The organism is Bacillus pretiosus (assembly GCF_051294775.1).
Taxonomy (GTDB): domain Bacteria; phylum Bacillota; class Bacilli; order Bacillales; family Bacillaceae_G; genus Bacillus_A; species Bacillus_A wiedmannii.
The window spans coordinates 366,391-424,061 of the sequence record NZ_JBPPHF010000003.1 but is presented as its reverse complement, the minus strand read 5'-3'; the positions used below and the strand labels follow the sequence as shown (position 1 = coordinate 424,061).

The following is a 57,671-nucleotide window of genomic DNA, read 5'->3' as shown; positions in this document are numbered from 1 at the left end:
TCCGTATGAAAAAAACGTATATTTTACTTATCTTACTAGCTGTCATCGTTTCTTTTTTCTTGTACATCCTCTCTCTACTACAAGCTTTTCCTAAAATTATTGCCTTCCCTCTTTTATTTGGAGTCATTGTCATCGCTCTCTCTTATTTCAACCATAAAAAACGATTTAAAAGGTTTTAACTACAAAAATCACCTGTAAAAATGCCTTCTAATTTAGAAAAAAGAAAGAAATTCACCTTATTTTTTCGACAAATATCGACAAAAATATTTAAAACAAAAAAAGACGAGATAAATTCCTCGTCTTTACAATTACTTCTCTTCAAATAATAATGCTTCTAATTCATTTAATTTCTCTTCAAATACTTGTAGCGCTTCTTTTACCGGTTCTGGAGATGCCATATCTACTCCAGCTTTTTTCAGCACTTCAATTGGATAATCTGAGCTTCCTGCTTTTAAGAACTCATTAATGTAACGTTCTACTGCTGGTTGCCCCTCTTCTAAAATTTGTTTAGATAAAGCCGTTGCTGCACTAAATCCTGTTGCGTATTGGTATACGTAATAGTTGTAGTAGAAGTGCGGAATACGAGACCACTCTAAACCAATTTCTTCATCGATTACTAAAGCATCACCGAAATATTTCTTATTTAAATCATAGTAGATCTCCGTTAACATGTCTGGCGTAACCGCATGTCCTTCTTGTACTTTCTTATGAATAATATGCTCAAACTCTGCGAACATCGTTTGACGGAATACAGTACCACGGAATCCTTCTAAATAATGATTTAATAAGTATAGACGCTCTTTCTTATCTTCTGTCGTTTTTAATAAATAATCGTTTAGAAGTGCTTCATTACAAGTTGATGCTACTTCCGCAACGAAGATTGAATAATCACCGTATACGTGCGGCTGCGTCTTTCTTGTATAGTAACTATGCACGGAATGACCGAACTCATGAGCAAGTGTATATAAATTATTTACATTATCATGCCAGTTCATTAAAATATACGGATTTGTTCCATATGCACCAGATGAATATGCTCCGCTTCGCTTTCCTTTATTCTCATACACATCTACCCAGCGATTTTCATATGCTTCTTTTAAAATGTCAACATACTCATCACCAAGTACGTTTAAAGACTTTAATAACATGTCTTGTGCTTCTTCATACTTCACGTTCATTTTCACTTCTGGTACAAGTGGTGTATATAAATCATACATATGAAGCTCATCAAGTCCTAGTGCACGCTTACGAATATCAATGTAACGATGTAGCAAGTGTAAATTATCATTTACAGATTCAACAAGTTGATCATACACCGCTTCAGGAATATTATTATTACTTAATGCCGCTTGACGTGCAGAATCGTATTTACGAACACGCGCATTGAAATTATTACGTTTCACAGCTCCGCTTAACGTGCTTGCAAATGTGTTCTTATATTTCCCGTACGTTTCATATACAGCTTTGAATGCATCTTCGCGCACACGACGATCGTCACTTTCTAAAAACTGAATGTAACGACCATGTGTAATTTCCACTTCTTCTCCATCCTCACCTTTAATAGATGGGAATTTCAAATCCGCATTATTCAACATACCAAATGTATTACTTGACGCACTCATTACTTCAGATGCTTCTGCTAATAGAGCCTCTTCCGCTTCAGATAATACATGCGGGCGTTGACGCGTAATTTCTTCTAATGCATGTTCATATACACTTAAGTCTCTATTTTCTGTCAAGAATGTTTGCAGTGTATCTTCTGAAATCGATAAAATCTCAGGCACAATATATGCTGTGCTACTAGATACTTGTGAATATAAATTTGTTGCGCGGTCATTTAATGCTTGATACACAGAGTTTGTTGTATCTTGATCGTAACGCATATGCGCATATGTATATAGCTTACCTAATCGCATTGAAATTTCGTCTTCATATTGCAATGCTTCAAGTAAATTGTTCGCAGAGTCACCAAGTTTCCCTTTAAATTCAGTTAACTTCGGTAATAGCTCTTTAATGGCTTGGAATTCTTTTTCCCATTCTGCATCTGTTTGGAAAATATCTTCTAGTCGCCACGTACTTGATTCTTCAATCTCTTTGCGATCTGGTAATGTTTTTGCTGTGTTTTGTTCAGACATCCTTTAAGCCCTCCTTTAAATATCTCTACTTACATACAATTCGATTTTTCTTATGTAATTCCTTCACGATCAGTCTTTATTATATCCCCTTTTCCTTCTCTCATGTTGTACTTTGCCTCAAATAAAGATAAGGCATACGTTAAGCAAATTTCATCATATTTTATAACTTCCTCCTCTGTTTTTAACATAACTACTTCTCTTTTTTTCCGGTACTTATAAGTCCCTACTTTCTGCAATACACCTGCATAACATAAAAATGTCATATATTCAGCAACTGCTACTTTCCATATATGCCGTGAAAAGTACGGGAGCATGCGCCTTTTCGTATACGGTTTCACATAACTACATACATATTGAAGGGAAATACATTCCCCTACCGTAAGCTCACCTATACATTTTATATATAGAAAAGCTTGCCATATAAATGGATTTGTTTGAAAAGCAAATGAGGACGGGAGTGGCACACCGATTTCAGAAGGAAAATTTGCTGGGGTACATTTACATTGATATAAAAGGCGTAATAGTGACTTATGATTGTAATTCCAAATCGGCAGAGCATTTTGCCGAAAATTGCTCTTTCGCTTTTTCCATTCCTCATCTAATGTTTCTTTTCGGAAAGAGACGGGAGAAAAGAGCATTTCAAAAGTAGTCGTTTCAGTTGGTAAATAGATAATATGTGTGAAAGAGACGCTTGTAGAAAATGAAGTGAGAAACGCGCATTTCATAAATGATTTTTGTTTCGAACAGAAGAAAATAAGAAATGGCTGAGGATAAGATTGTAAGGAGAAAGCCATAAGTGAGGAGAATTTCATCCAATATGCTGATTGCCTTTTCAATTGATTTCCACCAATGATCCAAATGACCTGTATACCGGCTCGCCAATACGAATAGGTTCGTTTGTACAGCTGCTCTATAGAGAGATTGGCGCATTGGTATTCAATCGCAATTGTTCTCCCTGCTCTCTCTATGAAAATATCTGGTCGTTGCTGAATTTCTGGAAGATAGTGCTCTATATACACAGGAAAGTTTTGACGTTTGAACCACCTATATAACAATTCTTTACCGTGCATATGATACATAGATTCTGCTTCATAAAAGGCAAGACACGCGTCCATTTTCTTATGAGCAAAATGCCAACTTTTTTGTTTCCCTAATTTCATTTGCACTTCCTTCCCGCAAGCTATGCAAAAGAAGCTTTCCTTTTTACGCATACGATGTAAAAGCTCTTCATCATGATGATAGAGTAGATGGATTTTTTCTCCGTTTTCTCTTTTGGCGATAAACATCGGAATCACACCCTTTCAGCTCCTTATATTCTACAATTTATTACAAATTCCTTTTAAAAAAGAGATGTCCCAATTTCGGACATCTCTTTTTATAATAAAGGTGATAATAATCGATACGTCGATTCAACAATTCGTCTATGAAGACGCCTTTTATGAAAACGATCGACATGAATTTCACTTGATTCTTCTATATCCTCTTTATAATCTTGAACAAGTTTTCGAATGCTGTCTGTATCATATAAAAAGGCATTTACTTCAAAGTTCAAATGAAAACTTCTCATATCCATATTAGCAGTCCCAATTGAAGCTAAATCAGAATCGACAATGACAACTTTACTATGAAGAAAGCCTTTTTCGTATTCATATATCTTTACCCCTGCATCTAAAAGCTCTGGGAAGTACGATCTCGATGCGTAAAAGACGGTGCGCTTATCAGGCTTACTCGGCATTAACAAACGGACATCAATACCAGCAAGTGCAGCTACCTTTAATGCGGATAAAATATCATCATCTGGAATGAAATACGGCGTCGCAATCCAAATTGATTTCCGTGCAGAAGAAATCATGGCAAAATATAAATGTTTAATTGTTTCCCATTTATTATCCGGTCCACCTGCAACGAGCTGTACGCCTCCCCAATGATCACCCTCAACTGCTTTCGCTTGTAAATATTCAGGGGCCAGCACAGCCTCACCAGTCATATAAAACCAATCTTGAAGGAAAATAAGTTGCAAGCTTTGAACAGCTTCACCACGCAAATATAAATGCGTGTCTCGCCAAAAACCGAAATATTTATCCTTCCCTAAATATTCATCACCAATATTTAATCCACCGACAAATCCTTCATTTCCATCAATAATAACGATTTTCCGGTGGTTTCGATAATTAATCTTATCGTTTAAAATCGGAAAGCGCACAGGGAAAAACGGAATCATTTCTACTCCTGCATCATTCAATTCTTCAATATATGAATTCGATAATCTAAAACTTCCAACCGCATCATATAAAAAACGAACGACAACACCTTCTTTTGATTTCTGTATTAAAATATCTTTAATTTCTGTTCCAAGCTTATCATCACGCACAATGTAATATTCCATATGAATGTGGTGTTTCGCTCGTTTTAATCCATCTAAAATGGCCTGAAACGTTTCATCTCCATTTGTTAATGTTCTCGTTTCAGTTTGAAATGAAATATTTAAAGCGCCTAAGCGGTCCGCTAAACGAAATAACAGCTCTTGGTGCTTATGATTGCGCAAAATCCGTTCTTCGTAATCTTCATGCCCTTTATATTGTAAAAATGCTTGTTCATCGAGCAACGCCTTCTTTTGGAACATTCTCTTCCTCCGAAAGTTCTGTCCAAATAATAAATAAGCGAAGAATCCAAATACCGGAAAAATGCCTAACACAATGAGCCATGTAAGTGTTTTAGACGGATGACGGTTCTCTAAGAAAATAACGCAGCCAATTAAAAATGCAGATACCGTAAATAAAATACTAATAATACCTAAAATCGAAACATCTTTTATACCAATTACATCCGAATAAAATGCTACATCAATAAACATACGTAACGAAACAAATAACGCGAACAATAGTAAAACAAAGAAAATCAACTTTAACGTATTTTTCATCTCTTACCTCCTTACTAAGAAAGCTTTCCTATTCTTCATATAAAAAGCCGATTTCATACTACAGAAATCGGCCTACGTTTTAGCAGGAAAATTATTGCGAATTGTTTCAAGCGCATGCTCTTTCACAATTTGTTTCCCATACTCACTTACACGATGAATTGTTAAAGTTGATTCTTCTCCGTATTCTAAAACAATACTTAAAATACGATCAATTTCTTCTTCATCATGTAGCACTTCATCGAATTCCACATATACATAATAGCGGTTCTCAAATGAATACAGCTCATCTTTTATATCTTCAAAGATAAGACGGTGGCTTAATGAAATGACATCTTCAAAATCATTAAATTTAATTAAAAATCCAAACGTACCATCTTCGTTAAAGTTTGTTCCTGCTTGTTCCTCTACCTCTTCCACTAATTCTTGCTGGAATAATGATTCAATGCCTTCATCTAGAGGAATGTCTATAATTTTATCTACACCTATTGGTAGTTCTAGCTTTTGTCCATCCTTTGAAAGCTCTGCTTTCGTTACAAGTACTTCAATCCCTTTATCGACTGCTTGCACTTGAATCCATAACGGTCCATCAATAAAGAAATCATCATGATCACGAGCTTCGTCCATCATCTCCCAAAAGAGCTCTTCACTTCGTTCGCGGTCATACCAAATTTCTTCACGATTAAACCCTCTATCCTCTATATCAATGTACGTAATAAAAAATTTCATCGTATGGTCATTAATTCTTTCAATATCCAAAATACAACTCTCCCTTCCTGCTTAGAATTGTTATGAAGGGATTCCCCACTCATATGACAAATCAATAGATTCTTGTACTCTCATTTTATGATAAGATTCTCCAGAATGGAAATAAAATCGATTTATTTTACAAAAATAGTTATATGCCTATCTTTATTCGACCATCTACACAAATATATCATTATAGCGATTTCTCACTCATGAAAAATTTGGACATACATTTCCACCCTCCCCCGTACACTGTAATAAAGTGAAACTTTTATTAGAGAAGGTGATTTAGTCTCTCTCTTCACCACATACATACAGTTCGCTTATTAAAACATTATAAATGGAGGCAGACGAATGGACTTAGAGTTTTTAACATCTGTACTAATGATTGTCGGTATCGATGTTGTATTAGGTGGTGACAACGCAATCGTCATCGCACTAGCTAGCCGAAATTTACCTGAATCGAAACGAAATAAAGCCATTTTGATTGGTACTCTTTTAGCAATCGTTCTAAGAATTATCCTTACTATACTAGCTGTCTATTTACTCGACATTCCATTTCTACAACTTATCGGGGGCGTTTTACTTACATTAATTGCAGTAAATTTACTAACTGATAATAGCAACGATCTTTCTGCTATTCAGGGGAAAACAACTTTATTTCAAGCTGTGCGTACAATTGTATTCGCAGATCTCGTTATGGGGTTTGACAACGTTATTGCCATTGCAGGTGCAGCTCACGGAAGATTTTTACTCGTAATAATCGGCTTACTCATTTCTATCCCGATTATTATTTGGGGCAGCAAACTTATTTTAATACTTATGGAACGCTTTCCATTCCTCATTTATTGCGGAGCAGCGATTCTCGCCTATACAGCAGGAAAAATGGTTACACATGAAGACAGGCTTGCAACGTTCTTTCATAATAATCCAAATTTCACCACAAACATGCCTTTCTTATTCATTTTCACTGTTCTATGCATCGGTATTATCGTGCAACAAGTTCGATTACGAAATGTGAAACATTAAAAAAAACCTTCTACTATATAATAGGTAGAAGGTTTTCATATTATTATAATTAATTTACAAGACGCTGTGCTTCACGTAATTGAAACGTTCTTACTGTACGTGGTAAGAAACGGCGGATTTCGTCTTCATTGTAACCTACTTGAAGGCGCTTCTCATCAATCATAATTGGACGACGTAAAATCCCTGGATAGTCACGAATCATCTTATATAAATCTTGAAGTGGTAAAGACTCTAAGTTTACATTTAATTCTTGGAAAACTTTCGAACGAGTAGAAATAATCTCATCCGTTCCGCTTTCTGTCATACGTAAAATCTCTTTAATTTCCTCAATCGTTAATGGATCTGAGAAAATATTACGTTCTGTATAAGGAATATGATTTTCCTCTAGCCATAATTTCGCCTTTCTACAAGACGTACAGCTTGGAGAACTATATAATGTTACCATACAAAGCTCACTCTCCTTAAAGAGTACAAATTCTGTACTAATTACAGTTTAAATTTCTAAATTCAGCAATTTTTTACGATACCTTGTCTTATAACAAAGTGCAAAAAATCTCATTTCATGTAAGCAACAACTTTGAGCAAACAACAATTACTTTTAATAAGTAACTTCTATAATCATTATACAATAGATTTTGCAAGAAATATACAGTAAATTTCCTTCTAATTGAGAAAACTCTTCCGTGTATTCCACTGCTATGTAACATGATCACACTCACTTCAGCTGTAATTTAACAATAACCTTCAACCCTCTTAATACTGGCTTGTCATAGATTTTTCATGTAATATACAGTTATTTCCCCATAATCTTCTCTATGAAAAAGAGAACGTTTTCTTACCTTTTCTTCATAAATCAATTAAGAAATGTAAGACTATACAAGTGAGAATAAAAAGGAACGTTTGTTCTCATTTTAACAAACATCCTCATCCATGTCTATACGATTTCTAAAATAAATCAATTATTTTTCTGACATTTCTTTCTTTTTTATCTTTTATCTCATACAATAAACATACAGACAGGCAAAGGGGGAATTTGCAAATGATTGCTTTTTTTATTGATTTTGTCACTGTTGCTGCCCTCATCATCGGAATCACAGCATTGATTGGTGTCATTACAAATAGCATTGGTGAAAAACTCTTTGGCGGTAAAGAAAAGATGAAGTTTATTAATAAAAGTTTGGATGTACAATCCGGCTGGAACCAAGTTGGCGGGAAAGGTATTTATAAGAAACGTACGTATTAAAAAAAAGCAGGCAATCACCTGCTTTTTTCTTATTTCTCTACTGACGCCCATTTAAAGCTTAAATCACCGCCATATTTATGGTTGTACATATTTTTAATTGATTCTCTTTGTATATATGCTCTACCACGTTGATATACTGGAACAATCGCAGCGTCATCAAGTAACATTTTCTCTGCTTCTAGTAAGTTTTTCCAACGGGCATTTACATCACTTCCATCTTTCTTCGCTTTCATGATAATTTCATCATATTTCGGATTAGAGTATTTCATTTTATTTTGCGATCCGTCCGTCACAAACATATCAAGGTATGTAACTGGATCTGGGAAGTCTGCACTCCATCCAGAGAATGACATGACAAAATCGCCTGCATCTTCTAGTTTTAGTTTTTGCGCAAATGGTTGTTGTTTAATTTTCACTGTTAAACCTGGTAAATTCTTTTCTAACTCACCTTTTAAATATTCACCTGTTTTCTTCGATAATTCAACATCTTCATTTAATAGCTCTAATTCAATTTCATTTTTACCAAGCTCTTTTTTACCAGCTTCCCAATATTTCTTCGCTTCTTTCACGTTTGGTTTTACAATATCTCCATTTACAGCACGGAAGTCTTTTTTATCCGGCCCTTTAATGAAATTATCAGGAATTAATCCTGTCGCTGGCTTAGAACCGTTATTTAATAATGTATCAACGAACGGTTTACGTTCAAAAGCAAGTGAAATTGCTTTACGAATATTTTTATTTGCTAACGCTGGATCTTTTTGATTTAAACGAAGGAAGAATACAGATGTATCTTCTACTGTTTGGAAATCTGGTTTTCCTTTATATTTATCGATGAACTCCGCTAATAACGTCGCTCGATCGACTGCGTTTGTTTCATATAAATTAATTGGTGTAGACGTATCTTTAACAATATTAAAGTTTACTTCCTCAATCTTCACTTCTTTATTGTCCCAATATGACGCGCTCTTTGTCATTTTAAAGCTACGTTCATGTTGCCAATCACTTAATGTAAATGGTCCGTTATAAAGTGTTGTATTCGCTTCCAAACCAAACTTCGTACCTTGTTCTTTTACAAACTTTTCATTCACAGGATAGAAGATTGGATATACCATTAAATCTACAAGGTATGGAATTGAATTGTCTAATTCCACTTCTAATGTATAATCATCAATCGCTTTTACACCTAATTGATCCGGACTCATCTCTTTTTTATTAATTTTCTCTGCATTTTTTATATCATACATAATGTACGCTGATTTCGCAGCTGTATCTGGGTTAATTGCTCTTTGCCATGCGTATACGAAATCTTTCGCCGTCACAGGCTCACCATTTGACCATTTTGCGTCTTCACGTAATTTAAATGTATATTTTTTACCGTCTTCTGACTTTTGGAATTCCTTCGCTACACCAGGAACTAGCTTATCATCTTTTCCTAAACTGTATAAGCCTTCCATCGTATTAGTCATTACTCTTGAAGAAACCGCATCAGCTGATAACGCTGGATCCATCGTTGGAATTTCTTGCGTTTCAATTAGATTAATAACTTGCTTCGCACCGCTTTTCCCGCTATCCCCTTTTGCGTTCGCTTGCGGTTCATCTTTTTGGTAGCTACATGCCCCTAACATCATGCTCATCGCTACTGTTGATACTACAAAAACTGGCATCTTTTTTTTCATACTTCCACCCTCCACAAAAATGTTAGCCCTTTCATTTTCAAACAAAAAGAAATATATATATGTTCTAACAATTCATATTATACACATAAATATATTTTTTGTATATTTATATTTCTATTTTATTAAAATTTTCTGTTAAAAAATAAACCTTTGTAAACGTTTCATATTGCTGATTATCCTTACTAAAGTGTTGAAAATGAATGTTTTTATATTTTTCTAAATTATCAGAGAAAAATAATTTTTATATCCCATAATACTTTGTGCATAATTATCCTTCTCTTTTTATCATAAAATAGCGCTCCCTTCATAATAAAGATATGTAGGTTAAAATGAGTGCAAAGGATAAGAAAGTATGTTACGATACACCTTGCTAAAAATAGATATCGGTAAAGAGGGGACGGACATGGCAGCAATTCAGGCAAAAAACGGGCCGACAGAGAAATTAAGTTTATTCTTATTAACATGGCCTATTTTTCTAGAAGTTTTTCTATTTATGTTAATGGGGATCGCTGATACTTTCATGTTAAGTGCATTATCAGACGATGCTGTATCTGGGGTTGGTGCAGCGAATCAATATCTCCATATCGCTATTTTGGTACTAGAAGTCATCGGGAACGGCGCAGCTATCGTCGTATCTCAATACCTCGGTTCCAAACGTTTTATGGAAGCATCTAAAATATCAGCTTTAGCCGTCACATTAAATTTAGTGGTCGGACTCATTATAAGCGCTGGTTTTCTTTTATTTTCAAAACATATGATGATGGCAATGAACTTACAAGGCGATGTACTCATGTATGCGCAAAACTATTTATCCATCGTCGGAGGCGCTATTTTCCTTCAAGCTATTATTAATTCATTAGCCGCAATTATCCGCGTACACGGCTTCACAAAGCAAGCGATGTTTATTTCACTTGGAATGAATATTATTCATATCGCTGGAAACTACGTACTCATTTTCGGGAAATTTGGTTTCCCAGAACTCGGTGTACAAGGGGCTGCCATTTCTTCTGCTGTCAGCCGACTTATCGCACTTATCGTTTTCTTCTGGTTACTGTACCGCGTTATGGAATACCGTGTGAAATTACAATATTACTTCACCTTATCAAAGGAATACATCGGAAAAATTTTAAAAATCGGGATTCCATCTGCATTTGAGCAGGTTATGTATCAAGCTTGCCAAATTGTCTTCTTATACTATGCAACATACTTAGGAACAGAATCATTAGCGGCTAGACAATACGCTACGAACATTTCTATGTTCACTTATTTATTCGCGATTGCGATCGGTATGGGAACAGCCATTATTATCGGACGCCTCGTTGGCGGTGGTGAAAAAGATGAAGCGTATGAACGCGTATGGAAAAGTGTAAAATGGGCAATTGGCGTCACTTTATGTATGGTCGCTCTCGTCGTTACATTCCGTACACAATTAATGGGACTATTTACAGATAATCCGCACATTATTACGTTAGGTGCGTCAGTTCTTTTACTAAGTGTGCTACTTGAAACGGGACGTACGATGAATATCGTCATTATCAATTCACTTCGCGCAGCTGGTGATGCAAAGTACCCAGTTTTGATTGGAGCATTCTCTATGGTGTTAATGAGTTTACCACTCGGTTACTTTTTCGCCTTCCATTTAGATATGGGGCTCGCTGGTATTTGGTTAGCGATTGCTATTGATGAATGGACACGTGCCATTATTATGTTCTTCCGCTGGAAAAGTAGGGCGTGGGAACGTTATGCACTCGTTAAACCTGAAGAACAAGAGGAAATTGTTTCTGTTCAAGCACAGTAACACTCGTTTAATTAAGGTGTAGTCATTCGTAAAGGAAACTTATATCTGCGATTCTTTAAATATATCGACTTACCGAGAAATGTTGACAAATCTATTATATAGTAGAAAAAAGCCAATCTTCTTAACGGAAGATTGGCTTTTTTATTATTGATAAATCTCTTTATATTTCTTATACTCTGCTTCAGAACATAATACGAAATGTCCTGGGCGAATTTCACGCATTGTTGGTGCTTCACTAGCATAATCATGCTGAGATGGATCGTATACGATACGTTTACGATTGCGCTCATAATCTGGATCTGGAAGCGGAATTGCTGATAATAGTGATTTCGTATATGGATGAATTGGATTCGCATATAACTCTTCACTTGTTGTTAGCTCAACGATTTGACCACGGTACATTACGCCGATGCGATCACTAATGTATTTTACCATCGATAAATCATGGGCAATGAATAAGTATGTTAAACCTTTTTCCTTTTGTAACTTTTTCAGTAAGTTTACAACTTGCGCCTGGATTGATACGTCAAGTGCTGAAATTGGCTCATCGGCAATGATAAATTCAGGCTCTACAGCAAGTGCGCGAGCGATACCGATACGTTGACGTTGTCCACCTGAGAATTCATGCGGGAAACGGTTTGCGTGCTCTTTATTTAAACCAACTGTGATTAATAATTCATGAACACGGTCCATACGCTCTTTTTTGCCTTTTGCTAGTCCGTGAATATCAATACCTTCTGCAATAATATCCCCTACTGTCATACGAGGGTTTAATGATGCATATGGATCTTGGAAAATCATTTGCATTTTACGGTTGAATTTCTTCAGCTCTGCACGTGATTTTTTACCATGTACATTTTCACCATCGAACAACACTTCACCAGCAGTTGCATCATATAAACGAATAATCGTTCTTCCAGTTGTCGATTTACCACAACCTGATTCTCCTACAAGACCAAATGTTTCTCCGCGGTAAATATCAAATGAAATATCATTAACCGCTTTGACAACACCACCACTCACGTCGAAGTGCTGTTTTACATTTTTTACTTCAATTAATTTCTCACGTTGTTTAGTCATGTTGTTCACCTGCTTTCATTTGAAGAATGCGTTTTTCAACGACTGCCGGTGGTTTTACTTCTGGAGCTTGCTCGTGAAGTAACCAAGTTGCCGCATAGTGTGTATCACTTACTTTAAATAAAGGTGGGTCCATTTCAAAATCAATTTTCAATGCCTGTGGATTACGTGGTGCAAAAGCATCTCCCTTTGGCGGCTTTAATAAATCTGGAGGCGTTCCAGGGATTGCGTATAACTCTTCTTCTGAACCATCTAAACTTGGCATAGATGCGATTAAGCCCCAAGTGTATGGATGTTTTGGATTGTAGAAAATTTCATCAACCGTTCCAATTTCAACAACTTTACCTGCGTACATAACTGCTACGCGGTCCGCAACGTTTGCCACTACACCTAAGTCATGTGTAATGAAAATGATTGCCGCTTCTGTTTTTTGCTGAATGTCCTTCATAAGCTCTAAAATTTGCGCCTGAATTGTAACGTCTAGGGCTGTTGTCGGCTCATCGGCAATTAATAATTTCGGGTTACAAGCTAACGCCATCGCAATAACTACACGCTGTCTCATACCACCTGAGAATTGGTGAGGATATTGTTTTAAACGCGCTTCTGGATTCGGAATACCTACAAGGTCGATTAATTCTAACGCAACTTTACGTGCGTCTGCTTTACTCATCCCTTGGTGTTTAATAAGACCTTCCATAATTTGATTCCCAATTGTCATCGTTGGATTTAATGATGTCATTGGATCTTGGAAAATCATCGCGATATCTTTCCCGCGCACTTGCTGCATTTCTTTTTCTGTCAGTTTCGTTAAGTCACGACCTTCAAATACGATTTCACCGTTTTTAATACGCCCTGGAGGATTCGGAATTAATCCCATTAACGCTTTAGAAGTAACTGATTTACCAGAACCAGATTCTCCTACAATCGCTAATGTTTCTCCTTTTTTTAAATCAAAAGTAACACCGCGTACAGCTTGTACTTCACCTGCATGTGTATCAAAGGAGACTTGCAAATCTTTTACCTCTAGCAATGTTTTCATTTTTACTTCTCCCCTCTTTTACTTACGCATTTTTGGATCTAACGCGTCGCGTAATCCGTCTGCCATTAAGTTGAATGCTAAGATTAACATACTGATGACAACCGCTGGGATGAACATCATATGTGGATACGTTTGAATTGATTTATAGCCGTCATTTACAAGAGAACCAAGTGATGCGAATGGTGGCTGAATACCTAAACCGATGAAGCTTAAGAACGCCTCACCAAACACTGCTGTTGGAATTGTAAACATTGTCATTACGATAATTGGTCCCATTACGTTCGGGATTAAGTGTTTTACAATTAATTGTGTATTTGTTGCACCTAATGTACGAGATGCTAATACATATTCTTGATTTTTTAATTTCAGGATTTGTCCACGAACGATACGTGACATCCCTATCCAACCTGTAATCGCCATTGCTAGTGTAATTGACCATATACCAGATCCCATAATGATTACCATTAAAATAACGATGATTAAGTATGGAATACCGTTAATAATCTCCATAACACGTTGCATAATATTATCTACTCTACCGCCATAGAACGCTGAAATACCTCCATAAGCAACCCCAATTACTAAGTCAATCGCCGCTGCTAAAAGAGCGATATATAATGATACACGCGTACCTTCCCATGTTCTTGTCCATAAATCGCGGCCAAGATCATCTGTACCAAACCAGAAATACTCTTTAATATCACGTTTTTCATATTGGTCAACACCATATTGATCCGTACCGTCAAATGGTAGCCAATGAACATTTTCAATAACAGGAATTTTCGGTGGTAATTTCGCACGACCTAAGTCTTGCTCTTTATAAGAATGCTTACTTACCATCGGTCCTAAGATTGCTAGTAATATAATAAGCGCTAATAAAACGAAACCGAACATTGCTCCTTTATGTTGGAACAAACGTCTTCTTACATCTTGCCAAAACGTTAAGCTTGGACGGGCAATGACTTCATTATCAACATTATTTTGATTGGCTTGCTGAAATAAATCTGGAGATAATTTTTGTACATCTTTCATCATTTTTTCCCTCCCGCTAAACGAATACGAGGATCAATAATTCCGTATAAAATATCGACAATGAAAATAACTAAGATGAAAATCGCACTATAGAAAATTGTAGTTCCCATAATAACTGTATAGTCATTCACTGTAATAGATTTAACGAACTGTTCCCCTAGTCCTGGTACAGCATAAATTTGCTCAATAACTAATGTCCCTGTAATTAAACCTGCAACCATTGGTCCTAAAATTGTTACTACTGGAATTAACGCGTTACGAAGTGCGTGTTTAATAATGATAACGCCTTGGCTAATTCCTTTCGCTTTCGCTGTTAAAATGTAATCAGCTTGCATAACTTCAATTAACTCTGCACGAGCAAAACGTGCGATTGTTGCGATAACTGCCATCGATAAAGCGATTGTAGGCATTACGGTAAACTCTGGTCCTTTCCAGAATGCTACTGGGAACCACCCAAGTTTTACCCCTACGAAATATTGTAGTAATGCGGCGAATACGAACGATGGTACCGACATCCCGAGTACGGAAATAATTGTCGCCCCATAATCGACCCACGTATTGTTACGAAGTGCCGCAACGATTCCTAAAATTAAACCGATAAATGTTCCTAATATAATCGCTTGTAAACCAAGTTGTGCTGATGGTCCAATGCGATCCACAATCATATCTGTTACTGGACGGTTATCATATTGGAATGATACCCCTAAATCACCTTTTGCTAAGTTACCTAAGTAACGTGCATATTGAACTGGTACTGGATCATTTAAGCCATATTTTTCAAGAATGATTTCTTTTTGTGCCGGTGATAGTTTCTCCTGGTTTTTAAGCGGAGAACCCGGAAGTAATTTCATCAAAAAGAAAGTCAGTGTAGTAATTAAAAATAATGTCAAAGCCATGTACACGAAACGTTTTAATACATAACGTCCCATAGTCAAGCACCTCCCCGTTTTTCTCAAAAGCAATAAGATAGTTTAAAATATTCTCACTTTTATTTTTTTAAAATAAGAGCATACGCCCATCATAGGCATATACCCTTATTCATGATGGAAACCATTTTTAGTTTTTTAGTTCAACCCACTTATAGCTAAATTCTCCGCCATATTTATGTTCTAATAGGCCAGTAATTGAGCCACGTTGTAAATAAGCTTTTCCTGGTTGATATACTGGAGCAATCGCTGCATCTTCAAGCAGTTGTTTTTCTGCTTGTAATAATGCATCCCAGCGAGCTTGTACATCAACTTCTGTTTTCGCTTTTTTAATTAAATCATCATACGCTGCATTTGCGTAATTTACTTTGTTTTGCGCATTACCTGTCGTATACATTTCAAGGAATGACATTGGATCCATATAATCTGGACTCCATCCTGCGTATGACATTGCGTAATCTCCACTTGCTTCAAGTTTTAATTTTTGTGCAAATGGCTGCATTTTTGTTGAAACTGTTAAACCTGGTAAGTTCTTTTCAAATTGGCCTTTTAAATACTCTCCGATTTTTTTAGCATCATCAGTATCAAAGTTTAATAGCTCTAACTCTACTTTGTCTACACCAAGTTCTTTTTTACCAGCTTCCCAGTATTTTTGAGCTTCTTTAATATCCTCTTTTATAAGCTTTCCGTTTTCTTCACGGAAGTCTTTTCCATTCGGACCTTTTGCTAAGCCTTTCGGAACAAAACCATATATCCCCTCTGAACCATCGTTTAAGATAACTTTTCCGATATTTTCACGCTCAAAGGACATTGCAATTGCTTTTCGGATATTTTTATTTGCTAAAAATTTATTCTTTTCATTTAAGCGAATAAATTGTGTAGATGGTCTCTTAATCGTTTTAAAGTCAGCATCTGATTTGTATTTGTCTACAAACTCTGATGTTAAGACTACACGATCAATTGCTTTCGTTTCATATAAATTTATAGCAGTTGAACGATCCTTAACAATATTGAAGTTTATTTCCTCAAGTTTTACTTCTTTATTTTCCCAATACGTTGGATTCTTCGTAAGTTTGAAGCTTTGTTCATGCTTCCATTCATTTAATACGAATGGACCATTATAAAGTGTCGTATTGGATTCTAATCCAAATTTTGCTCCTTGTTCTGTTACAAACTTCTCATTCAAAGGATACAATGTTGGATAGACTGTTAAACTTACAAAATAAGGAACAGGGTTATCTAATTCCACTTCAAGTGTATGATCATCAATTGCCTTTACACCAAGTTCTTCAACTGGTAATTCTTTTTTGTTAACTTTCTCCGCATTTTTAACATCAAATAGTATGTAAGCAAACTTGGCACCCGTGTTTGAATCTACAGCTCTTCGCCAAGAATAAACGAAGTCTTTCGCTGTTACAGGTTCACCATTAGACCATTTCGCATCTTCACGTAACTTAAATACATACTTTTTGCCAGCTTCTGATTTCTCATAAGATTTAGCGACACCTGGAACAAGCTTATCGTCTTTCCCCAGACGATATAATCCTTCCATTGTGTTATTCATGATGTTAGAAGATGCTGCATCTGTTGATAACGTCGTATCCATAGTTGGGATTTCAGCTGTCTCGGTTAGATTTAACACTTGCTTGTTTGAGGATTTTTCTTTTGCGCCTGCTTTATTATCCTCTTTTTGGTAACTACAAGCTCCTAACATACTGACAGTCAACGTCGATGCAAGTAATAACGGTATCTTTTTCTTCATGTTGTGTTGCCTCCCCTAATTGCACTTCCTGTACCCTCACTTGTAAAAAAGTAGAATTGAAAGAATAATCTCCAAGTTTCTACAATTTTCATTATACATATAATATAACAATTGTGAATATAGTTTTTTGTTTTTTTGTTAAAATTTTTAATAAAATGTTTATTTTTTTATTTTTTTGTAAAGGGATACGTTAACATTGCTACCATCATCTTAAAATCAGACCTTTAATTGCGTATAATTTTCAAAAAATTAATTCTAGTACATATTATAGCTTTTATAGTATAATAATTCTAGTAATATTTTGACGGAGGGGAACATTTTGAATAAAGTTTTTTTTCATACTTGTATACTAATTTTCATAGCGATAATCGCTTCTAGTATTGGCGCATTCCTCGTTTCATCGCAATTTTTGTTGAATTTTGTCAATATATCGTTTTATGTCGCACTATTTTTTATTCTTATAGGCGGTTTTTTATTCATATTTCAAAATGGATTTTTTAACGTAACAATTTACGCCTTCCAAAGAGTATTTGGTACGAACAAAAAAATTGAGTCTTTAATTGAAGAAGTAGAGGAACCTGTCGATAAGAAAGAACGTATTTATAAAACATATTCATTCAAATGGACGTATCCAATTTGCATTACCGGTATCGTTCTTGGGTTGTTCTCGACCCTCATTAGCTTTACTATTTTGATGTAGTTTGCAAACACTATCCCATATGATATAATAATCAGCAAAACATTTTGTTATAAAACTTTAGTTCTTTCATATTAAAAGAGCTTAGGTAACAATAAATAAATTTATATGTATGCGATGATAAAGAAGAGTACATATTGAGGCAATTTCAGAGAGCTTGTGGCTGGTGTGAACAAGTAATTGCGCAGTATGGAATGGGCTTTTGAGCACCAAACCGAACCGAAAGTAGTAGGCTTTGGCGTTATATCCAAACGTTATTATGGATTAGAGAGATTTCACAGTAGTGAAATAATTAGGGTGGTACCGCGGTCCATTCGTCCCTATAGTTTTTGGGATGAATGGGCTTTTTTGTTTGCCTTCTCTTCCCCATCACGCATTCAAATTTAGGAGGAATTACTTATGTCAGTTATCTTTTCTGGTATTCAGCCGAGTGGAACGATTACACTTGGAAACTATTTAGGAGCTATGAAGCAATTTACAGAGCTTCAAAATGAACACGACTGTTATTTCTGTATTGTAAACCAACATGCGATTACAGTACCTCAAGATCCCGTACAACTTCGTAAAAACATTCGCAGTCTTGCTGCACTTTATGTAGCATGCGGCATCGATCCTGAAAAAGCTACTTTATTTGTACAATCAGAAGTACCAGCACACGCTCAACTAGGATGGATTATGCAATCAGTTGCTTACGTTGGAGAATTAGAGCGTATGACGCAATATAAAGATAAATCTTCTGGTAGAGATTCAGTTCCAGCTGGATTACTAACGTATCCACCATTAATGGCTGCTGATATTTTACTTTACAACACTGAAATCGTACCTGTTGGTGATGATCAAAAACAACATATGGAATTAACACGCGACCTAGCAGAGCGTTTCAACAAACGCTTCCGTGAAGTGTTCACTGTTCCTGAAATTCGTATTCCAAAAGTAGGAGCTCGCGTTATGTCATTAACAGAACCTACGAAAAAAATGAGTAAATCTGATCCGAATCCAAAAGCAATGATCAGTATGCTTGATGAACCAAAAACAATTGAAAAGAAAATTAAAAGTGCTGTAACTGATTCTGAAGGTATCGTGAAATTTGATAAAGAAAACAAACCTGGAATCTCTAACTTATTAACAATCTACTCTTCATTCTCTGGAAAAACAGTTGAAGAAATAGAAGCAATGTACGAAGGAAAAGGATACGGAGACTTCAAAGGCGACCTAGCAGCAGTAGTCGTAGAAGCAATTCGTCCAATCCAAGACAAATATAACGAACTAATCAACTCACCAGAACTAGACGAAATTCTAGACAAAGGTGCAGAAAAAGCAAACCGCGTTGCATTCAAACAACTACGCAAAGTAGAAAACGCAATGGGACTAAGCAGAAAACGTAGGTAACTTATAAAGCGGAGGCAGCTCGTTCAGCTCTGATTGGCTAAGGTTCTTTCGCATAGAAGACGCTTTTTGTCTTCTTATGCGGAAGGTTCTTAGACACGAAGAGCTTGCCGCTGGAGCTAAGTTACAACAAATTAAAAAAACCGCCAATTGGCGGTTTTTTTTAATTTACCTTTTGCTCGTTTTCCATTTCCCATAACTTTTCAAAAAATGGCTGTCCTTTTACGAGACGCTCGCATAATTGTTCGTGCTTCTCAGACCAGCCTGTTTTCGCTTCATCATACAGTTTAGCCCAAATATCTTCAAATTCCATATGTTGAACCATTCCGTATGCTGATGGATCCCACTCTGTGAACCAATAGCGAATTTCTGCTGTGTTTTTCGTTGTATGTAATTGATCTAACGCCATAAATAATAATTGTTTAAGCTGTCTTTCTTTACGAGTTAAGCCATTCATAATGAAAGGTGATGGTGATAAAATATGATGTTCTTTTTCCATTTCTTCTACTTGGAACTCATACTTTTCTGCTTGTACGTTTTCTACCATCTCATATACCATCTGCTCTTGGCGCGGTATAAGTCTGCTTTTTCGAATTGGTACATTGTAACCAATTGTGTCAATCGCAATAATTCCTTTTCCATCTGTAACAACAAAGCAATACTCTTGCTGCAAACGTTCATGATTTTTACGAATATATGCCTTATGATGTACGTCTTCCAACAATTTTTGCGGAAGCTCTAACAATTCGTCCTCGATGTAATGATATAATGTGGCATCTACTTTTAATAATGGCACTTGATCTAATAGCTCAATCGTATCATCTTTCCGCCATTCGTAAAAATGACAAACGTTATACCCATTCTCTTCACCTTCAAACCAATTTACCCATACATCATGTAGATATAACATTCACTACCCCTCACTTCACTACTGTTTGTATCAATCATTATGTTCAATTTTTCTTAACTTTATTCCACCTAAGGAAATATATTCTAATTATTATTTTTTCTTCTATTAATACTAAAAAAAACAGGAAATAGAGCTCCTGTTTTTTATATATGAAATGTATTTGCTTTATTCAATATTTCTTTTGCATCTATAGATAATAAAGAAAGTGTATCTTCTCCTTCCAATGTTACGCAATCTTTGACAATATGAAATCCAAGCGCATAGCCCAGCATCTTTGGATAAGAGTGAAATCCATTTAATAAGATGTCGTGCTCCCTTGTTCCTCGTTTTATACTTATTCTTTCATGTACAACATTTTTCCAATAATAAATAGCCTCTTCTTTTGAAAGATACATCGTCCACGGTGCATTGTTTTTTTCTGAATATCTTTCCGTTACCGCTTGCTCAGCTAGCCCTTCCATAATCATCGTATCAAGTAATGTATATTCTGTTTCTTTCGTCTCAATTTGATGTAACCTGCATATGTGATGATATTCATGCGCCAATAACACCTTTAATTCTTCCACCGAATTCCGTCCACATACGAATAAGAAAATAACGTGACGCATAGATAATCCCGCCCTACCGTTATACTCTTCTTGTACAGTTCGATTATAGGAATCTGATAATAAAATAAAGACAGGGACATCTGGACCTTGTAACCAGGTTTTCAGTTTCTCATACTCCGTACGTAACTCTTTCCAAACTTCCTTTTCCTCTAACTCTTTTACTTCTTGTTCTCCTCGTATAACTGGGCGGTACATACCTTTAGAAATTAAAAAGCGATACAACCTTTCTTTTGGCAGCGGGATATACTTCGTAAACTTTTCACACAGCTTTTCTGGCCGTCCATAATATAGATGTAACCACTCAGCAGTTTCAACAATCCCCATCTTTATCCCTCCTTTTTCTTATGTATATGCAAAAGGAGAAAAAGGCGTAAAAATAAATAAGGAGTTTTTTCGCAATATAGTGCGAAAAAACTCCTTATCTCATCTATTATTTATACGATTTAAATACTAATACTGCGTTATGACCACCGAATCCTAGTGAGTTACTTAATACTGCATTTACTTCTTGTTGTCTCGCTTTATTCGGTACGTAATCTAAGTCACATTCTGGATCTGGTGTTTCATAGTTAATTGTTGGAGGGATTACTCCGTCTGTAATTGATTTAATTGAGAAGATCGCTTCAACAGCACCAGCTGCTCCTAATAAGTGACCTGTCATTGATTTCGTTGAGCTAATTGCTACTTTGTACGCATGCTCACCGAACGTTTCTTTAATTGCCATCGTTTCATACTTTTCATTCGCATCCGTACTTGTACCGTGCGCATTAATGTAATCAATATCTTCTGGCTGTAGACCTGCATCTGCTAAAGCTTGACGCATTGCACGCACGCCGCCTTCACCGCCAGGAGCCGGCATTGTAATATGGAATGCATCACCAGTTGCACCGTAACCAGCGATTTCCGCATAAATGTGAGCACCACGAGCTAATGCGTGCTCTAATTCTTCGAGAATTAAAATACCTGAACCTTCACCCATTACGAAACCACTACGGTTTTTATCAAATGGACGGCAAGCTGTTGCTGGATCTTCATTAAATGTTAATGCTTTCGCTGAACTAAATCCTGCAAATGCCATACTTGTTAACGGCGCTTCTGCTCCGCCTGTTATCATTGCATCAGCATCACCGCGTTGAATTGCTTTAAATGCATCACCAATTGAGTTTGCACCAGATGCACAAGCCGTTACAGAACAAGTGTTAATTCCTTTTGCTCCTGTTGCGATCGATACTTGACCTGCTGCCATATCTGGGATCATCATTGGTACGAAGAATGGGCTCACGCGGCGCGGACCTTTCTCAGTAAAAATCTTAAATTGTTCTTCGTATGTTTCCATACCGCCAATACCAGAACCAATCCATACACCAATTCGAGGTCCGTTTTCTTCTGTAATTTCAAGCTTTGCATCTGCAACTGCCATTTTCGCTGCTGCTACTGCATATTGTGTAAAGCGATCCATACGGCGCGCTTCTTTTTTATCAATATATTTCTCGACTTCAAAGTCGTTAATTTCTGCTGCTACTTTTGCTGGAAACAGTTCCGGATCAATTCTTGTAAGTCGTCCGATTCCAGATACACCCTTTTTAATGTTTTCCCACGCTGTTTCAACATCTGTTCCGATCGGTGTAACAGCTCCTAGTCCTGTAATTACGACCCTCTTTTTCTCCATACAAAATACACTCCTTTTTTTCTCTCAGTCCTTATTTACCCCAACGAAGAGCTACTGCTCCCCATGTTAATCCGCCGCCGAAACCAACAAGTATAATTAAATCACCATCTTGAATACGTCCATTTTGCAATTCCTCTACCATTGCAATTGGAATTGAAGAAGCTGATGTATTACCAAACTTTTCAATTGTCATACTCATTTTTTCTTGTGGTAAATTTAATCTCTCTCTTGCAGATTCCATAATACGAATATTCGCTTGATGTGGTACTAAAAAATCCACATCCTCTTTCGTAAGTCCCGCTTTTTCTAACACGCGAAGACAGGAATCACCAAGTTGGCGAACAGCAAATTTAAAGACTTCTCTGCCGTTCATCATAACATACTCGTCTTGATAAAGATGCTTACCGCCGCTTCCGTCTGCTCCTAATTCGAAAGATAGAACGCCTCTTCCTTCTGAAACCGCCCCCATTACGATAGCACCGGCTCCGTCTCCAAATAGTACTGCTGTATTTCGATCATTCCAGTCTACAATTTTAGATAGTTTATCACTACCAACTACTAATACATTTTTATAAGTTCCCGTTTGAATAAATTGCTGCGCTGTAATCATTCCGTACATAAAACCAGCACACGCTGCACTTAAATCCATTGCGGCTGCGTGTTTTGCGCCAATGGCTTCTTGAATGACACAAGCTACTGCTGGGAATGCTCGATCTGGTGTTACTGTTGCCACTAAAATCAGGTCGATATCCTCTCCGCTAATCCCGGCATCTTCAAGTGCTTTTTTAGAAGCCTCTACCGCCATATATGAAGTATCTATTGTATCATCGGCAATGCGTCTTTCTGCAATTCCCGTTCTCGTACGAATCCATTCATCAGATGTATCTACGATTTTCTCTAAATCGTGATTTGTGACTACTTTTTCTGGCACATATCTTCCGATCCCTAAAATGCCCACGTTCACATCGCAGCCCTCCGTTTTATATCAATTATTATGACTTGGTACTAATTTTAAAACATAAATGTATTTTTGTCTAGAATATATTTCAGCTAAAACATAAATCCAGCATTATTCACTTTATTGTTTATTAAAAGAAACAGAAACATACCTTTCCTGCTTCTTTTGAAATATAAAAAGGCCCGAACCGCTTCTATCCACGGTTCGAGCCTCTCTTCCCTTCCAAAAAAGAAGGTTTTATTCTTTATCTGCTTTCCCAAGCTCATATGCTTCGTTCATAACTTTCATCAATAACTCTAATACTGGTTGTGCTTTCTCCATATCAAGCGCAATTCCATTCGAATCTAAGATGGCCTTTGCTTCTGGTAAATGCTTCATTGCGATTTGTAAAAATTGCATGCTTTTCTCATTCATATTATGTTCTTCCTCTCCATTAAAACTTTCACATACATAGTGTAACACGCTCGCTATCCTTCGTATAACTCTTTATATTTTTTCATATGTGCCAATTGTTTATTTAAACCATATTCTAACGGGGTATTTCTTTTTATCGAAATAACCTCGACAGCATCATTTCGTTCTTCCTCATTCTTTTTATTCACTTTATCCGCTGCACGTAAAAGGTTCATACCTTTTTTCCATAATGACTTTTTACCACTAAGTAAATTGTATATGCCGAGATGCTCCGCGTTCATTCCATTTTCCCATAAGTATTCACATACATCTTCCACGTACAATAGATCACTTCCATTTTCCTCGCTCGCATAATGGCACTCTTTCTCATCCAGTTCTGATAAAATGAGCTGATGATACATCATAAAAGATGGTTGCCATGGCCCATATAATGTAGGAACTCGAAATACACTATATGGTGCCTCTCCTTTTTTCAATCCTTCTTCCACTTTCAAAAATAAACGTTTATTTTCAGATTCCTCTGCGTTTCCTACTTCAATAGAAGAAATTAGATTTAACTTCACTTTCTGCTCTGCACACAGTCTTATAATCCGCTTTAAATACTGTAATATAACTCTTTCATTCCGAAAACCACTTTGTTGATTTGGCTCATACAAGCAAAAGTAAACCGTATCGAACTTCTCTCCTTCTACTGATCTCCATCCATCTTCATCTCTTATCGAATAATACGTAAATAACGCATTTCGTCCAATCAACAATAACTTCTCTTCATTAATTTTTTTCATATTCTCGAATTCATCAAAATCAAGACCGTACACTTCTACTTCTTCTGCAATCATTTTATTCACAAGGTGATAACCTACAAACGTAAGTGCACCTATAATTAGCACGCGCTCCATACCACCAACCCTTTCTCCTTGAAACAAATAGCTCCTCATTTATGTATATGGGAGCTTCACAATTCTTCTTCATATTTTTTAAAGAAATCAGTCGTTTGCCTAACCATTTTATATTTCACATCTTGCAGATGGAATAAGACAGAAGTATCGCATTGATTGAATTGCCTCATTTTCTCATATTTACGTAACAACTGTTTTCTTCCTCTTTTTTCTTGTGTTGATACGAAAACTTTAACAGGTACACAAGACGGAAGAAGTGTAAATGATTTCTTATTTATTTTGGATTCTAATTCTTCTTCTTTGGAATCATACGCCAAACTTAATTCCTTCACTAATCTTTTGTAAAAAAACTTATGCTCTTTTTCAAACTCCACATATTCTGGTAAATCTAAACACGGATTTAACATAATGACAGAGCGTATACATTCAGGGTATTTGTTCATCATTTCAAGTGCTACAAGTGCACCCATACCATCTGCCATAATGTGCATTTTCGCATTTAATGTCTCTTTTCTCAAAACAACGTCATATAAACGTTTTGCTAGACGAACAGATTGGTCGTTTCCCCAATGTCTTCCGTATAAATTAGAGGAAAAGACCGTGTAGCCTTCCTCAATAAGGCCATGTAAAAAATAAGACCTTCCTGCATGCTGTGTCCATAAACTTGTACCATTCTCAATAAAGTAGTTATAATCACCGAGAAGCATAACAGAAAATCCATTTGGCTTCTCCGGTAAATAAATGACACATGGTTCTTTTTCTAAATAAAAAAAACGTTCCGTAATACTCATTTTTCCCCCGCCTTATTTTCTAAACGTATAAAAGTACTCTTCTATAATGTATGAACGGAATGCAAATTTGCGTTGAAAAATCTACAAATATTTTTCTATATTCTTTTTTCAATTGTGTTACAATAAGGACAGATTGAACGAATAGAGGTGTAAAATATGCGTTTCATTTGGGCATTAATTTGGTCGTTCGCGCTTGTACATATGATGAGCTACGTAATCGGCTCTATGACTGGCGGTACATACGATTTTAACCAAGCGTCTATTTTCTCAGTTGTTCTTGCGGTATTAGTACTAGCAATTTCAGCTACAATTCCAAACGAGCCAGTAGAACAACACTAAAAAAAGAGTCCGGATTTTATCCGAACTCTTTTTTATTTTACTTTACATGAACGACTAATTCGTTATTTTCTACATCAACAACTACGTGACTGTTATCAGTAATTGTTCCTGCAATTAATTCTCTCGCTAATTTCGTCTCAACTTGACGCTGTACATATCGTTTTAATGGACGAGCTCCGTACATCGGATCAAAGCCAGCTTCTACAACAAATTCTCTCGCTGCGTCTGTTAATTCTACTGTAATATGACGGTCAGCTAAACGACCTTGTAATTCTTTTACAATTTTATCAACAATACCTTTAATTTCATTCGTTGTAAGAGGTTTGAATAAAATAATTTCATCGACACGGTTTAAAAACTCTGGTCGGAAATGTCCTCTTAATTGCCCCATTACAAGTTCTCTTGATTCCTCTTTAATTGAGCCATCTGCTTCTAATCCATCTAACAAATGAGCAGATCCAATATTTGAAGTCATAATAATAACCGTGTTTTTAAAGTCTACTGTACGTCCTTGAGAATCTGTAATGCGTCCATCATCTAACATTTGTAATAAAATGTTGAATACTTCTGGATGTGCTTTTTCGATTTCGTCTAACAAAATAACTGAATACGGTTTACGTCTTACCGCTTCTGTTAATTGACCGCCCTCTTCATATCCAACATATCCAGGAGGCGCACCAATTAAGCGTGACACAGCATGTTTCTCCATATACTCAGACATGTCGATACGAATCATTTGCTCTTCACTATCGAATAAAGACTGCGCTAACGTTTTTGCAAGTTCTGTTTTACCAACACCTGTCGGTCCTAAGAAGATGAAGGAACCAATTGGACGGTTCGGGTCTTTAATACCAGCGCGTGCACGAAGAACTGCGTCTGATACTAAGCTTACCGCTTCCTCTTGTCCGATGACACGCTCTGATAAAATTTGCTCTAAGCGTAGTAATTTCTCGCGTTCACCTTCAACGAGTTTTGCGACAGGAATACCAGTCCAGCGTGAAACAATATCAGCAATCTCTTCTTCACTTACTTCCTCACGTAACAAACGATTTTCCTGTTTATTATGTGCGCCCATTTCTTCTGCTTCTTTTAACTCTTTTTCAATTGCAGGAATTTTCCCGTGACGAAGTTCCGCTGCTTTATTTAAATCGTAATTACCTTCTGCTTCTTCTAATTCACGGCGCAGACGCTCTAAATGTTCACGTAAGTCACGCACTTTATGAATATCTTCTTTTTCTTTTTCCCATTTCGCTCTCATACCACTTGCAACTTCTTTTAAATCCGATAATTCACGTTGCAACGTTTTCAGGCGTTCTTGGCTACCAAAGTCCTTCTCTTTTCCAAGAGCCGCTTCTTCAATTTCCAGCTGCATAATGCGGCGCGTTACTTCATCTAATTCTGTTGGCATAGAATCAATCTCTGTTCGAATTGTTGCACACGCTTCGTCAACAAGATCGATCGCTTTATCTGGTAAGAAACGATCCGAAATATATCGATCTGATAAAACGGATGCTGCTACAATCGCACGGTCATGAATATTTACACCATGATAAATTTCAAAACGCTCTTTTAAACCACGTAAAATGGAAATTGTATCTTCAACAGTTGGTTCTTCTGCTAATACTTGTTGGAAACGTCTTTCTAGCGCTGGATCTTTCTCAATATATTTACGATACTCATCTAACGTTGTCGCCCCGATACAATGCAGTTCACCACGCGCAAGCATCGGTTTTAACATATTTCCTGCGTCCATCGCACCTTCTGTTTTACCAGCGCCGACGATTGTGTGAAGTTCATCAATGAATAATAAAATGCGACCTTCACTCTTTTTAATTTCATTTAATACAGCTTGCAGACGCTCTTCAAACTCACCACGGAATTTCGCTCCAGCTACAAGCGCACTCATATCTAATGCGAAGATTGTTCTATCTTTTAATCCTTCTGGTACATCCTTCTTCACAATACGCTGTGCTAATCCTTCAACGATTGCTGTTTTACCAACACCGGGTTCACCAATTAAAACCGGGTTGTTTTTCGTTTTACGTGAAAGAATGCGGATTACACGTCGAATTTCACTATCGCGACCGATAACAGGATCAATTTTCCCTGCTCTCACTTCCGCCACTAAATCACGACCATATTTTTCTAACGCTTCATAAGTTGCTTCTGGATTTTGACTAGTCACTCTTTGATTCCCCCGAACTGTCATTAAAGACTGTAATAAGTTATCTTTTGTAATGTGAAATCTTGTAAGTAATTGATTTATATCGCCTTTTTCTTCTGAAAAAGCAAGCAATACATGTTCAACTGAAATGTAGTCATCTTGCAATTTCTCTGCTTCTTTTCCTGCTCTTACAAGTAGTTGTTGCAGAGCACCCGTTATATATAATTTTCCTACTTCTGCACCGCTTCCCGTTACAGAAGGTTTTTTCTTAATTAAACTTTCGGCGCCTTGCTTTAACGCTTCTATATCGACATTCATTTTTTGAAAAATACGCACTGCTAATCCATCTTGCTCTTCTAATAATGTAAACAAGAGATGAACAGTATCTACTTCTTGATGATGGTGAGATACCGCTAAAGATTGGGCACTCATAATCGCCTCTTGTGTTTTTGTTGTCATTTGATTTAAGTCCATCTTTACAGTCCTCCAAATGTTTGACTTTCTTTGACCTTTGATTTGATTATACGCCAACTGACTTTTTTATACAATAATTTTGCTTATGTATCTTCAAACTTATTATTGGAAAAAGAAAAAGGGAACATTCATTATACAACTGAAAAAATATACGCAATGCGTAACGACAAAAAAGCCGCAATAATGATTGCGGCTCCTGTTACGGTTTTCTTTTATATGTCCACTGACGGTTATGATTCGCGTTATCTGGAAACTTTTCACCCGCAGTTAATTTCACCATTTGCGGATCTTTTACCATACTTCCTGTTTCACCAATTTCTACGTAAATACCATCGTTTGGCGCTTTTTGTCCAGAACGAAACCTGCGATTTTGTCCCATTTCCATTCTCCTTCCATGACGTCTTTGCCTCATTAGTATATCCATTTTAAAAGAAAGCTTTTCTGTCATGTTTAGGAAACAAGTACTACATTTCGTTCTTGTACATATACATGAATGACACAAGCTTAGGAAGGGATTTCTTTCCTATTTGTAAAAAAAAAAGAAACCAACCTACTATAGGCTAGCTTCAAAGGAGAGTCAAACATATACGAGAAGATTACATGTTCATTATAAGCTTCATCATACGAGCAATGTAACCCTTTTCACAATTTGTACATAATGAAAGAAACATTGTTTGAACTTTCTAAAAAGACGTTGACTTTTCTTAATTTCCAGCGAGAAATAGTAGACACCGCAGCACTTTGCGACGTAAGATGGATATATAGTGAACTTTCCATCTTTGGTTTTCTCACCCAGTTTAACCTCTTATTTCTGCATATTAAAAACGGAAATACAGATAGAAATAAAAAAATATTATAAGAGGTGAAATTATGAATAAACAGCATTTAATCGCATTAGACTTAGACGGCACTTTATTAACAGACAACAAAATAATTTCCACTCGAACAAAACATACAATTGCAAAAGCAAAGGAGCAAGGACATATTGTCGTTATTTCAACGGGACGTCCCTTCCGTGCTAGTTTTGATTACTACAAAGAACTCGGTCTTAATACACCAATCGTAAACTTTAATGGTGCTTACGTACATCATCCTCTTGATTCAAAGTGGGGAACACACCACTCTCCTCTTGAGCTAGCAACAGCCCAAGAAATTGTCCGAGCTTGCTTTGATTTTGGTGTAAAAAATATATATGCTGAAGTAATGGACGATGTGTATGTTCGTGAAATTGATGAAGATAAAAAACATATTTTCGAATTCGGTTCTCCAAAGATTTTTACAGGAGACTTATTAAATATTTTAAACGATCATCCAACCTGCTTATTAATTGACGCACATGATGAGCATTCCAGTGCAATCCGTCAACATTTAACTGATATGCACGCTGAAGTAATCGACCATAGAAAATGGGGCGCACCTTGGCCGATTATTGAAATCGTGAAAAGTGGGTTAAATAAAGCTGTCGGATTACAAAAAATTTCTAGTCATTACAACATTCCACAAGAGAGAATTATCGCTTTCGGTGATGAAGATAACGACTTTGAAATGATTGAATTTGCTGGTCACGGCATCGCAATGGGTAATGCAATTCCTGAATTAAAATCACTCGCAAATCATACGACATTAACGAATGAAGAAGATGGTATTGCGCTATATTTAGAAGAGGTTCTTGGATTATAATCTAAAAATTCCCTGCTTATAGTTTCTCGTCAAACGCTCATACTATTATTAGACGCAAAAGTCAGCGCGTCGATTGTTTTCAGCTAAATAAAGGGGGTTTTTCGAATGGGTAAAAAGAACAAATCAAAACGTTTTATCCAACAAGGAGCCGATGCTGTTATGAAGCATGATGCAAGATTCCCGTACCGTGGTACATTAGCTGAGGCAGAAAAAGCGAGAAGTAACTCTTCTTTTGGAGGGGTTTAAATGGGGAACTTACTATTCCAACAAGCTAGAGATGCCGTTGCAAATGCCGTCACTTGTTCAAGCGGTACTGAGCAACAAGATCTCGTATATAGAGCAAAAAACGCTTTGCACTCTGCTTATGCAAACTCTTCAACAGCTGAAAAAGTTCAGCTACGTGAAATGCAGGAGCAGTTGCAAAATATTACGAATTTACATTAAAAAAGAGGACCAGCTTTGGTCCTCTTTAATCTTTTCGAAACAAACCAAACACTCCGACCGTCTGTAATACGTTTGTAAATGCACCTGGGTCCACTTGCCTAATAACCCTTTCTAATTCATATAACTCATAACGCGTAATAACAATCATTAACATTTCCTTATTTTCATTTGTATAAGCGCCTGTTGCTGGTATAGTTGTAATCCCCCTCACTAAGCGTGAATGAATCGCCTTTCGTACATCTGTCCCATTCTTCGTAACGATTAGTGCTGTAATTTTCACATGACGCGTATGAATCGCATCAATAATTCGCGTTGACACATACAAAGTCACCAAAGTATATAATGCTTTTTCCCATCCATACACATAGCCAGCCGCAATAATGATAAGTGCATTAAAGAAGAAAAAATACGTACCGACAGGCTTATCTTTAATCTTTGATAAAATCATGGCGATAATATCTAAACCACCTGTAGAAGCCCCCCACTTCAACGCAATCCCTACCCCAATCGCTGAAATAATCCCACCAAAAATCGCATTTAATATAATATCGTTCGAAACCGCTCTAACCGGGATAATTTCTAGAAACAAAGTCATAAATATCACGCAAAGAAAACTAAAGAAAGTAAAGGCCTTTCCAACCTTTTTCCATGCTAAAATAACGACGGGAATATTAAACAAACTAAACAATACCCCCGTTGATATGTGAATAGATAAAAAGTCCCCTAATATTTGTGATAACAATTGAGACAATCCAGCAAAGCCACTCGCGTACACTTTCGCTGGCGTTAAAAATAAATTCATTCCAATCGCGTTTAACAAACCTGCGACAATTACAACGATTAACTTCTTTATAAGTTCGGTATAATTCAACTTCAAATCCATTTCTAATCCACCTTTATTATTCATGAATGCACTGCTATACATAGTCTTTACGAAAAAGGAAATGATAAACGTACAACGGTTAGAAATGGAGTTGATACATATGCCACATACGAGTGATAACGACAAAAAAGCACGCGATAATAATGCAAAGCGTACACAAAAAAATGAGCAAGAACAAAAAAATATTCAGCAAGGTAAGCGTGCCTATTCTAAAAAGACTGATCACCTTTGATCCCATCGTACATCAACAATATTGTTGATGTACTTTTTTTACATTTTACAGGGAAAAAACATTAAAAATTCACTTCATGTTCACTTCTATATTCTACAATAGCGATAACATATTCGGATGAGGTGTTGGCATGAGAGGGAAACACATTTTCATTATTACTGCACTAATAAGTATATTAATGCTAGCTGCTTGTGGACAAAAAAACAGCTCAGCTACAGTCGCTACAGCAACAGATTCAACCATTAAGAAGAGCGACTTCGAAAAACAGTTGAAAGATCGTTACGGAAAAGACATGCTATACGAAATGATGGCACAAGACGTTATCACGAAAAAATATAAAGTATCTGACGATGATGTAGATAAAGAAGTACAAAAAGCGAAAAATCAATATGGAGATCAATTCACAGCAGTACTCGAAAACAATCGTTTAAAAGATGAAGCTGATTTCAAAAATCAAATTAAGTTCAAACTTGCTATGAATGAAGCAATTAAGAAAAGTGTTACAGAAAAAGACGTGAAAGACCACTATAAACCAGAAATTAAAGCGAGTCATATTTTAGTAAGTGACGAAAATGAAGCGAAAGAAATAAAGAAAAAATTAGATGCTGGCGCTTCATTTGAAGAATTAGCAAAACAAGAATCGCAAGATCTACTATCAAAAGATAAAGGTGGAGACCTTGGATACTTCAATTCAGGCAGAATGGCGCCTGAATTTGAAACAGCTGCCTATAAACTAAAAGTCGGACAAATTAGCAATCCCGTTAAATCACCAAACGGTTATCATATTATTAAATTAACTGATAAAAAAGATTTACAACCTTACGATGAAGTGAAAGACTCCATCCGTAAAAACTTAGAAGCAGAACGTATTGCCGACCCTACATTCAGTCATAAGTTAATACAAAAGGAATTAAAAAAGGCAAATATTAAAATAAATGATAGTGACTTGGAAGATACGTTTACTCTTGCGCATGAGCAAGGGAATTAAAAAAGCACCGCCTTATTTTTACAGCAAAATAAGGCAGTGCTTTTTATTTAATTTACTTCTTAAAATACGTCCAACCTTCTTCTTGGTAAATCTTTTCTTCTTTCATCAACTTACCAAGCGCACGCTTAAACGCAGCTTTACTCATGTTGAAGCGTTCTTTAATGTCTTCTGGATGGCTCTTATCCCAAAACGGCATTGCTCCGCCTCGTTCTTCCATATATGAATAAATTACTGCAGCATCATCTTCCATTCCCTCTTCTTTACGGGGAAGAAGTGAAATGTTAATTGTACCGTCATCTTTTACGTCAATAATACGACCCGTTACACGTTCACCGATGCGGACTTGTTCTTTTCTCTCTGTATGGTGTAAGAAAGCACGGAAATGCTCATCTGTTAAGATAAATGAACCAACTTGAAGTGAACGATACACACGTCCATTTACGTTTTTATTACGCATAGATGGCGTCGCATCTACGATAATTTCTTGCATATCGCTATCTCTTGCAGGAAGAGCGATAAGACGATCGCGATTCGTTAATTTTAACGTACAGTATAATTCGTCGCCAACTTCAGGCCATACTGGCATATAAATCGGAAACTCATCAGCTGGGATTAGTATATCTTTTGATACGCCAATATTAACAAACACACCTAAACTAGGAATAACTTCTACAACTTTTACCCAGTTCCAATCAAAAGTTGTAATAAGCGGCTCCTTCATTGTTGCTGAAATACGATTTTGGTGATCAAGGTATAAGAAGACATCAATCGTATCGCCTTCTGCAATTTCTCCAACTAATTCGTTTTTATGTAAGAAGATTTCTTCTTCTTCATTCCCAACCATATAGCCGATTTCCGTTTCGCGTAAAACAGTTACCTGTTCAATCGATCCTAATTGTAAATACATATTTTTTAATTCCCTTCTATATATATAAAATTAACTTTTTTATATTTTTTATCATTCCAAACAAAAGTTAATTATAACACGATTTTTCCTTTATTTGTCCAACTGCCCAAAATTCACTATAATAAAATGAGGTTACATAAATATAAGTATGAAAACACTTAAGTCTAGGCTCGTTTTCAGCTATACTTTAGTATGTACAGTACATAAAAAGATTAGAAATTTATTTGGAGGTGCTAACTATGGCAAAAGATAGTTCTTTTGACATCGTTTCGAAAGTAGAATTACCTGAAGTAACAAACGCAATTAACATCGCATTAAAAGAAATCCAAAACCGATATGACTTTAAAGGAAGTAAAAGTGATATTAAATTAGAAAAAGAAGTACTTGTTTTAACTTCTGATGATGAGTTCAAATTAGACCAAGTAAAAGACGTTCTAATTTCTAAACTTGTAAAACGTAACGTTCCAATTAAAAACTTGGATTACGGAAAAGTTGAAGCTGCGACTGGTAACACTGTTCGCCAACGCGCAACACTTCAACAAGGTATCGATAAAGATAACGCGAAAAAAATTAACAACATCATTAAAGAAATGAAATTAAAAGTAAAAACACAAGTACAAGATGACCAAGTACGTGTTACAGCGAAAAGCCGTGATGACTTACAAGCAGTTATCGCAGCAGTTCGCAGTGCTGACTTACCGATTGACGTACAATTTATTAACTACCGCTAAAAAGAAAAACATCCTCTGTGTAGAGGGTGTTTTTCTTTTTAGCGTGTAGAGAAAATATTACAAAGTCTAAGATTACGAGCAATCGGATAGTTAGAATAAGTATTTAATTATTATGCATAAATGAAGAAGGTCCTTTTAATACTCGGCGCAAAACCTCCCTCCCTACTCAAATGTAACAAATTATGAGTATAAGAATATTTTCCACCCTTTCATGTAATGTAAAATTAGTAAGGAATTTATTTTATGAAAAAATGTTAATTAAACAAGAGTTAGAAGTGGTTATTTGAAGAAATTAATACTATGTTTTTTATTAACTACATTCTGTATATATATTGCAGGGTGTTCTAATAATATAACTACACCCGAGGATACATATAAAACTTCAACACCTGCGAAGTGTAAACACATCAACAAAGCTTGGTATAAGAAACCTATAAAATGTAATAATTGATGATATAAGTTATAAAAAAGACACCGTAAGGTGCCTTTTTTATAGAAATTAATAAGATATTCATCAGAAATTATGAATCATTTTTTATTTTGTTTTTCAAAATATTTTTCTTTAACCATTTTTATTAGATTTTCTTTTTCTGTTAGTTCAAAGATAAATAATGCTTTTTTCATGTTGTCAGCCACATCTTCTTCATTATATTGTTCTAGCTTTAGCAAGTTCCAAGCTTTTCCATAATATAATTCACCTAATAAATATAAAGTATTTAGATTAATAGCTAATTTAATCCCCATATCATTGTATTTTATTGCCTCTTCATGTTGATTTGCAAGACCTGAAATTTTCGCCAAATTAAAAATGATTTTTAATTTAATCTCTTTATCTCTAGGAAAATCTAACTTATTAAAATTAGTTAAACACCTTCTTAATATAGTAATACTCTTTTCATACTCTTTATTTGCCCAATGAAATATAGCCATCGACTGCATAATATCTATTTCTCTTTCTGATAAAAAATCAACATTCGTTACAGTTAGTTTTAGTGCACTATTTAAAAGATTTAAAGCAATTTTTATTGATTTATTTACATGAAATATAGCAATGGCTTCATGCCATATTAGAAATTGTTTATCTTCTTTTAACTGGAAATTATTTTCGTTTTTCTCTTGTTTCACTATTTCGTAAAGTTCATTATATTGTTTTTGTTTTGTACAATCTCTCATTACATATTTTACATTTTCTACATATTTTAGTTTTTTATTTTGCGTTAGTGCGAAAATATTATTTGGATCAATACCAAGTCTTTCAGATAACTGATATAACAATATGCTAGATGGAGAAATCATACCTTTTTCTATTTTGCTAATTTGACTTTGCGAACATATTCCATGACACAATTCAGATTGTGATATATTCTTTTTCATTCTAAGTTCTTTAATGGTAATACCCAAATCGTAAAATTCCATTTTTCCTCCTCAAATATAGCCCTCAATGAGTAACAGAATATTTTTCACCCTTTAATGTAATGTAAAATCAATATAGTTGCAATTATTGTTTTTCTAAAGGTCTTTTCATTTCTTTTCTCAGCTGCATTTCGAAGCGAGAGTCTTACTTCACAGAAAAACAGACTAGGGAGAAAGTTTTCTCCTTAGCCTGTCCCACCGAGATTTCGCATTTATTAAGAGCAACACCATATTGCTTTATCAAATGATTTTTTAGGTATGTATACTTTATCATTTTCGATTTTGTATTTTATATCGTTTCTCTTCAGAACTGCCGTATCAACAGAATGAACACTATCGCCCCACCGAACAAATTCCCCTTCATCACGCTTTTCCCAAAAATAAAAACTTACGAATACGATAAAAACACATAAGCATAGAGCGAACCACTTCTTTTTCCGCAAATACCTCACCACCTTAAACTGAAGAACTACTAAAAAAACGCTACTCATTTCCGTCTCTTTTTAACCGCAATTAAAAAAGCAATAAACAATACGTTCACACCGACGATTAAAGAGATAAATAGCCAATTCACACCTGTTTCCCCGTTAACTTTATATACATTTGATTCTTCACGCTTTAAAACAAGATAAAACTTTCCGTTTTCTTCTCTTATAATTTCATCTTCTAACAATCCTCTTAACTCTTGTTTTTCGCCAATTGCACTTACAGGTAAAGCAACTTTTTGTGTTTCTTTCGTATTATTAATCGCTACTAATGTTACTTCATCTTTATACTTTCGTTTCAGTACACTCATTCCATCTTTATCGTATAAAAGCTCAAACGTTCCATGGCGTAAAGATGGTCTCGCTTGTCTAAGCTCACCAAGTTTCGTTATGTGCTGCACAAATTTTCCATCTGATTTGAAATCCATTAATCGTCTATTATCCGGGGTATCCCCTCCATCTAATGCAATTTCAGTCCCGTAATAAAAATTCGGAATACCTGGTGATGTTAATAAATAGGTAAGGGCTAGTTTCAAACGAGATGGTGGATAATTCATATTCTCTTTTGCAATACGGGCAAACCTTTTTGTATCTTGATTATCTAAAAATGTAACGGATTCCCCTTCTTTTTTACTCACATCATATAAAGGTTTCACCGATACATCCACTTTAGAAAACGATTCTACTATTTTTTCGTTATATCCACTATCTTCCTTTGTCATAATACGAAAATCTTTCTTTATCACTTGCATATCTTTTTGCACGTCATCCCAGAAAGAACGCGACTTTTTTTCACTATGTATCACATAACTTCCATCTAAATCGACTTCTTTGATCCACCATTTCATCGCGTCGATAACTTGTTGTTCGTTTTCTCCAAGCGGAAATTGGAATATAACTTTCATTCCTTTTGCATGCGCTTCTTGTACAAGTTCTTTCACATCATTTTCTGTTCCGAAATGTTCATTTACCTTTTGAAAATTTTGCACATCTAACCCATCGTACTTTCCACTTTCAAAAAACGGTGAAAGCATAACAGTGGTAAAACCCATTTCTTTTATGTAATCCAGTCTTTTTGTAATCCCTCTTATATCTCCACCCTGATATCCTTCTAAATTTCCAACTTCTAACTGTTTGTCATTTTTCGGTTCTCCATTATTGAAGCGATCAATCATAATGGAATATACGACTTCGTCTCGCCACTCTCTTTTTTCATCTGCAAACGTATGTATTGGCACAAACAAAACGACAGCTAAACAAAAACAAATAAATAATTTCCTAGTCCGTATTTTCCTCACACGCATCCCCCATGTTTTTTAATTGTAAGAATATTATACCAATTTTCAGGACGAATCACATACGTTGATTTCATTCCCCAAAAAATACTTAATGTTAGATTACCTAACATGAAGTATAAATTTTTCCGAATTTTTAGTTGATTTTTCATTTCATTTCGAATATGATATGAAACATAACAAATTGATGTTATTTTTTCTAACATCATAGGAGGAGAGAGAATGAATACAGGAGATACGGTTTTTATGTTTGTAACGACAGTAATGGTCATGTTAATGACACCAGGATTGGCACTTTTTTATGGGGGCATGGTTCGCAGTAAAAACGTACTCAGTACGACAATGCATAGTTATAGTGCAATGGCTATCGTTTCGATTCAGTGGATTGCGATCGGCTATTCTTTATCATTCGGACCAGATTGGCACGGACTTATCGGTACATTCGATTGGTTCGGTTTAAACGGAGTTACCTACGCACCAAATCCAGACTACTCATCTACTATTCCTCACAATTTATTTATGATGTTCCAACTCATGTTCGCCATTTTAACTCCCGCTTTAATTTCAGGTGCATTCGCCGAAAGAATGCGATTTTCTGCTTTCCTTATTTTCATCCTTCTATGGACAACAATCGTTTACAACCCTGTCGCTCATTGGGTATGGGGCGTTGGCGGATGGCTAAGAGAACTCGGCGCGTTAGACTTCGCTGGTGGTAACGTCGTTCATATTACATCTGGCGTGGCTGGCCTTGTATTAGCTATTTTCCTCGGAAAACGAAAAAACATAAACGGTACTTCTCCTCACCATTTACCATTTACAATGTTAGGCGCAGGCTTACTATGGTTCGGCTGGTTCGGTTTTAACGTCGGAAGTGCATTATCTGTAAACGACGTAGCTTTAACCGCATTTATTAATACAAATATAGCAGCAGCTGCATCCGCATTAACTTGGATGCTTTCAGAATGGTTCTTCCAATCAAAACCGACTGCGATGGGAGCTGCTTGTGGTGTAGTTTCCGGTCTAGTCGCTATTACACCAGCTTGCGGGTTCGTTACACCTTTCTCCGCTCTTCTTATCGGAGCAATCGGCGGTGTATTATGCTTCGGAGCAGTCTTTTTCTTAAAAACAAAATTCGGATACGACGATACACTCGATGCATTCGGATGCCACGGTATCGGCGGAACTTGGGGCGGTATTGCAACAGGACTCTTTGCAACTACTACTGTAAATGCTGATGGCGCTAACGGATTATTTTACGGAAACGCTGCTTTACTGTTTAAACAACTGATAGCAATCGGCGCAACATATGCATTCACGATCATCATGACGTACGCCATTATTAAAGCGATCAACTTCTTCCTCCCCGTTCGGGTAAATGAGCATGAGGAACATATGGGACTTGATATTTCGATGCACGGAGAGAAAGCTTATGAGTATACAGAGCGAGTGAACTAAAAAAAGAGATGCAATCTATTGGTAGTAGATTGCATCTCTTTTTATTGTACTTGTCGGCGCAGTATACCCCACCTAGTATTCCGGTGAATATATCAGCGATTCTTCGGATATATCGACGATTTTTTAAATATATCAGCGATTATTTCAATATATCGACGTTTCGACACGATACATCCATTTACCAACAAATTCCGACATGACGAAACTGAAAAATACCCCGGCGTAACTTTACATACATACAAAAAAGACGACCGTTTAACAGTCGTCTTTTCCTACTTATTTCGGAGCATTTCCCACATATTGCGTAATATCAACATTTAAAGCTTGCGCTAAACGCATTCCGTAATCGTGATCTGCACGGAAGAAGTTACAAATAGCTAGTAATTTCGTGCGCTCATTTACGTCTTTTAAGTCATTTGTTAAGTTTGCAATTAAGTTGTCTTGCTCTTCTTTAGAGAATGAACGGTAACGCTCACCCGCTTGTTTGAAATCATTTGGTTTGTCAATTTTTTCACGAGATACATAGCCTTCTACTTTCATAGTTGAATCGCGGTAAGTTTTGTCTTCAACTGGATTTTCAGCATGACGGCTCGGTTCGTAGTTAATTGTAGATGGGTTTTGATTGATTTGCATCGCACCATCACGTTGTTGGTTGTGAACAGCTGCGTATGGGCAGTTTACAGGAATTTGTAAGTAGTTTGCACCAAGACGGTAACGCTGTGTATCTGGATAAGAGAATAAACGACCTTGTAATAATTTATCTTCAGATGGTTCAATACCATTTACAGTTGCACTTGGAGAGAACGCCACTTGCTCTACTTCTGCAAAGAAATTTTTCGGATTACGATTTAACGTCATCGTCCCCACTTCAATTAATGGGAAGCGATCTTCTGGCCATACTTTCGTCGGATCTAATGGATCGAAATCTAAAGAATCCGTTTCATCTAGTTGCATCACTTGTACGTGTAAATCCCACTTCGGATAATTTCCTTTTTCGATTGCATCGAACAAGTCACGAGTTGCATGGTTGAAGTCTTTTCCTTGTACTTCTTGCACCTCTTTTGCACTTAAGTTACGTACACTTTGCTGTGGTTTCCAGTGATATTTAATGTAGACGATTTTACCTTCTGCATTAATCCATTTAAATGAGTGAACACCGAAACCTTCCATTTCACGATAACTTGCCGGTGTACCGTAATCAGAAAATACCCACGTCATCATATGTGTAGATTCCGGGCTTAACGTCATGAAATCCCAATAACGATCTGGTGTTTGAACATTTGTATCAGGTGCTGGTTTTAAAGAATGGACCATATCAGGGAATTTAATTGCATCGCGAATGAAGAAGACTGGTAAGTGGTTACCTACGATATCGTAATTTCCTTCTTCTGTATAAAATTTAACAGCGAACCCACGTGGGTCACGAGCTGTTTCCGGAGAACCTTGACCATGAATAACCGTTGAGAAACGAACAAATACAGGCGTTTCAGTTCCTTCATTTTGTAAAAATGCTGCCTTCGTATATTGCTTCATGCTGTTTTTCGTTACGAATACACCGTGAGCACCTGCACCACGTGCATGCACAACACGCTCTGGAATACGTTCACGATCAAAGTGAGCTAGTTTTTCTACTAAATGATAGTCTTCTAATAATACCGGTCCACGGCGACCAGCTGTACGAGAATTTTGGTTATCTCCAACTGGAGCACCTTGGTTTGTTGTTAAGCGATTATTTGGATTCATCTAGGGGATCCTCCTCTTTCTTTCTTTCTTTCTTTCTTTCTTTCTTTCTTTCTTTCTTTCTTTCTTTCTTTCTTTCTTTCTTTCTTTCTTTCTTTCTTTCTTTCTTTCTTTCTTTCTTAGTAATCATTGTTTATTTAAAATTATTATAAACTAATTATTATTTAAAACTAGATTCTTGTCAACTATTTCCTTCATTTTTTTTGAAACAATTTCAGCTAAGCAATCAATAAATACAGATTGTGAATTTGGCATATTCGGTCTAAAATATGCCACGTTTAATTCATCAGTTACAACTTTACATTCGTAATCATTGTCGTATAAAACTTCTAAATGCTCTGCTACAAATCCAACCGGACAGTATACGAAAGTTTCATAGCCATACTTTTCAAATAAATCTCTCGTTAAATCTTGCACATCCGGACCAATCCATGGGTCAGGCGTATTTCCAGCACTTTGCCAACCTGTTGTATAGTTTGGAATATCGGCAGCCTCCGCAATTAAATCCGCTGTATGTTGCAATTGCTCCACATAAGGGTCTCCTGCTGCAATAATTTTCTCTGGTAAACTATGTGCTGAAAAAATCACGACAGCTTTCTCTCTATCTTCAATCTTTGTAAATGTTTCTTTTAGTTGCTCTGTCCAATACGAAATAAATTTCGGTTCATCGTACCATTGTTCAATCGGTTCAATAACAGGCCCACCAATTTCTTCCGAAAGACGAATAGCACGGTCATTATATGCTTTAATGCTAAATGTAGAATAATGCGGTGCTAATACGATACTAATCGCCTGCTCAATTCCATCTTTCTTCATCTCTTCTACTGCATCTTCTATAAATGGAGCTATATGTTTTAATCCTAAGTAACAAGTAAATTCATACTCTTTAAATATTTTATTCATTGAATCTGTTAATTTATGCGCTTGCTCTTTCGTAATTTTTGCAAGTGGTGAAATTCCGCCAATCGCTTTATAGCGTCCGATTAAGTCTTGGAGTGCTTCTTCTGAAGGTTTATGCCCGTGGCGAATATGTGTATAGTACGCTTCTACATCATCTAATGATTCTGGCGTTCCATACGCCATTACGAGTAAACCTATTTTTTTCTTTGTCATCTATATAACACCTCAATTTTATAAATGAGAATCTTTTTCAAGAACATTTGTTTCCAATTATAACAACTAATAATAAGTACGTCAAAATAATTATTCTAAATAAGTATTATTTCTAATATGATTTTGAATTTTATATGACAATTTATTTAATAGAAAAGCGACTTGCTTTTATGCAAGTCGCTTTTCTTCTATTCTTTAATATTTACCCCATACTCTTTAAACCAAACATGAATTTGCGCTAAATGAGCTAAAAGCTGCGGACCAGTCATTAATTGACCGAACCAAGGGGATTGAAATGCACTGCCACCTGACTCAATTAATCCACTCAGCTGTTCTTTATCAAATAGTTCGTGCAAAATTGAGCCTTTATCTGTTAATAAATCTTGTAGCCATACTGTTACCGCTTTTGTATAATGCGGATTATGGGTTTTCGGATACGGGCTCTTCTTTCTATATAAGATGTCATTTGGAAGTAATCCTTCTAATGCTTTACGCAATAGACCTTTTTCGCGGTTTTTATACATTTTCATTTCCCAAGGAATATTCCACGCATATTCGACAAGTCGGTGATCCGCAAATGGAACACGTACTTCTAAGCTTGCCCCCATACTCATACGGTCTTTTCTGTCTAATAATGTTGTCATAAACCATACCATGTTCAAGTAAAATAATTGTCGTCTCTTTGCTTCAATTGGGCTTTCTCCCTCTAAAATAGGAACTTCTTGAATGGATTCTTCATAACGCTGCTGTACATATTGTTGTAAGTTTAATTTATTTCTCCATTCTTTCTTTAGCAGTTGTTCACGTGCTTCTGTAGAGCGCATCCACGGAAATGCACTCGATTGCAAATCATCTTCTCTATAAAACCACGGATAACCACCAAATATTTCGTCTGCACATTCCCCAGATAAACCGACGACAAAATCTTGTTTAATTTCACGGCAAAACCATAATAATGACGAATCGATATCTGCCATACCAGGCAAATCACGAACGAGTACCGCTTCTGTTAAATACTGTGCTAATTGTTCATTTGAAATGACGCAGCGATGATGGATTGTTTGAAACGTCTCAGTCATCAAATGAATAAATGGCGCATCTGAATTCGGCTGAAACGCATTCGCTTTAAAGTATTTTTCATTATCTTCATAATCAACAGAGTATGTGTGTAATTGCCCTTTTCCTGACCTTGCGTATTCTTTCGCAGCAATCGCTGTAATGGCGCTCGAATCTACACCACCTGATAGAAAAGTACATAGTGGTACATCAGAAACGAGCTGCCTTGTAATCGCATCTTGTAATAAAAAACGTGTTTTCTCTACTGTTTCTTCAAAGGAGTCTTCATGTTTTTTGCTTTCCACATTCCAATATCTCCATATACATAAACCGTTCTTTGAAAATGTCATCGCATGCCCTGGACGTAATTCTTTTATACCAGCATAAATGCCATGACCAGGTGTTCTAGATGGTCCAAGACCGAATATTTCGGATAACCCTTCTAACGTTACTTCCGCCTTCACATCTGGATGCGCTAATATCGCTTTTAACTCTGAACCAAATAGTAATCGCCCACTATCATATTTATAAAATAGCGGTTTTACACCTAGTCGATCTCGCGCAATAAATACTTGTTCTTTCTGTTCATCCCATACAGCAAACGCATATATACCGTTTAAATGATCGACACATTCTTCTTTCCATTCAATATACGACGCTAATAGCACCTCCGTATCAGAATGACCTTTGAACGTATATCCTCTTCTTAATAATTCCTTTCGAATATCTTCTGTATTATACAATTCACCGTTATAGCAAATTGCATAATTCGTTTCATCTTTTAAACAAGTCATCGGTTGTTTACCACCCTCAGGATCAACAACGATTAACCGTTTATGCCCAAATGCGACATTGCCTTTAATCCAAACTTTATTATCATCCGGGCCACGCTTTGCTAACGTCTCAGCCATCTTCGTAACGACGTCCCGTTCTCCTTCTAATGAGCGTTTATAATCCACCCATCCTGTAATCCCGCACATACGAATCATCCTTCCATCTTATTTCTTTTCCTAAACAAGCAGTAATCCACACCTTAAAGGTGCGGATCAAAAAAATGACAAACTTGACGATAATCTACTATCTACATACGGAATAGCTTTTTCACTCAGTAAAACGTGTTTTATTGTATGCCCACCTATGTCTAGATGTGTCTAGTTATAAAGAATGCACGAACTGTCTATAACAGAAATAACTACTTTTTATAAAGGAGAAATCGTGTATGATACAACGTAACCATATTTTATATAACCAGCCTCGCGCTCATACAGTCGGTAATGTAGAATATATAAACAATGAATGGGTATTCTTTGATGATGAAAATGATGAAGCATTTTTATTAGAAGATATTGCCGAAGATGGCTTTGAGATTTTATATAACAACAACTGGCTACCAGCTCGTTTCTATGAACAAGATGTATTACAAATCGCCAACGAACAGCACCATTTACAAAACGGAGAAATGATACGAATTCGAAAAAAATTACTTCTTAGCTATACAGAATGGCTCGAGGAATTACCTGACTCTGTCTTTACATTATTAACCGAATCATTGCAATCCCTTCATTACTCTTTATATGATTGCATGTATTGTCATAATTATTTATCTTTCTTACCGAAAGAGGAAGCATGCGAAGGAGTAAATATTCTTTTGTTTGATAACGAAGAAATGATTTGTACACTACAGCACCATTTCGTTCGTCACGCTACGTCAAATAAAAACATGTTTCGTTTTACGAAAGTAAACGGAGAAGAGCTGCATATCGATGCGACATAAAGTAAAAAAACCACCTTATCTCCCAAGTCTTTGAGATTATAAGGTGGTTTTATTTTTTATTAGAATACTTGCCAGCCAATCGGTAATTTCAGTCCAAGGTAAAATACCGCTACAAGCGCGATAACAAATAATCCCCAAAATGCCCCTGTTGCCTTGTTCTTGCTCATTTTCACAAGAACCATTTCCATTCCAGCGATAACTAAAATACCAGCTACCATTTTTAAACCATACCACATGTGCACGTTACTTGTTGCAGTCTTCATAATACCCATGTACAACATGAAACCTGTCACAATAATGATAATGTACATAAGACGAAGCCCCATATGTACACCTTTACCTTTTCTTCCTGCTGAATAAAGTGAATACGCAACGAAGAATAAAATTAAACCTAACGCCCATGCTGTAATATGCATATGTACCATCGTATCCCCTACCTCCTCTTTTCACACTTTTTCACTCTATATGATAACATGTTCATTTATTTTCAGGAAATGTTTCGCTTTTTTACATTTAAATGATATAATATTTAGAGTATTTACAAACTTCTTGTAATAACAAAAGGGGGAACAATCATGATTCAAACTAAGGATATTATCGAACTTACAGACACATACGGAGCAAATAACTATCACCCACTTCCGATCGTTATCTCTAAAGCAGAAGGCGTTTGGGTAGAAGATCCTGAAGGAAATCGCTATATGGACTTATTAAGTGCATATTCTGCAGTAAACCAAGGTCATCGTCACCCAAAAATTATTAACGCTTTAATTGACCAAGCTAATCGTGTTACGTTAACTTCTCGTGCTTTCCATAGCGATCAATTAGGTCCTTGGTACGAAAAAGTTGCGAAACTAACTAATAAAGAAATGGTACTTCCAATGAATACAGGTGCAGAAGCTGTTGAAACTGCAATTAAAACAGCTCGCCGCTGGGCTTATGATGTGAAGAAAGTAGAAGCAAACCGTGCTGAAATTATCGTTTGTGAAGATAACTTCCACGGCCGTACAATGGGTGCTGTTTCTATGTCTTCAAACGAAGAGTACAAGCGTGGATTCGGTCCAATGCTTCCTGGCATTATCGTAATTCCTTACGGTGATTTAGAAGCGTTAAAAGCTGCTATTACACCAAACACAGCTGCATTCATTTTAGAGCCTATCCAAGGTGAGGCAGGAATTAACATCCCACCAGCTGGTTTCTTAAAAGAAGCTCTTGAAGTATGTAAAAAAGAAAACGTTTTATTCGTAGCAGATGAAATCCAAACTGGCTTAGGCCGTACTGGTAAAGTATTTGCTTGTGACTGGGACGGTGTAACTCCTGACATGTACATACTTGGTAAAGCACTTGGCGGCGGCGTATTCCCAATCTCTTGCGTAGCAGCAAACCGCGACATTTTAGGCGTATTCGAGCCAGGTTCTCACGGTTCTACATTCGGTGGTAACCCACTTGCATGTGCTGTTTCTATCGCGGCTCTTGAAGTGTTAGAAGAAGAAAAATTAACAGAGCGTTCTCTTCAATTAGGCGAAAAATTAGTTGGGCAATTAAAAGAAATTGATAACCCAATGATTACTGACATTCGAGGTAAAGGCTTATTCATCGGTATCGAATTAAACGAGCCAGCTCGTCCTTACTGCGAACAATTAAAAGCAGCTGGTCTATTATGTAAAGAAACACACGAAAATGTAATTCGTATCGCACCACCGCTAGTAATCTCTGAAGAAGATTTAGAGTGGGCTTTCCAAAAAATTAAAGCGGTATTATCATAATAATAAAGAGGTTATCCTACATGTTGGGACAACCTCTTTATTTTTTTAGTAGTTTACTGTAAAGTTAGATTGAATATTCAGTTTATTTTACAGGGGGTAATTGTATGCTTTTGAAATACGGCAAACATATTAACTATTTAGCTACTATTCTCATTTCCATTACATTCATCGGATTCCTATTATCTATAACGTTACTCAGGTACTACTCAACACCTCATACATTCATGCTACTTAAAATCTCATTTTGGGCTGCTGTTTTCCTTACAGCTATCGGTTTTGGCCGCGAAAGAAGTTCTCTTGCCGTTATGCTAATCGGGATTTGTACGTTAATACTCATCGGATTATATATTTTTGCTATTTTAGATTTTTTCAATAACCCATGGCCATAAAAAAGAGCTATCTATTAATAAGATAGCCCTTTTCTTCATTTCACTACATTTCGCAAAGTACCAATTCCTTCTACTGTAATGACCACTTCATCACCCGCATGCAAAAACTTCGGTGGTGTGAAACCTTTTCCGACACCAGCCGGCGTTCCTGTTGCGATAATATCGCCTGGCTCTAACGTCATTCCTTTACTTATCGTTGAAATGATTTCTTCTATTGAAAAAATCATTTTATTTGTATTTGAAGTTTGTCTTACTTCCCCATTTACTATTGTTTCAATGTGTAACGCATTTGGCGTTTCAACCATTGATTTATGAATTAGATACGGTCCCATCGGACAAAATGTATCGAAACTTTTTCCAAGAAAAAATTGTTTATGCTTCCTTTGAATGTCGCGAGCAGTTATATCATTTATAATGGTATAACCAAAAACATGCTCAAGCGCTTTTTCTTTTTTTATTTGTTTCCCTCGCTTACCAATGATGATAGCTAGTTCTCCTTCATAGTCTAGTTCATTCGTTGCGTGGGGATGACTATTAATTTTTTCATTCATTCCAATAACTGTCGTTGGCGCTTTCGTAAAGATCATTATATTTTCTGGAATTGACTCTACTCCGCCCATTTCTATCGCATGCTCACGATAGTTTTTTCCCACGCAAAGAATATTCTTCCTTGGCCTTGGGATTGGCGCTAATATTTTCACCTCAGTTAACGGATAATACGCCGCCCCTTCATTTTCCTTCGCCCAATTTACAATATCACATATTTTTTCAAAGCATTCGGTTCCTCTTTCAATACACTCTAACATTGTAATCGGAATCGTAACCTTTTCCCCTTTTTGTCTTTGCGCTTCTCTTACATGCAATACCTTTTCTTCCTCTTCATCCACAATACCTACAAATACCTTTTCATCTTTTTTCGCCGTTACCAAACGCAATATTTCCACTCTCCATCCTAAAACTCATGACCTTTAATTGTATTCGCATCCGTCAGAAAAAAACCTTCTCATGCACGCTAATTTTTACAATATTCTTCTCATATTCTATTCGTTACTCCTTTATATTTGGCATAAAATGTAGAAATTTTACTTTTTTTAGCGAAGGTGTTTCTTTTTTATTGGTTTTTTGTATAATATGTACTACATATATACTAAAAATTTCATTTAGAGATGGAGCCGATTTCAATGTTTGAGCAAGCGATTGAAAAAAAACGTGAAAAAATGATTTATTTTGCTGAACGCTACGGAATGACTTCTCAAAAAACAGTGGATTGTAGCCAAGAACTGGACAGGCTCTTAAATGTAATTTGGCATGTACATACGGATTTTTACCCTAATCAAACACTCAATACACACACGCAATAACGTGTGTGTTTCTTTTATAAAAAAAAACACATTTTATTGAAAACGCCCATACAATAGTAGAAAAGAAAATTTAAAAAACGAAAGGTGTTTTGTATGCCAGCTATGGTCGGACATATTCGTATCGTCAATATTGGATCAAGTGGTATTTTTCATATTGGAGATGTATTTGCGATTAGGCCTATTAGTTATTCACGCGCTTTTGCTGGGGCCGGCTCTTTTAATGTTGGAGATAACGTTTCTGTCTACAATTATCAAAGCGCAACGACTGTCAATGATTCAGATGTAATTGATCAAGCGATAATTGGTTCAACTTAGAGGAGGCGATTGCATTGAATTTTTATGTAAACCAAAGCATCATCATTAATAGCATTAGAATTGATAGCATTACAACCTCTTCTGTATTCCAAATTGGTACTGCAGGAAGTATTAAAGCTCTATCTAAATTCTCAAATAGCGGTGGATTTACAGAGCCCCTTCGCCCATTGCAGGCGAAAGGACAAATTATTTCTATCAAGCCATCAACTAGTTCTTCTTAAGACATCCTTGTCATAAATATATAGCAGGAATATTTTTACCCTCCCTACTGAAAAGGAGGTTTCACAAAATGAATCAAGATATATATACTTACTTACACCAACTTCAACAAGCTCTTCAAGCACAACAAGCAACCATCCTTAACCTAGAAGATCAAGTTCGCCAACTCCAAGAAGAGCTTAACGAATTAAAAAATCGCCCCTCCTCTTCTGTAGGAAAAGTGGAATACAAATTCGATCAATTAAAAGTAGAAAATTTAAATGGTACTTTAAATATCGGTTTAAATCCGTTTTCAGCAAAAGGACAGCAAATTGAAGATTTCCAAGTGGATACAGAAACATTAAAAGTAAATCCTGAAACAGATACAAACCCAGATTTTTACCAAGGCATCCTTCAAGAAATGCATCGTTACTTAGATGAAGAAGCATATAATCGAATTCTCCATTTTGAACAAGAAGAGAGAACGCCGCTCGATGAAATGTATCGACAAATGATGGTTGATGACATAAAAAAACAGATGGAGCATAGACTTCCTTATTATTTATCACAAACGCAATCCTATGAAGGGATTTCAACAGATCCAGATTATTTACGAGATATCATTATTCAAGCAATGAAACATGATATCGACAAAGCTTTCCTCTCTTTTATTCAACACATACCGGGCAATTTCCGAAAGGAGTAAGTATGTATGAATGTTAACGTTGTAAATCGCGAATTAAAAGTCGGCCAAATTAAAATGAACGGTGTATCGTCGTCCGCACTCTTTTTAATTGGGGATGCAAATTTCCTCATACTATCTTCTATTCTTGATACACCATTTGAAACTGTTACAGAGGGTCCATTTGTACCATTAGTCACAGATGTCCCTCCTACTCCAGGTTAAGGAGACTGAGAAACTATGTTACATCATGTGTCTGTTGTCCAAAATGTTTCTATTATTTCTTTAGGGATTAGTGCCGTATTTCAAGTTGGAGATGCCAATCAAATGGAATTAAAAAGTAGAGCTCTTGCCGTCCACCGGGAAATTCCTTGTTATATAAAAGACGAAGGCCGCTTAGACGCATTTGAAATCTTTACAGATGAATACATTACAATCCCGAAACGAACGACAGATGTAAAATTAAACATTGTAAATGAATGCCCTTTTATTGAAGTAAACAATGTTGAATTGCGAACACTTTTAAATTCTGGTTGCTTTCAAATTGGAAATGTTGATTATGTTTTTAATAACTCTCGTATTATGCAAATCCGCCAATATATTACGGATGAACCTTCCGCACAATAATTCATATAGTAATTAAAAAGCTAAGTAAAGTAGGTGGATAGTATGCCTTCTGTTGTTGGAAATCTCGTCGTTCAAAACAGTAATGGTTCGTTCAATTTAGGGGATTTTTATAACGTGTCTCCGAAAGAAAATACGAAAGCTTATAATGGATCCGGAGCTTCCAATGTTGGATTTGTCGTGAATACGTTTAACGGTGTTAGTGCAACAAATACGTTTGATTCTGATGTGGCTGATCAAGATCAAATTGGAACAGCGTAAAAAAAAGTAGGAGAATATCTCCTACTTTTTTCTTTTACCTCATTCAATATTATCAAAAACTCCACTGTTTACTGTTTCATTTTATTTAAATGATAACCCCTTCTCCTCCAAAGCATTTCTAAGCTTCGGCATAGACGCAGGTCCCATACCATGTAGTTTTAAAATTTCTTTTTCACTATACTTTGAGAGTTCTTCTATCGTGTGAATTCCATGGTGCTCTAGCGCATTTCGTGCTGGTGATGAAAGAAGTGAAAGAAATCCTGTTTTTGGTTTCTTTTCTTTCTCACAGGTTGGGCAAGTTGGACAATCGCTACTTTTATAATATTCATGTCCTTTTTCACATGTTCTTAACGTTTTTTCCGTTGTCATTTTCAAGCCTCTCTATTCTTCAATTTTTACAACATGGTTGCCATCAAAGAAGTATAAGCATTTCTCTTTCACAGGATGTTGCAAGCTTTTTTCAAGTGCCTTTGCATATAACGAAAGCTGTACTTTATATCGATCTTCTAAAATTGGTTTTGCTTGATCGAATCCGCCTGGGAACTTCCCTTCAATCGTATCCGTTTTGAAGTCGATTAAAGTGATACCATCTTCCTCTTCAATCATGCAGTCGATAACCCCTTGGACAAGAATTGTTTCGTCACTCTTACCTTGCCAATCTTGATACGCCTCTTCTGCTGCAAGCATCATCGTAAATGGTACTTCACGCTCAACACTTTTCGCCGCTAATACCCTTTTACCTAGGTCACTGTCAAAGAATGAAATCACTTTTTCAATTGCTATTTCTTCTGCTTGTTCGAATGTTAATAATTCTTTATTAACCATGCCATTAATTTGCTCCCGAATCACTTCTTCTGTAATCGGCTTCTTCAAATCAACATGCTGCATAACAGCGTGAACTGCCGTACCTCTTTCAGCATACGTTAATCCTTTTTTCTCCATAAAACGAGGACGTGTTTTAATTGGCGCACGCAGTTTTTTAATAAAGGCATTATCGCTACCTTCTTCTGATTGGTAGTTTCTCTTTATTTCTGTAACAGACTGTTTCGCACGGTGAGATGTTGCTTCCTCATATCCGTACTTCCACATTAATCTGTCGTACACTTCTTCTTTCCGTTCACTTTGTAGCGGAACAGCTTTTTTCTCACGAAGTGCTTCTAACAATTCTTGTTTCTCTTCTTGAACTGGTTCTGGCGCAAGTAACGTGTTACCGTCAACAACTTCTACTTTCCAGCTCGTGTCATATCCATAAATTTCACCTGGAATGCTTCCTTGTCCTAATTCAAGAAGCATTTCACTATCACGATGTCTATATAATGAAGGTGCAATCCAATCTAAATAACAAGACGCTCCGGCACGTATATGGTCTGGTAATAACCATTCACTATGCTCCCTTGCATCGAGCCATTTTTCCATTTCTTTATTGGCATCTTTAACCGTTCCAATTAAAATTAACTTCTCTTTCGCACGCGTTAACGCTACGTATAACACGCGCATTTCTTCCGCGATTAATTCCATTTTCATTTTACGCTTAATTGCTAGTTGCGATAATGTCGTATATTTAATGCGTTTACGAGGATCGATAAATTGTGAACCGAAACCGAAGTCTTTATGCAGTAAGAAACGTTTCATTAAATCTTGTGTATTAAAACGACGACCTAGTCCCGCTACAAATACGACTGGGAACTCAAGTCCTTTACTTTTATGAATCGTCATAATACGAACGACATCTTCTTGTTCACCTAAAGCTCTCGCAGTTCCCATATCATCACCGCGTTCTAAAATACGCTCAATAAAGCGTAAGAAGCGGAATAATCCTCTAAACGATGTTGCTTCATATTGTCTTGCACGGTCATAAAGTACACGCAGGTTTGCTTGCCTTTGCTTTCCGGCTGGTAAACCGCCAACAAAGTCGTAATAACCTGTCTCACCGTACACTTTCCAAATTAAATCAGAAAGTGACTGTTGACGCGCGAATTCACGCCATCCTTGCAGTAAGTTATAGAACCACTCTAATTTATCATGTAGTTCTTGTTCTTCTTCAAGCGGTGCCCCTTTTAAGAATGAGCTCATTACTTCATAAAACGAACCTTTCTTTCCGTGAGCACGCAATGTTGCAAGTTCTTCATCATTTAGTCCAACGATTGGTGAACGAAGTACGGCGGCAAGCGGAATATCTTGCATCGGATTATCGATCACTCGGAATACGTTCATCATAATATTTACTTCTGTCGCTTCAAAGTAACCAGTCGCAAGATCAGCGTATACTGGAATTCCTTGCAGCTTTAACTCTTCCATAATTTGCGGCGCCCATGGCATAGAGCGAAGTAAAATAACGAAGTCGCGGTATTGTACAGGGCGCATACTATCCGTTTTACGATCATACACTTCATAACCTGAATCAACCATCGCTTTAATACGCTGCGCCATAAGGCGAGCTTCAAGTTGCGCTTTTTCTACTTCCGCACCTTCTTCACCGTCTAGCACTTCTTCTTCTGTTTGCTGAATACATAGTAGTTCAGCTGTTACATCTTCACCTTCTGGATAGCTAGCACCTAACTTTAATTCAGCGTCAGCATCATAGTCGATTTCTCCGACTTCTTCGCCCATAATTTGTTTGAAAATAAAGTTCGTACCTGCTAACACTTCATGACGGCTACGGAAGTTTTTCGCTAAATCGATTTTCATTCCGCCGTCTAATCCTTCTTGCGTAAAGCGTTTATACTTTCCTAGGAACAGGCCTGGTTCTGCTAGTCGGAAACGATAGATCGACTGCTTCACGTCACCTACCATGAACAAGTTCCCTTCACTCTCAGAATCTTTCGTTACGAATTTAATAATGGATTCCTGCACAAAGTTCGTATCTTGATATTCATCGACTAGTACTTCAGCAAATTTATTACGATATTGAAGCGCTACTGCTGACGGCTTCATTTCACCGTTTTCACTTTGTTCACTTAAAATTTGTAGACAGAAATGCTCTAAATCTGTGAAATCAACCATCCCTTTATCACGCTTCATCGCTTGGAAACGCTCTGTAAATACTTTTACAAGCTGTACGAGTTTTTCTAATACAGGATGCATATCTTGAAAATCTCGTAAGAAACTTTCAGGTCTGCGGCTAAATAACTCTTCTTGTAATTTCTTCACTTCATCTTTCGCTTTATTACGAAGAGAGTCTACTTGTTTTACAACATCCTCGTTGTAATCACTTTTCTTAATACGCTTTAACGTTTGCCACGATACATTTTGCATCGCTTCATACACATTTGTCCATGACTCACAAGCAGCTGATGACAACGTTCCAAGTAAAACTGTATCTGCTTGCAGGGTTTCAACGCGGGGTGCCGGACCGTCAGGAAGCATCGCGAGTTCAGTCGCTTTACGAATATGTGTCTCTGCTGTTTCAAGCTGGAATTTCACATCTTCTAATAAGTAAGAAGCATACACTAAATCTTCAATTGTCTTTCCTTCCACGTCGTATGCTTCTACTAATTTATCGAGCCATTTTTCCGGATTTGGATGCGCTCTTGATTCTGTATGAAGCGCTAAAATCATACGCTGTAAGTCATCATCACTACGGTCACTCGTATAACGATCAACGAGCTCAAAGAATATCGTATTATTTTCAATTCCATACTCTTCTTCTAATATGTCATCTAGCACTTCTTCTTTTAACAATTCATTTTCCGTTTGATTCGCAATGCGGAAACGAGGATCAACATCAAGCATGTAATAATATCCTCTAATTACTTGTAAACAAAATGAATGGATTGTTGAAATAGAAGCTTTATTTAATAAGCTAAGCTGCTTTCTTACGTGCTGAGAGCCTGGCTCATCAATTAATACCTTTTCTAACGCTTCCCCAATTCTGTTTTTCATCTCTTGCGCCGCTGCATTCGTAAATGTTACAACGAGCAGGCGGTCGACATCGACTGGATTTTCTTCATTTATAATCTTTTTAATAATACGTTCAACTAATACTGCTGTTTTCCCTGATCCAGCTGCTGCCGCGACTAATATATCACGTCCGTTCGCTACAACCGCTTTCCACTGGTCATCCGTCCACTGACTACCTTCTGGTTTTTTAGGCCAATTTTCAATCATTCTCCGTCAACCTCCTCTCTAATTTTCTCCATCGCTTCGCTATCTTTCATATCTTTTAGCGTACGGAACTGGTTATCTTCGAGTGATTCATCGAACTGACAAACAGATTTGAAGTTACAGAACGTACACGCCGCTTTATTCCCCTTCTTATAAGGAGCAATATCAATAACGCCTTCTGTAATGTCTTTTCCAATATTTTTAAACGTATGGTGTACGTATTTTTGAAGTACGTTAAACTCTTGTTCACTTGCAATACTCGAACGTGCACTAAAACTGCCGTCTTTTTTCAAACCAGCAGAAATAATATCAGAGCTTCCTGTCGAAAGTTTGTTATCCATTAAACGAACAACATCAGCATCTCCTAGTACGAGTCCTTTCATTTTAAATTTCTTTAAAATCTCTTTCTCAATTTCTGCTTCAGATGCGTCACCCTTCATCTCAACGATCGGGTTATGAATATGGAAGTACAGTACACCAGCCGGTGATGCAGTACCTCCCTTTTTCATCCACGTATGTGCATTCGAAGTAACAACATCTAAATACGTTAACATTTGAAGTGCTAATCCGTAATACACTTCCGTTAAGTCTAACGCTTTTGAGCTTGATTTATAATCAATAATACGTAGGAACGTCCCATTTTCATCTTCCGCCTTATCAACACGGTCAATACGACCAACTACTTCCATCTTTACACCATTTGGTAATGAGAATTCCATCGGCGGAAGCGATCCTGTACCGCCCATACCGAATGGCACTTCTAAATCAACTGGTACGAAACCGCTTGACTTCGCATGTTCACGAAGAATGATTGATGTACGGAAAATGATTTGTTGTAGTTTTTGTTTTAAATAGAAATGACGATTTGAACTTAATAAAATTTGTCTTTGTAATAACGGTGCAATCTCTTCTATTACTACAGCAGAAAGATGCTCACACTCTTTTATTGATAAATCCGCCCAAGTACGGTTTTCGCGTAATAGTCTGTCCGCAATTCTCTTCAGCGCTGCATGGAATAGTTCCCCGATATCGGGTGCATCCAGTTTGAAAATGTCACGCTCTCTTAACGATAAACCGTGCTGCGCGAAATGAGCATATGCGCAACGGTTAAATAGTTCCATACGAGATACGCTTCCTTTTATTTTATCTCCATATAAATCTCTACTTACAACTGTACTTAGCTTTTGCGCACGATTTCGGTAGAATAAACTTGATAATACGCGGCTACTTTTTTGTTTCCATTCATCTGAAGTTACGTAGAAGTTATATACATCCCACCAAAAATCTAAATTCCCTTCAAATCCATATCGCTTCCACGTTTGAAGTTGCTGCATAACATATGACAACGTTACTTCTGGCGTTGCTACGTATGAAATTTGTTCCGAACGTGATAAATCATTCACGTCATTCGTAATAAATGTATCTTTCACATCAGGGAACATTCTTTTTATTTTCTTAATAAAGCTAGACGCAAGTAACGTCTTCCCTTCCTCATCTGCAAGCGGGCATGAAATATATAATTTCTCAGTTGCTCTCGTTACCATTTGGTACATAACGAACTGTTCTTCTAATAAGGTTTGTCTCGTCGTTGGTGCTAATTCGATACCTGCAACGCTAAGAACATCTCTTTCCTCATCAGAAAGCATCCCTTCATCCATCGGTGCTGCCGGAATAACTCCTTCATTCACGCCAATGACAAATGTTGCTTTCACATTTGATAATCTTGAACGATCAATATTAGCAATTAACACTTGGTCTAATGACGGCGGAATGTTTGCGAATTGAAGCGCCTCAAGACCTGTCGACATAACATCTGTGAACATAGAAAGTGACATTTTCTCTTCGCCAAGCATCTCAACGAACGTATCAAGAAGACTCATTACTTCTTCCCATACTTGCTCATGATCTGTCGCAAATAAGAAATCTCCGCTCTCTTCTGCACGAATACGTAATGCTTCTAGTTTTTTCGGAACATCTAGCTCTTCTAAAAATAAATAAACAGCTTCGCACATTTGCATCACTGTTCCCGCTCGCTTCAGTCTTTTTTGCATACGAATAACAGGCGTTCTTACAACGTCGCGCAGTCGATTTATTCTCTCTTCCATTTCACGTTCACTGTCTGTAATCATCTCGTCCGTATCGTCAAGAGAACGATAGCGGCGATACATCCACGGATCCTCAGAAGTCCATCTCTTCCCTTGTACACCGTACGCTAAACAGTAGTTTTCAAACTCATCCATCTCTTCGCGCATCGTTTCTTTTCTTACGTCTAATGGATATAAAAGCTCTGTTTTCACGCAGCGGAACACTGCATCATAACGCCAATTTCCACTAATAATCTCGAGTACAGAACGAATGCATTCTACTAGCGGATGATGTGACATCGGGCGTTTTTCATCGATGAAATGCGGGATATTATAATCTGTAAATAGCGTTCGCATCACATCGTAATAACTTTCTCCGTTACGAAGAAGGACTGCAATATCTCGGTAACGATAGTCTTCATCCGCCACAAGTCTACGAATTTCACGCGCAACACCTTCTACTTCAGCTCGTAAATTCGCTGCTGTACTAATCGTTACACTTGCTTCTCCGTGAAACTTTTCATTTGGACGTGCTTCGTAATGCGTTTCTAAATGCGCTAATGCTTGCGAATGAAAACGCGGTTGTTCCATAAGTGGAATCGTTTTTTCAATTTCTATCTTCTCTTCACGCGCCACTTGCTTTATTTTTTCATACGTTAACGTCGTTTCATAAAATAAATCTAGTTCATTTACTGGCTGCGCTAACGTTTTTTCATCTATCGTTAACGTGATCGTAACTCTCGCACCGCAAATCATAAGCTGTCTTACAATTTCTAGTTCTTGCGGTGAAAATGAATGAAATCCATCTATATAAATTTCAGCCCCATTTACATATTCAGAATGTGGAAGCTTTTCGACTAGCAATTGTAGGTAGTCTTCTGAATCCAAATATTTTCCGATTAAAGCACGTTCAAAATCATCATATAATAGTTGTAAATCATACACTTTATTCGCTAATAGCTTTTGTTCTGCACTGCTACTATGTGCGTCTAATTGTTGCC

At 36.6% G+C, this 57,671-nt stretch carries 57 protein-coding genes and 1 other annotated feature (1 of these 58 running past the window's edge); of the genes, 24 read left to right on the top strand and 33 right to left on the bottom strand.

The window, feature by feature from the left end:
- The first annotated feature begins 5 nt into the window (after window positions 1–5).
- Window positions 6–179, top strand: coding sequence for a hypothetical protein (locus ACSG5Z_RS18685; protein WP_087984734.1), 174 nt, complete (start codon window positions 6–8; stop codon window positions 177–179).
- A 129-nt stretch (window positions 180–308) separates the two neighbouring features.
- Here ACSG5Z_RS18685 and pepF read toward each other — a convergent pair whose 3' ends face one another.
- The 4 genes from pepF to mecA form a co-directional block, all read right to left on the bottom strand.
- Window positions 309–2,135 carry an oligoendopeptidase F gene (gene pepF, locus ACSG5Z_RS18680; RefSeq protein ID WP_097917812.1) on the bottom strand — a complete coding sequence of 609 codons (1,827 nt, stop codon included), beginning with the start codon at window positions 2,133–2,135 and terminating at the stop codon, window positions 309–311.
- A 50-nt stretch (window positions 2,136–2,185) separates the two neighbouring features.
- Window positions 2,186–3,430: a competence protein CoiA gene (locus tag ACSG5Z_RS18675; protein ID WP_435711945.1), complete on the bottom strand. Its 1,245-nt coding sequence runs from the start codon at window positions 3,428–3,430 to the stop codon at window positions 2,186–2,188.
- An 80-nt stretch (window positions 3,431–3,510) separates the two neighbouring features.
- Window positions 3,511–5,055 carry a cardiolipin synthase gene (gene cls / locus ACSG5Z_RS18670; RefSeq protein ID WP_000799209.1) on the bottom strand — a complete coding sequence of 515 codons (1,545 nt, stop codon included), beginning with the start codon at window positions 5,053–5,055 and terminating at the stop codon, window positions 3,511–3,513.
- A gap of 72 nt (window positions 5,056–5,127) precedes the next feature.
- Entirely contained in the window at window positions 5,128–5,811 is a 684-nt protein-coding gene (gene mecA / locus ACSG5Z_RS18665; RefSeq protein ID WP_000350711.1) for an adaptor protein MecA, read from the bottom strand.
- Window positions 5,812–6,153: 342 nt separating this feature from the next.
- Here mecA and ACSG5Z_RS18660 point away from each other — a divergent pair, with 342 nt between their 5' ends.
- Window positions 6,154–6,828 carry a TerC family protein gene (locus ACSG5Z_RS18660; protein ID WP_060489329.1) on the top strand — a complete coding sequence of 225 codons (675 nt, stop codon included), beginning with the start codon at window positions 6,154–6,156 and terminating at the stop codon, window positions 6,826–6,828.
- Between the two features lie 49 nt (window positions 6,829–6,877).
- Here ACSG5Z_RS18660 and spx read toward each other — a convergent pair whose 3' ends face one another.
- Window positions 6,878–7,273 (bottom strand): transcriptional regulator Spx, encoded by a 396-nt coding sequence (gene spx / locus ACSG5Z_RS18655; RefSeq protein ID WP_000258267.1) that lies wholly within the window; start codon window positions 7,271–7,273, stop codon window positions 6,878–6,880.
- A gap of 594 nt (window positions 7,274–7,867) precedes the next feature.
- Between spx and ACSG5Z_RS18650 the strand changes: the two genes are divergently transcribed.
- On the top strand, window positions 7,868–8,071 hold the full coding sequence (locus tag ACSG5Z_RS18650) for a hypothetical protein (RefSeq protein ID WP_098870071.1): 204 nt from the start codon (window positions 7,868–7,870) through the stop codon (window positions 8,069–8,071).
- A 29-nt stretch (window positions 8,072–8,100) separates the two neighbouring features.
- On the opposite strand, the gene ACSG5Z_RS18645 is transcribed toward ACSG5Z_RS18650, so the two are convergent.
- Complete coding sequence (locus ACSG5Z_RS18645; protein ID WP_060489327.1) at window positions 8,101–9,747, bottom strand: peptide ABC transporter substrate-binding protein; 1,647 nt, start codon at window positions 9,745–9,747, stop codon at window positions 8,101–8,103.
- Window positions 9,748–10,099: 352 nt separating this feature from the next.
- On the opposite strand from ACSG5Z_RS18645, the gene ACSG5Z_RS18640 reads away from it, so the two are divergent.
- Window positions 10,100–11,545: an MATE family efflux transporter gene (locus tag ACSG5Z_RS18640; protein ID WP_033662236.1), complete on the top strand. Its 1,446-nt coding sequence runs from the start codon at window positions 10,100–10,102 to the stop codon at window positions 11,543–11,545.
- A 144-nt stretch (window positions 11,546–11,689) separates the two neighbouring features.
- Here the strand turns inward: ACSG5Z_RS18640 and ACSG5Z_RS18635 are convergent, their stop codons facing one another.
- The 5 genes from ACSG5Z_RS18635 to ACSG5Z_RS18615 form a co-directional block, all read right to left on the bottom strand.
- Entirely contained in the window at window positions 11,690–12,625 is a 936-nt protein-coding gene (locus ACSG5Z_RS18635) for an ABC transporter ATP-binding protein (protein ID WP_000166340.1), read from the bottom strand.
- Complete coding sequence (locus ACSG5Z_RS18630) at window positions 12,618–13,661, bottom strand: ABC transporter ATP-binding protein (RefSeq protein WP_000854346.1); 1,044 nt, start codon at window positions 13,659–13,661, stop codon at window positions 12,618–12,620. The genes ACSG5Z_RS18635 and ACSG5Z_RS18630 overlap by 8 nt, the downstream gene beginning before the upstream one ends.
- Window positions 13,662–13,679: 18 nt before the next feature.
- Complete coding sequence (gene opp3C, locus ACSG5Z_RS18625) at window positions 13,680–14,696, bottom strand: oligopeptide ABC transporter permease (RefSeq protein WP_000974096.1); 1,017 nt, start codon at window positions 14,694–14,696, stop codon at window positions 13,680–13,682.
- The gene (gene opp3b / locus ACSG5Z_RS18620) at window positions 14,693–15,622 is read right to left on the bottom strand and encodes an oligopeptide ABC transporter permease (protein ID WP_000534165.1); all 930 of its coding nucleotides are present in this window, start codon (window positions 15,620–15,622) and stop codon (window positions 14,693–14,695) included. The genes opp3C and opp3b overlap by 4 nt, the downstream gene beginning before the upstream one ends.
- A gap of 127 nt (window positions 15,623–15,749) precedes the next feature.
- Window positions 15,750–17,381, bottom strand: coding sequence for a peptide ABC transporter substrate-binding protein (locus ACSG5Z_RS18615; RefSeq protein ID WP_435711944.1), 1,632 nt, complete (start codon window positions 17,379–17,381; stop codon window positions 15,750–15,752).
- Window positions 17,382–17,700: 319 nt separating this feature from the next.
- Here ACSG5Z_RS18615 and ACSG5Z_RS18610 point away from each other — a divergent pair, with 319 nt between their 5' ends.
- Window positions 17,701–18,081, top strand: coding sequence for a DUF3899 domain-containing protein (locus ACSG5Z_RS18610; RefSeq protein WP_001044992.1), 381 nt, complete (start codon window positions 17,701–17,703; stop codon window positions 18,079–18,081).
- Between the two features lie 105 nt (window positions 18,082–18,186).
- Window positions 18,187–18,403 (top strand) — a binding site (T-box leader).
- Window positions 18,404–18,477: 74 nt separating this feature from the next.
- On the top strand, window positions 18,478–19,467 hold the full coding sequence (gene trpS / locus ACSG5Z_RS18605; RefSeq protein ID WP_000110998.1) for a tryptophan--tRNA ligase: 990 nt from the start codon (window positions 18,478–18,480) through the stop codon (window positions 19,465–19,467).
- Between the two features lie 160 nt (window positions 19,468–19,627).
- Here the strand turns inward: trpS and ACSG5Z_RS18600 are convergent, their stop codons facing one another.
- The 7 genes from ACSG5Z_RS18600 to ACSG5Z_RS18570 form a co-directional block, all read right to left on the bottom strand.
- The gene (locus ACSG5Z_RS18600; RefSeq protein ID WP_000966116.1) at window positions 19,628–20,374 is read right to left on the bottom strand and encodes a YjbA family protein; all 747 of its coding nucleotides are present in this window, start codon (window positions 20,372–20,374) and stop codon (window positions 19,628–19,630) included.
- 143 nt (window positions 20,375–20,517) lie between these two features.
- Complete coding sequence (locus tag ACSG5Z_RS18595; RefSeq protein ID WP_097906727.1) at window positions 20,518–21,306, bottom strand: DUF2268 domain-containing putative Zn-dependent protease; 789 nt, start codon at window positions 21,304–21,306, stop codon at window positions 20,518–20,520.
- Window positions 21,307–21,412: 106 nt separating this feature from the next.
- The gene (fabF, locus tag ACSG5Z_RS18590) at window positions 21,413–22,651 is read right to left on the bottom strand and encodes a beta-ketoacyl-ACP synthase II (protein ID WP_000412643.1); all 1,239 of its coding nucleotides are present in this window, start codon (window positions 22,649–22,651) and stop codon (window positions 21,413–21,415) included.
- 31 nt (window positions 22,652–22,682) lie between these two features.
- Window positions 22,683–23,615 carry a beta-ketoacyl-ACP synthase III gene (fabH, locus tag ACSG5Z_RS18585; protein WP_001100551.1) on the bottom strand — a complete coding sequence of 311 codons (933 nt, stop codon included), beginning with the start codon at window positions 23,613–23,615 and terminating at the stop codon, window positions 22,683–22,685.
- A 231-nt stretch (window positions 23,616–23,846) separates the two neighbouring features.
- A complete protein-coding gene (locus ACSG5Z_RS18580; protein WP_001003337.1) occupies window positions 23,847–24,023 on the bottom strand; it encodes a ComZ family protein in 177 nt (58 codons plus the stop codon).
- A gap of 53 nt (window positions 24,024–24,076) precedes the next feature.
- The gene (locus ACSG5Z_RS18575) at window positions 24,077–24,949 is read right to left on the bottom strand and encodes an NAD-dependent epimerase/dehydratase family protein (RefSeq protein ID WP_435711943.1); all 873 of its coding nucleotides are present in this window, start codon (window positions 24,947–24,949) and stop codon (window positions 24,077–24,079) included.
- 29 nt (window positions 24,950–24,978) lie between these two features.
- Complete coding sequence (locus tag ACSG5Z_RS18570) at window positions 24,979–25,713, bottom strand: lipase family protein (protein WP_048545174.1); 735 nt, start codon at window positions 25,711–25,713, stop codon at window positions 24,979–24,981.
- A 156-nt stretch (window positions 25,714–25,869) separates the two neighbouring features.
- Here ACSG5Z_RS18570 and ACSG5Z_RS18565 point away from each other — a divergent pair, with 156 nt between their 5' ends.
- Entirely contained in the window at window positions 25,870–26,052 is a 183-nt protein-coding gene (locus ACSG5Z_RS18565) for a YjzD family protein (protein ID WP_001211113.1), read from the top strand.
- A gap of 37 nt (window positions 26,053–26,089) precedes the next feature.
- On the opposite strand, the gene clpB is transcribed toward ACSG5Z_RS18565, so the two are convergent.
- Together clpB and ACSG5Z_RS18555 are read right to left on the bottom strand one after the other, a co-directional pair.
- Window positions 26,090–28,690: an ATP-dependent chaperone ClpB gene (gene clpB / locus ACSG5Z_RS18560; protein ID WP_048545176.1), complete on the bottom strand. Its 2,601-nt coding sequence runs from the start codon at window positions 28,688–28,690 to the stop codon at window positions 26,090–26,092.
- Between the two features lie 199 nt (window positions 28,691–28,889).
- A complete protein-coding gene (locus ACSG5Z_RS18555) occupies window positions 28,890–29,069 on the bottom strand; it encodes a YjzC family protein (protein ID WP_000531420.1) in 180 nt (59 codons plus the stop codon).
- 491 nt (window positions 29,070–29,560) lie between these two features.
- Between ACSG5Z_RS18555 and ACSG5Z_RS18550 the strand changes: the two genes are divergently transcribed.
- The 3 genes from ACSG5Z_RS18550 to ACSG5Z_RS18540 all read left to right on the top strand — a co-directional run bounded on the left by ACSG5Z_RS18550 (window position 29,561) and on the right by ACSG5Z_RS18540 (window position 30,814).
- The gene (locus ACSG5Z_RS18550) at window positions 29,561–30,370 is read left to right on the top strand and encodes a Cof-type HAD-IIB family hydrolase (protein ID WP_048545178.1); all 810 of its coding nucleotides are present in this window, start codon (window positions 29,561–29,563) and stop codon (window positions 30,368–30,370) included.
- 105 nt (window positions 30,371–30,475) lie between these two features.
- The gene (locus ACSG5Z_RS18545) at window positions 30,476–30,616 is read left to right on the top strand and encodes a hypothetical protein (protein WP_000516816.1); all 141 of its coding nucleotides are present in this window, start codon (window positions 30,476–30,478) and stop codon (window positions 30,614–30,616) included.
- Window positions 30,617–30,814, top strand: a complete 198-nt coding sequence (locus tag ACSG5Z_RS18540) for a DUF3813 domain-containing protein (RefSeq protein ID WP_046957006.1) — start codon at window positions 30,617–30,619, stop codon at window positions 30,812–30,814.
- Between the two features lie 25 nt (window positions 30,815–30,839).
- Here the strand turns inward: ACSG5Z_RS18540 and ACSG5Z_RS18535 are convergent, their stop codons facing one another.
- Window positions 30,840–31,697, bottom strand: a complete 858-nt coding sequence (locus ACSG5Z_RS18535; protein WP_060489317.1) for a YitT family protein — start codon at window positions 31,695–31,697, stop codon at window positions 30,840–30,842.
- 100 nt (window positions 31,698–31,797) lie between these two features.
- Here ACSG5Z_RS18535 and ACSG5Z_RS18530 point away from each other — a divergent pair, with 100 nt between their 5' ends.
- Together ACSG5Z_RS18530 and prsA are read left to right on the top strand one after the other, a co-directional pair.
- Window positions 31,798–31,929: a DUF3941 domain-containing protein gene (locus tag ACSG5Z_RS18530; protein WP_001120851.1), complete on the top strand. Its 132-nt coding sequence runs from the start codon at window positions 31,798–31,800 to the stop codon at window positions 31,927–31,929.
- A gap of 130 nt (window positions 31,930–32,059) precedes the next feature.
- On the top strand, window positions 32,060–32,917 hold the full coding sequence (prsA, locus tag ACSG5Z_RS18525) for a peptidylprolyl isomerase PrsA (protein WP_060489315.1): 858 nt from the start codon (window positions 32,060–32,062) through the stop codon (window positions 32,915–32,917).
- Window positions 32,918–32,969: 52 nt separating this feature from the next.
- Here prsA and ACSG5Z_RS18520 read toward each other — a convergent pair whose 3' ends face one another.
- Window positions 32,970–33,824 carry a CvfB family protein gene (locus ACSG5Z_RS18520; RefSeq protein WP_435711942.1) on the bottom strand — a complete coding sequence of 285 codons (855 nt, stop codon included), beginning with the start codon at window positions 33,822–33,824 and terminating at the stop codon, window positions 32,970–32,972.
- Between the two features lie 239 nt (window positions 33,825–34,063).
- Between ACSG5Z_RS18520 and ACSG5Z_RS18515 the strand changes: the two genes are divergently transcribed.
- Window positions 34,064–34,555: a YajQ family cyclic di-GMP-binding protein gene (locus tag ACSG5Z_RS18515; protein WP_001040146.1), complete on the top strand. Its 492-nt coding sequence runs from the start codon at window positions 34,064–34,066 to the stop codon at window positions 34,553–34,555.
- A 528-nt stretch (window positions 34,556–35,083) separates the two neighbouring features.
- On the opposite strand, the gene ACSG5Z_RS18510 is transcribed toward ACSG5Z_RS18515, so the two are convergent.
- The 3 genes from ACSG5Z_RS18510 to ACSG5Z_RS18500 form a co-directional block, all read right to left on the bottom strand.
- Window positions 35,084–35,971 carry a helix-turn-helix domain-containing protein gene (locus ACSG5Z_RS18510; protein ID WP_435711941.1) on the bottom strand — a complete coding sequence of 296 codons (888 nt, stop codon included), beginning with the start codon at window positions 35,969–35,971 and terminating at the stop codon, window positions 35,084–35,086.
- Window positions 35,972–36,183: 212 nt separating this feature from the next.
- A complete protein-coding gene (locus ACSG5Z_RS18505) occupies window positions 36,184–36,411 on the bottom strand; it encodes a hypothetical protein (protein ID WP_060490094.1) in 228 nt (75 codons plus the stop codon).
- Between the two features lie 44 nt (window positions 36,412–36,455).
- Complete coding sequence (locus tag ACSG5Z_RS18500; RefSeq protein WP_435711940.1) at window positions 36,456–37,757, bottom strand: alpha-amylase family glycosyl hydrolase; 1,302 nt, start codon at window positions 37,755–37,757, stop codon at window positions 36,456–36,458.
- Window positions 37,758–37,970: 213 nt separating this feature from the next.
- On the opposite strand from ACSG5Z_RS18500, the gene ACSG5Z_RS18495 reads away from it, so the two are divergent.
- A complete protein-coding gene (locus ACSG5Z_RS18495; protein ID WP_435711939.1) occupies window positions 37,971–39,203 on the top strand; it encodes an ammonium transporter in 1,233 nt (410 codons plus the stop codon).
- A gap of 276 nt (window positions 39,204–39,479) precedes the next feature.
- On the opposite strand, the gene katB is transcribed toward ACSG5Z_RS18495, so the two are convergent.
- The 3 genes from katB to asnB form a co-directional block, all read right to left on the bottom strand.
- Window positions 39,480–40,946, bottom strand: coding sequence for a catalase KatB (gene katB / locus ACSG5Z_RS18490; protein WP_435711938.1), 1,467 nt, complete (start codon window positions 40,944–40,946; stop codon window positions 39,480–39,482).
- A 150-nt stretch (window positions 40,947–41,096) separates the two neighbouring features.
- Complete coding sequence (gene hemH, locus ACSG5Z_RS18485; protein WP_087984727.1) at window positions 41,097–42,056, bottom strand: ferrochelatase; 960 nt, start codon at window positions 42,054–42,056, stop codon at window positions 41,097–41,099.
- 188 nt (window positions 42,057–42,244) lie between these two features.
- Entirely contained in the window at window positions 42,245–44,092 is a 1,848-nt protein-coding gene (asnB, locus tag ACSG5Z_RS18480) for an asparagine synthase (glutamine-hydrolyzing) (RefSeq protein ID WP_087984726.1), read from the bottom strand.
- A gap of 239 nt (window positions 44,093–44,331) precedes the next feature.
- Between asnB and ACSG5Z_RS18475 the strand changes: the two genes are divergently transcribed.
- The gene (locus tag ACSG5Z_RS18475) at window positions 44,332–44,886 is read left to right on the top strand and encodes a DUF2777 domain-containing protein (RefSeq protein ID WP_048559584.1); all 555 of its coding nucleotides are present in this window, start codon (window positions 44,332–44,334) and stop codon (window positions 44,884–44,886) included.
- Between the two features lie 59 nt (window positions 44,887–44,945).
- Here the strand turns inward: ACSG5Z_RS18475 and ACSG5Z_RS18470 are convergent, their stop codons facing one another.
- The gene (locus ACSG5Z_RS18470; protein WP_087984725.1) at window positions 44,946–45,311 is read right to left on the bottom strand and encodes a YisL family protein; all 366 of its coding nucleotides are present in this window, start codon (window positions 45,309–45,311) and stop codon (window positions 44,946–44,948) included.
- A gap of 150 nt (window positions 45,312–45,461) precedes the next feature.
- On the opposite strand from ACSG5Z_RS18470, the gene rocD reads away from it, so the two are divergent.
- The gene (gene rocD, locus ACSG5Z_RS18465; RefSeq protein ID WP_087984724.1) at window positions 45,462–46,652 is read left to right on the top strand and encodes an ornithine aminotransferase; all 1,191 of its coding nucleotides are present in this window, start codon (window positions 45,462–45,464) and stop codon (window positions 46,650–46,652) included.
- Window positions 46,653–46,756: 104 nt separating this feature from the next.
- Window positions 46,757–47,041: a hypothetical protein gene (locus ACSG5Z_RS18460; RefSeq protein ID WP_046958323.1), complete on the top strand. Its 285-nt coding sequence runs from the start codon at window positions 46,757–46,759 to the stop codon at window positions 47,039–47,041.
- A gap of 35 nt (window positions 47,042–47,076) precedes the next feature.
- Here the strand turns inward: ACSG5Z_RS18460 and ACSG5Z_RS18455 are convergent, their stop codons facing one another.
- Window positions 47,077–47,976, bottom strand: coding sequence for a fumarylacetoacetate hydrolase family protein (locus ACSG5Z_RS18455; RefSeq protein WP_001241717.1), 900 nt, complete (start codon window positions 47,974–47,976; stop codon window positions 47,077–47,079).
- Between the two features lie 246 nt (window positions 47,977–48,222).
- Here ACSG5Z_RS18455 and ACSG5Z_RS18450 point away from each other — a divergent pair, with 246 nt between their 5' ends.
- From ACSG5Z_RS18450 to gerPF, 7 genes are all read left to right on the top strand, one after another.
- Window positions 48,223–48,402, top strand: coding sequence for an aspartyl-phosphate phosphatase Spo0E family protein (locus ACSG5Z_RS18450; protein ID WP_046958324.1), 180 nt, complete (start codon window positions 48,223–48,225; stop codon window positions 48,400–48,402).
- Window positions 48,403–48,495: 93 nt separating this feature from the next.
- Window positions 48,496–48,717 carry a spore germination protein GerPA gene (gene gerPA / locus ACSG5Z_RS18445; protein ID WP_001111187.1) on the top strand — a complete coding sequence of 74 codons (222 nt, stop codon included), beginning with the start codon at window positions 48,496–48,498 and terminating at the stop codon, window positions 48,715–48,717.
- Between the two features lie 14 nt (window positions 48,718–48,731).
- The gene (gene gerPB, locus ACSG5Z_RS18440; RefSeq protein ID WP_001012513.1) at window positions 48,732–48,938 is read left to right on the top strand and encodes a spore germination protein GerPB; all 207 of its coding nucleotides are present in this window, start codon (window positions 48,732–48,734) and stop codon (window positions 48,936–48,938) included.
- 68 nt (window positions 48,939–49,006) lie between these two features.
- Window positions 49,007–49,621 carry a spore germination protein GerPC gene (gene gerPC, locus ACSG5Z_RS18435; protein WP_001070746.1) on the top strand — a complete coding sequence of 205 codons (615 nt, stop codon included), beginning with the start codon at window positions 49,007–49,009 and terminating at the stop codon, window positions 49,619–49,621.
- Window positions 49,622–49,627: 6 nt separating this feature from the next.
- Window positions 49,628–49,822: a spore germination protein GerPD gene (gene gerPD / locus ACSG5Z_RS18430; protein ID WP_001102341.1), complete on the top strand. Its 195-nt coding sequence runs from the start codon at window positions 49,628–49,630 to the stop codon at window positions 49,820–49,822.
- Between the two features lie 15 nt (window positions 49,823–49,837).
- Window positions 49,838–50,224 (top strand): spore germination protein GerPE, encoded by a 387-nt coding sequence (locus ACSG5Z_RS18425; protein WP_087984723.1) that lies wholly within the window; start codon window positions 49,838–49,840, stop codon window positions 50,222–50,224.
- A gap of 42 nt (window positions 50,225–50,266) precedes the next feature.
- The gene (gene gerPF, locus ACSG5Z_RS18420) at window positions 50,267–50,482 is read left to right on the top strand and encodes a spore germination protein GerPF (RefSeq protein ID WP_001141566.1); all 216 of its coding nucleotides are present in this window, start codon (window positions 50,267–50,269) and stop codon (window positions 50,480–50,482) included.
- Between the two features lie 81 nt (window positions 50,483–50,563).
- Here the strand turns inward: gerPF and ACSG5Z_RS18415 are convergent, their stop codons facing one another.
- The 3 genes in view from ACSG5Z_RS18415 to addB are tightly spaced (at most 12 nt apart) and all read right to left on the bottom strand, a layout consistent with a single transcriptional unit that may run on beyond the window.
- Window positions 50,564–50,851 carry an RNA polymerase alpha subunit C-terminal domain-containing protein gene (locus ACSG5Z_RS18415; protein ID WP_087984722.1) on the bottom strand — a complete coding sequence of 96 codons (288 nt, stop codon included), beginning with the start codon at window positions 50,849–50,851 and terminating at the stop codon, window positions 50,564–50,566.
- 12 nt (window positions 50,852–50,863) lie between these two features.
- On the bottom strand, window positions 50,864–54,589 hold the full coding sequence (addA, locus tag ACSG5Z_RS18410) for a helicase-exonuclease AddAB subunit AddA (protein ID WP_435711935.1): 3,726 nt from the start codon (window positions 54,587–54,589) through the stop codon (window positions 50,864–50,866).
- Window positions 54,586–57,671: the 3' portion of a helicase-exonuclease AddAB subunit AddB gene (gene addB, locus ACSG5Z_RS18405; protein ID WP_435711934.1), read on the bottom strand. It continues 430 nt past the right edge of the window; the window shows 3,086 of its 3,516 coding nt (coding positions 431–3,516); its start codon lies off the right edge, out of view — the gene reads right to left on this strand; it ends in the stop codon at window positions 54,586–54,588. The genes addA and addB overlap by 4 nt, the downstream gene beginning before the upstream one ends.

What these genes read in the sequence shown, in the direction of transcription:
- ACSG5Z_RS18685 (WP_087984734.1), top strand. Translation starts at nt 6, where the DNA reads ATGAAAAAAACGTATATTTTACTTATCTTACTAGCTGTCATCGTTTCT.
- pepF (WP_097917812.1), bottom strand. Translation starts at nt 2,135, where the DNA reads ATGTCTGAACAAAACACAGCAAAAACATTACCAGATCGCAAAGAGATT.
- cls (WP_000799209.1), bottom strand. Translation starts at nt 5,055, where the DNA reads ATGAAAAATACGTTAAAGTTGATTTTCTTTGTTTTACTATTGTTCGCG.
- ACSG5Z_RS18660 (WP_060489329.1), top strand. Translation starts at nt 6,154, where the DNA reads ATGGACTTAGAGTTTTTAACATCTGTACTAATGATTGTCGGTATCGAT.
- spx (WP_000258267.1), bottom strand. Translation starts at nt 7,273, where the DNA reads ATGGTAACATTATATAGTTCTCCAAGCTGTACGTCTTGTAGAAAGGCG.
- ACSG5Z_RS18650 (WP_098870071.1), top strand. Translation starts at nt 7,868, where the DNA reads ATGATTGCTTTTTTTATTGATTTTGTCACTGTTGCTGCCCTCATCATC.
- ACSG5Z_RS18645 (WP_060489327.1), bottom strand. Translation starts at nt 9,747, where the DNA reads ATGAAAAAAAAGATGCCAGTTTTTGTAGTATCAACAGTAGCGATGAGC.
- ACSG5Z_RS18640 (WP_033662236.1), top strand. Translation starts at nt 10,100, where the DNA reads ATGTTACGATACACCTTGCTAAAAATAGATATCGGTAAAGAGGGGACG.
- ACSG5Z_RS18635 (WP_000166340.1), bottom strand. Translation starts at nt 12,625, where the DNA reads ATGACTAAACAACGTGAGAAATTAATTGAAGTAAAAAATGTAAAACAG.
- ACSG5Z_RS18630 (WP_000854346.1), bottom strand. Translation starts at nt 13,661, where the DNA reads ATGAAAACATTGCTAGAGGTAAAAGATTTGCAAGTCTCCTTTGATACA.
- opp3C (WP_000974096.1), bottom strand. Translation starts at nt 14,696, where the DNA reads ATGATGAAAGATGTACAAAAATTATCTCCAGATTTATTTCAGCAAGCC.
- opp3b (WP_000534165.1), bottom strand. Translation starts at nt 15,622, where the DNA reads ATGGGACGTTATGTATTAAAACGTTTCGTGTACATGGCTTTGACATTA.
- ACSG5Z_RS18615 (WP_435711944.1), bottom strand. Translation starts at nt 17,381, where the DNA reads ATGAAGAAAAAGATACCGTTATTACTTGCATCGACGTTGACTGTCAGT.
- trpS (WP_000110998.1), top strand. Translation starts at nt 18,478, where the DNA reads ATGTCAGTTATCTTTTCTGGTATTCAGCCGAGTGGAACGATTACACTT.
- ACSG5Z_RS18600 (WP_000966116.1), bottom strand. Translation starts at nt 20,374, where the DNA reads ATGTTATATCTACATGATGTATGGGTAAATTGGTTTGAAGGTGAAGAG.
- ACSG5Z_RS18595 (WP_097906727.1), bottom strand. Translation starts at nt 21,306, where the DNA reads ATGGGGATTGTTGAAACTGCTGAGTGGTTACATCTATATTATGGACGG.
- fabF (WP_000412643.1), bottom strand. Translation starts at nt 22,651, where the DNA reads ATGGAGAAAAAGAGGGTCGTAATTACAGGACTAGGAGCTGTTACACCG.
- ACSG5Z_RS18580 (WP_001003337.1), bottom strand. Translation starts at nt 24,023, where the DNA reads ATGAATGAGAAAAGCATGCAATTTTTACAAATCGCAATGAAGCATTTA.
- ACSG5Z_RS18570 (WP_048545174.1), bottom strand. Translation starts at nt 25,713, where the DNA reads ATGAGTATTACGGAACGTTTTTTTTATTTAGAAAAAGAACCATGTGTC.
- ACSG5Z_RS18565 (WP_001211113.1), top strand. Translation starts at nt 25,870, where the DNA reads ATGCGTTTCATTTGGGCATTAATTTGGTCGTTCGCGCTTGTACATATG.
- clpB (WP_048545176.1), bottom strand. Translation starts at nt 28,690, where the DNA reads ATGGACTTAAATCAAATGACAACAAAAACACAAGAGGCGATTATGAGT.
- ACSG5Z_RS18555 (WP_000531420.1), bottom strand. Translation starts at nt 29,069, where the DNA reads ATGGGACAAAATCGCAGGTTTCGTTCTGGACAAAAAGCGCCAAACGAT.
- ACSG5Z_RS18550 (WP_048545178.1), top strand. Translation starts at nt 29,561, where the DNA reads ATGAATAAACAGCATTTAATCGCATTAGACTTAGACGGCACTTTATTA.
- ACSG5Z_RS18545 (WP_000516816.1), top strand. Translation starts at nt 30,476, where the DNA reads ATGGGTAAAAAGAACAAATCAAAACGTTTTATCCAACAAGGAGCCGAT.
- ACSG5Z_RS18540 (WP_046957006.1), top strand. Translation starts at nt 30,617, where the DNA reads ATGGGGAACTTACTATTCCAACAAGCTAGAGATGCCGTTGCAAATGCC.
- ACSG5Z_RS18535 (WP_060489317.1), bottom strand. Translation starts at nt 31,697, where the DNA reads ATGGATTTGAAGTTGAATTATACCGAACTTATAAAGAAGTTAATCGTT.
- ACSG5Z_RS18530 (WP_001120851.1), top strand. Translation starts at nt 31,798, where the DNA reads ATGCCACATACGAGTGATAACGACAAAAAAGCACGCGATAATAATGCA.
- prsA (WP_060489315.1), top strand. Translation starts at nt 32,060, where the DNA reads ATGAGAGGGAAACACATTTTCATTATTACTGCACTAATAAGTATATTA.
- ACSG5Z_RS18520 (WP_435711942.1), bottom strand. Translation starts at nt 33,824, where the DNA reads ATGTATTTACAATTAGGATCGATTGAACAGGTAACTGTTTTACGCGAA.
- ACSG5Z_RS18515 (WP_001040146.1), top strand. Translation starts at nt 34,064, where the DNA reads ATGGCAAAAGATAGTTCTTTTGACATCGTTTCGAAAGTAGAATTACCT.
- ACSG5Z_RS18510 (WP_435711941.1), bottom strand. Translation starts at nt 35,971, where the DNA reads ATGGAATTTTACGATTTGGGTATTACCATTAAAGAACTTAGAATGAAA.
- ACSG5Z_RS18500 (WP_435711940.1), bottom strand. Translation starts at nt 37,757, where the DNA reads ATGCGTGTGAGGAAAATACGGACTAGGAAATTATTTATTTGTTTTTGT.
- ACSG5Z_RS18495 (WP_435711939.1), top strand. Translation starts at nt 37,971, where the DNA reads ATGAATACAGGAGATACGGTTTTTATGTTTGTAACGACAGTAATGGTC.
- katB (WP_435711938.1), bottom strand. Translation starts at nt 40,946, where the DNA reads ATGAATCCAAATAATCGCTTAACAACAAACCAAGGTGCTCCAGTTGGA.
- hemH (WP_087984727.1), bottom strand. Translation starts at nt 42,056, where the DNA reads ATGACAAAGAAAAAAATAGGTTTACTCGTAATGGCGTATGGAACGCCA.
- asnB (WP_087984726.1), bottom strand. Translation starts at nt 44,092, where the DNA reads ATGTGCGGGATTACAGGATGGGTGGATTATAAACGCTCATTAGAAGGA.
- ACSG5Z_RS18475 (WP_048559584.1), top strand. Translation starts at nt 44,332, where the DNA reads ATGATACAACGTAACCATATTTTATATAACCAGCCTCGCGCTCATACA.
- ACSG5Z_RS18470 (WP_087984725.1), bottom strand. Translation starts at nt 45,311, where the DNA reads ATGGTACATATGCATATTACAGCATGGGCGTTAGGTTTAATTTTATTC.
- rocD (WP_087984724.1), top strand. Translation starts at nt 45,462, where the DNA reads ATGATTCAAACTAAGGATATTATCGAACTTACAGACACATACGGAGCA.
- ACSG5Z_RS18460 (WP_046958323.1), top strand. Translation starts at nt 46,757, where the DNA reads ATGCTTTTGAAATACGGCAAACATATTAACTATTTAGCTACTATTCTC.
- ACSG5Z_RS18450 (WP_046958324.1), top strand. Translation starts at nt 48,223, where the DNA reads ATGTTTGAGCAAGCGATTGAAAAAAAACGTGAAAAAATGATTTATTTT.
- gerPA (WP_001111187.1), top strand. Translation starts at nt 48,496, where the DNA reads ATGCCAGCTATGGTCGGACATATTCGTATCGTCAATATTGGATCAAGT.
- gerPC (WP_001070746.1), top strand. Translation starts at nt 49,007, where the DNA reads ATGAATCAAGATATATATACTTACTTACACCAACTTCAACAAGCTCTT.
- gerPD (WP_001102341.1), top strand. Translation starts at nt 49,628, where the DNA reads ATGAATGTTAACGTTGTAAATCGCGAATTAAAAGTCGGCCAAATTAAA.
- ACSG5Z_RS18425 (WP_087984723.1), top strand. Translation starts at nt 49,838, where the DNA reads ATGTTACATCATGTGTCTGTTGTCCAAAATGTTTCTATTATTTCTTTA.
- gerPF (WP_001141566.1), top strand. Translation starts at nt 50,267, where the DNA reads ATGCCTTCTGTTGTTGGAAATCTCGTCGTTCAAAACAGTAATGGTTCG.
- ACSG5Z_RS18415 (WP_087984722.1), bottom strand. Translation starts at nt 50,851, where the DNA reads ATGACAACGGAAAAAACGTTAAGAACATGTGAAAAAGGACATGAATAT.
- addA (WP_435711935.1), bottom strand. Translation starts at nt 54,589, where the DNA reads ATGATTGAAAATTGGCCTAAAAAACCAGAAGGTAGTCAGTGGACGGAT.